Annotated in this window: 55 protein-coding genes (1 of these 55 running past the window's edge); 34 read left to right on the top strand and 21 right to left on the bottom strand. The window is 59.0% G+C overall.

Going from position 1 to position 57,671, the window contains the following annotated elements; translation table 11 throughout:
• The 3 genes in view from AC1DNW_RS15690 to AC1DNW_RS15680 are tightly spaced (at most 7 nt apart) and all read left to right on the top strand, a layout consistent with a single transcriptional unit that may run on beyond the window.
• Positions 1–692: the 3' portion of a hypothetical protein gene (locus AC1DNW_RS15690; RefSeq protein WP_477853454.1), read on the top strand. 46 nt of this gene lie to the left of the window's left edge; 692 of the gene's 738 nt are visible here — the last part of the coding sequence; the start codon falls outside the window, past its left edge; the stop codon is at positions 690–692.
• A gap of 7 nt (positions 693–699) precedes the next feature.
• Positions 700–2,547 carry a type I secretion system permease/ATPase gene (locus AC1DNW_RS15685; RefSeq protein WP_477853452.1) on the top strand — a complete coding sequence of 616 codons (1,848 nt, stop codon included), beginning with the start codon at positions 700–702 and terminating at the stop codon, positions 2,545–2,547.
• Entirely contained in the window at positions 2,534–3,844 is a 1,311-nt protein-coding gene (locus AC1DNW_RS15680) for an HlyD family type I secretion periplasmic adaptor subunit (protein ID WP_477853450.1), read from the top strand. Before AC1DNW_RS15685 ends, AC1DNW_RS15680 begins: the two co-directional genes overlap by 14 nt.
• A 43-nt stretch (positions 3,845–3,887) precedes the next feature.
• On the opposite strand, the gene AC1DNW_RS15675 is transcribed toward AC1DNW_RS15680, so the two are convergent.
• On the bottom strand, positions 3,888–4,061 hold the full coding sequence (locus AC1DNW_RS15675; RefSeq protein WP_477853448.1) for a hypothetical protein: 174 nt from the start codon (positions 4,059–4,061) through the stop codon (positions 3,888–3,890).
• 368 nt (positions 4,062–4,429) lie between these two features.
• Between AC1DNW_RS15675 and AC1DNW_RS15670 the strand changes: the two genes are divergently transcribed.
• The 7 genes from AC1DNW_RS15670 (at position 4,430) to AC1DNW_RS15640 (ending at position 11,879) form a co-directional block, all read left to right on the top strand.
• Positions 4,430–6,154: a peptidoglycan D,D-transpeptidase FtsI family protein gene (locus AC1DNW_RS15670; protein WP_477853446.1), complete on the top strand. Its 1,725-nt coding sequence runs from the start codon at positions 4,430–4,432 to the stop codon at positions 6,152–6,154.
• A gap of 189 nt (positions 6,155–6,343) precedes the next feature.
• Positions 6,344–6,985: a TetR/AcrR family transcriptional regulator gene (locus AC1DNW_RS15665; RefSeq protein WP_477853444.1), complete on the top strand. Its 642-nt coding sequence runs from the start codon at positions 6,344–6,346 to the stop codon at positions 6,983–6,985.
• Positions 6,986–7,096: 111 nt separating this feature from the next.
• Complete coding sequence (locus tag AC1DNW_RS15660) at positions 7,097–7,939, top strand: metallophosphoesterase family protein (protein ID WP_477853442.1); 843 nt, start codon at positions 7,097–7,099, stop codon at positions 7,937–7,939.
• Positions 7,940–7,955: 16 nt separating this feature from the next.
• Positions 7,956–9,251 carry an ABC transporter substrate-binding protein gene (locus AC1DNW_RS15655; RefSeq protein ID WP_477853440.1) on the top strand — a complete coding sequence of 432 codons (1,296 nt, stop codon included), beginning with the start codon at positions 7,956–7,958 and terminating at the stop codon, positions 9,249–9,251.
• An 81-nt stretch (positions 9,252–9,332) separates the two neighbouring features.
• Complete coding sequence (locus tag AC1DNW_RS15650) at positions 9,333–10,286, top strand: carbohydrate ABC transporter permease (protein ID WP_113296491.1); 954 nt, start codon at positions 9,333–9,335, stop codon at positions 10,284–10,286.
• Complete coding sequence (locus AC1DNW_RS15645; RefSeq protein WP_477853439.1) at positions 10,276–11,136, top strand: carbohydrate ABC transporter permease; 861 nt, start codon at positions 10,276–10,278, stop codon at positions 11,134–11,136. Before AC1DNW_RS15650 ends, AC1DNW_RS15645 begins: the two co-directional genes overlap by 11 nt.
• A 2-nt stretch (positions 11,137–11,138) precedes the next feature.
• On the top strand, positions 11,139–11,879 hold the full coding sequence (locus AC1DNW_RS15640; protein ID WP_477853437.1) for a tyrosine-protein phosphatase: 741 nt from the start codon (positions 11,139–11,141) through the stop codon (positions 11,877–11,879).
• Between the two features lie 239 nt (positions 11,880–12,118).
• Here the strand turns inward: AC1DNW_RS15640 and AC1DNW_RS15635 are convergent, their stop codons facing one another.
• Complete coding sequence (locus AC1DNW_RS15635) at positions 12,119–13,048, bottom strand: aldo/keto reductase (RefSeq protein ID WP_113307595.1); 930 nt, start codon at positions 13,046–13,048, stop codon at positions 12,119–12,121.
• A 228-nt stretch (positions 13,049–13,276) separates the two neighbouring features.
• On the opposite strand from AC1DNW_RS15635, the gene AC1DNW_RS15630 reads away from it, so the two are divergent.
• The 4 genes from AC1DNW_RS15630 (at position 13,277) to AC1DNW_RS15615 (ending at position 16,383) form a co-directional block, all read left to right on the top strand.
• The gene (locus AC1DNW_RS15630) at positions 13,277–14,335 is read left to right on the top strand and encodes a substrate-binding domain-containing protein (RefSeq protein WP_477853435.1); all 1,059 of its coding nucleotides are present in this window, start codon (positions 13,277–13,279) and stop codon (positions 14,333–14,335) included.
• Positions 14,336–14,528: 193 nt separating this feature from the next.
• On the top strand, positions 14,529–15,458 hold the full coding sequence (locus tag AC1DNW_RS15625; protein WP_477853433.1) for a sugar phosphate isomerase/epimerase family protein: 930 nt from the start codon (positions 14,529–14,531) through the stop codon (positions 15,456–15,458).
• 27 nt (positions 15,459–15,485) lie between these two features.
• The gene (locus AC1DNW_RS15620; protein WP_477853431.1) at positions 15,486–16,001 is read left to right on the top strand and encodes a Gfo/Idh/MocA family protein; all 516 of its coding nucleotides are present in this window, start codon (positions 15,486–15,488) and stop codon (positions 15,999–16,001) included.
• Complete coding sequence (locus AC1DNW_RS15615) at positions 15,943–16,383, top strand: Gfo/Idh/MocA family oxidoreductase (protein WP_477853429.1); 441 nt, start codon at positions 15,943–15,945, stop codon at positions 16,381–16,383. Before AC1DNW_RS15620 ends, AC1DNW_RS15615 begins: the two co-directional genes overlap by 59 nt.
• 143 nt (positions 16,384–16,526) lie before the next feature.
• Here AC1DNW_RS15615 and AC1DNW_RS15610 read toward each other — a convergent pair whose 3' ends face one another.
• Complete coding sequence (locus AC1DNW_RS15610; protein WP_477853428.1) at positions 16,527–17,399, bottom strand: IclR family transcriptional regulator; 873 nt, start codon at positions 17,397–17,399, stop codon at positions 16,527–16,529.
• Between the two features lie 258 nt (positions 17,400–17,657).
• Here AC1DNW_RS15610 and AC1DNW_RS15605 point away from each other — a divergent pair, with 258 nt between their 5' ends.
• Together AC1DNW_RS15605 and AC1DNW_RS15600 are read left to right on the top strand one after the other, a co-directional pair.
• Complete coding sequence (locus AC1DNW_RS15605; protein ID WP_477853426.1) at positions 17,658–18,092, top strand: VOC family protein; 435 nt, start codon at positions 17,658–17,660, stop codon at positions 18,090–18,092.
• A 3-nt stretch (positions 18,093–18,095) separates the two neighbouring features.
• Entirely contained in the window at positions 18,096–18,539 is a 444-nt protein-coding gene (locus tag AC1DNW_RS15600) for a VOC family protein (protein WP_477853425.1), read from the top strand.
• Between the two features lie 73 nt (positions 18,540–18,612).
• Here the strand turns inward: AC1DNW_RS15600 and AC1DNW_RS15595 are convergent, their stop codons facing one another.
• The 7 genes from AC1DNW_RS15595 to AC1DNW_RS15565 form a co-directional block, all read right to left on the bottom strand.
• A complete protein-coding gene (locus tag AC1DNW_RS15595) occupies positions 18,613–19,860 on the bottom strand; it encodes an ABC transporter substrate-binding protein (protein WP_477853424.1) in 1,248 nt (415 codons plus the stop codon).
• A gap of 26 nt (positions 19,861–19,886) precedes the next feature.
• A complete protein-coding gene (locus AC1DNW_RS15590) occupies positions 19,887–20,990 on the bottom strand; it encodes an ABC transporter ATP-binding protein (protein ID WP_477853422.1) in 1,104 nt (367 codons plus the stop codon).
• 4 nt (positions 20,991–20,994) lie between these two features.
• Entirely contained in the window at positions 20,995–21,903 is a 909-nt protein-coding gene (locus AC1DNW_RS15585) for a carbohydrate ABC transporter permease (RefSeq protein ID WP_477853420.1), read from the bottom strand.
• A complete protein-coding gene (locus tag AC1DNW_RS15580) occupies positions 21,900–22,775 on the bottom strand; it encodes a carbohydrate ABC transporter permease (protein WP_113296480.1) in 876 nt (291 codons plus the stop codon). Before AC1DNW_RS15580 ends, AC1DNW_RS15585 begins: the two co-directional genes overlap by 4 nt.
• A gap of 415 nt (positions 22,776–23,190) precedes the next feature.
• Entirely contained in the window at positions 23,191–23,784 is a 594-nt protein-coding gene (locus AC1DNW_RS15575; RefSeq protein WP_477853419.1) for a flavin reductase family protein, read from the bottom strand.
• A gap of 311 nt (positions 23,785–24,095) precedes the next feature.
• Entirely contained in the window at positions 24,096–24,443 is a 348-nt protein-coding gene (locus AC1DNW_RS15570) for a hypothetical protein (RefSeq protein WP_477853417.1), read from the bottom strand.
• A 48-nt stretch (positions 24,444–24,491) separates the two neighbouring features.
• Complete coding sequence (locus AC1DNW_RS15565) at positions 24,492–25,136, bottom strand: helix-turn-helix domain-containing protein (protein ID WP_477853415.1); 645 nt, start codon at positions 25,134–25,136, stop codon at positions 24,492–24,494.
• 159 nt (positions 25,137–25,295) lie between these two features.
• Between AC1DNW_RS15565 and AC1DNW_RS15560 the strand changes: the two genes are divergently transcribed.
• Positions 25,296–26,261, top strand: a complete 966-nt coding sequence (locus AC1DNW_RS15560; RefSeq protein WP_477853413.1) for a hypothetical protein — start codon at positions 25,296–25,298, stop codon at positions 26,259–26,261.
• Positions 26,262–26,266: 5 nt separating this feature from the next.
• On the opposite strand, the gene AC1DNW_RS15555 is transcribed toward AC1DNW_RS15560, so the two are convergent.
• The 3 genes from AC1DNW_RS15555 to AC1DNW_RS15545 form a co-directional block, all read right to left on the bottom strand.
• Positions 26,267–28,045, bottom strand: coding sequence for a hypothetical protein (locus tag AC1DNW_RS15555; RefSeq protein WP_477853614.1), 1,779 nt, complete (start codon positions 28,043–28,045; stop codon positions 26,267–26,269).
• An 86-nt stretch (positions 28,046–28,131) separates the two neighbouring features.
• Positions 28,132–28,806 (bottom strand): response regulator, encoded by a 675-nt coding sequence (locus AC1DNW_RS15550; protein ID WP_113296474.1) that lies wholly within the window; start codon positions 28,804–28,806, stop codon positions 28,132–28,134.
• Complete coding sequence (locus AC1DNW_RS15545) at positions 28,772–30,004, bottom strand: sensor histidine kinase (RefSeq protein ID WP_477853411.1); 1,233 nt, start codon at positions 30,002–30,004, stop codon at positions 28,772–28,774. Before AC1DNW_RS15545 ends, AC1DNW_RS15550 begins: the two co-directional genes overlap by 35 nt.
• Positions 30,005–30,274: 270 nt before the next feature.
• On the opposite strand from AC1DNW_RS15545, the gene AC1DNW_RS15540 reads away from it, so the two are divergent.
• The 5 genes from AC1DNW_RS15540 to arcC all read left to right on the top strand — a co-directional run bounded on the left by AC1DNW_RS15540 (position 30,275) and on the right by arcC (position 34,398).
• Positions 30,275–30,625, top strand: a complete 351-nt coding sequence (locus tag AC1DNW_RS15540) for a hypothetical protein (RefSeq protein WP_113307611.1) — start codon at positions 30,275–30,277, stop codon at positions 30,623–30,625.
• A 188-nt stretch (positions 30,626–30,813) separates the two neighbouring features.
• Positions 30,814–31,020: a hypothetical protein gene (locus AC1DNW_RS15535; RefSeq protein WP_113307612.1), complete on the top strand. Its 207-nt coding sequence runs from the start codon at positions 30,814–30,816 to the stop codon at positions 31,018–31,020.
• Between the two features lie 170 nt (positions 31,021–31,190).
• Positions 31,191–32,420: an arginine deiminase gene (gene arcA / locus AC1DNW_RS15530; RefSeq protein WP_477853409.1), complete on the top strand. Its 1,230-nt coding sequence runs from the start codon at positions 31,191–31,193 to the stop codon at positions 32,418–32,420.
• A 36-nt stretch (positions 32,421–32,456) separates the two neighbouring features.
• Entirely contained in the window at positions 32,457–33,461 is a 1,005-nt protein-coding gene (locus AC1DNW_RS15525; RefSeq protein ID WP_477853408.1) for an ornithine carbamoyltransferase, read from the top strand.
• A 1-nt stretch (position 33,462) separates the two neighbouring features.
• A complete protein-coding gene (arcC, locus tag AC1DNW_RS15520) occupies positions 33,463–34,398 on the top strand; it encodes a carbamate kinase (RefSeq protein ID WP_113510025.1) in 936 nt (311 codons plus the stop codon).
• A gap of 15 nt (positions 34,399–34,413) precedes the next feature.
• Here the strand turns inward: arcC and AC1DNW_RS15515 are convergent, their stop codons facing one another.
• Positions 34,414–35,769 carry an amino acid permease gene (locus AC1DNW_RS15515; RefSeq protein WP_113307616.1) on the bottom strand — a complete coding sequence of 452 codons (1,356 nt, stop codon included), beginning with the start codon at positions 35,767–35,769 and terminating at the stop codon, positions 34,414–34,416.
• Between the two features lie 181 nt (positions 35,770–35,950).
• Here AC1DNW_RS15515 and AC1DNW_RS15510 point away from each other — a divergent pair, with 181 nt between their 5' ends.
• From AC1DNW_RS15510 to AC1DNW_RS15475, 8 genes are all read left to right on the top strand, one after another.
• Positions 35,951–36,877 (top strand): cation diffusion facilitator family transporter, encoded by a 927-nt coding sequence (locus AC1DNW_RS15510; protein ID WP_477853407.1) that lies wholly within the window; start codon positions 35,951–35,953, stop codon positions 36,875–36,877.
• A 164-nt stretch (positions 36,878–37,041) separates the two neighbouring features.
• Positions 37,042–39,303: an Orn/Lys/Arg family decarboxylase gene (locus AC1DNW_RS15505; RefSeq protein WP_477853405.1), complete on the top strand. Its 2,262-nt coding sequence runs from the start codon at positions 37,042–37,044 to the stop codon at positions 39,301–39,303.
• Positions 39,300–41,663 carry an ornithine decarboxylase gene (gene speC / locus AC1DNW_RS15500; RefSeq protein ID WP_477853403.1) on the top strand — a complete coding sequence of 788 codons (2,364 nt, stop codon included), beginning with the start codon at positions 39,300–39,302 and terminating at the stop codon, positions 41,661–41,663. The genes AC1DNW_RS15505 and speC overlap by 4 nt, the downstream gene beginning before the upstream one ends.
• A gap of 20 nt (positions 41,664–41,683) precedes the next feature.
• Positions 41,684–43,042, top strand: coding sequence for a putrescine-ornithine antiporter (gene potE, locus AC1DNW_RS15495; protein ID WP_113296464.1), 1,359 nt, complete (start codon positions 41,684–41,686; stop codon positions 43,040–43,042).
• A gap of 17 nt (positions 43,043–43,059) precedes the next feature.
• Entirely contained in the window at positions 43,060–43,983 is a 924-nt protein-coding gene (locus tag AC1DNW_RS15490; protein WP_477853401.1) for an amino acid ABC transporter substrate-binding protein, read from the top strand.
• Positions 43,984–44,151: 168 nt separating this feature from the next.
• Positions 44,152–45,210 carry a calcium/proton exchanger gene (gene cax, locus AC1DNW_RS15485; protein WP_477853612.1) on the top strand — a complete coding sequence of 353 codons (1,059 nt, stop codon included), beginning with the start codon at positions 44,152–44,154 and terminating at the stop codon, positions 45,208–45,210.
• 22 nt (positions 45,211–45,232) lie between these two features.
• On the top strand, positions 45,233–45,577 hold the full coding sequence (locus AC1DNW_RS15480) for a potassium channel family protein (protein ID WP_477853610.1): 345 nt from the start codon (positions 45,233–45,235) through the stop codon (positions 45,575–45,577).
• A gap of 163 nt (positions 45,578–45,740) precedes the next feature.
• Entirely contained in the window at positions 45,741–45,977 is a 237-nt protein-coding gene (locus AC1DNW_RS15475; RefSeq protein WP_477853400.1) for a hypothetical protein, read from the top strand.
• On the opposite strand, the gene AC1DNW_RS15470 is transcribed toward AC1DNW_RS15475, so the two are convergent.
• Genes AC1DNW_RS15470 through AC1DNW_RS15450 form a run of 5 tightly spaced genes read right to left on the bottom strand, consistent with a single transcriptional unit; the run spans position 45,959 to position 51,279 of the window.
• The gene (locus AC1DNW_RS15470; RefSeq protein ID WP_477853398.1) at positions 45,959–47,110 is read right to left on the bottom strand and encodes an AI-2E family transporter; all 1,152 of its coding nucleotides are present in this window, start codon (positions 47,108–47,110) and stop codon (positions 45,959–45,961) included. The two genes, AC1DNW_RS15475 and AC1DNW_RS15470, sit on opposite strands and share 19 nt — an antisense overlap.
• A 37-nt stretch (positions 47,111–47,147) precedes the next feature.
• On the bottom strand, positions 47,148–47,990 hold the full coding sequence (gene ppk2 / locus AC1DNW_RS15465; RefSeq protein WP_477853397.1) for a polyphosphate kinase 2: 843 nt from the start codon (positions 47,988–47,990) through the stop codon (positions 47,148–47,150).
• A 21-nt stretch (positions 47,991–48,011) separates the two neighbouring features.
• A complete protein-coding gene (locus tag AC1DNW_RS15460; RefSeq protein WP_477853396.1) occupies positions 48,012–49,727 on the bottom strand; it encodes a SulP family inorganic anion transporter in 1,716 nt (571 codons plus the stop codon).
• Positions 49,728–49,780: 53 nt separating this feature from the next.
• Complete coding sequence (locus tag AC1DNW_RS15455; RefSeq protein WP_113296457.1) at positions 49,781–50,938, bottom strand: HlyD family secretion protein; 1,158 nt, start codon at positions 50,936–50,938, stop codon at positions 49,781–49,783.
• Positions 50,938–51,279 (bottom strand): DUF3302 domain-containing protein, encoded by a 342-nt coding sequence (locus AC1DNW_RS15450; protein ID WP_113307627.1) that lies wholly within the window; start codon positions 51,277–51,279, stop codon positions 50,938–50,940. Before AC1DNW_RS15450 ends, AC1DNW_RS15455 begins: the two co-directional genes overlap by 1 nt.
• 322 nt (positions 51,280–51,601) lie before the next feature.
• Between AC1DNW_RS15450 and AC1DNW_RS15445 the strand changes: the two genes are divergently transcribed.
• Genes AC1DNW_RS15445 through AC1DNW_RS15435 form a run of 3 tightly spaced genes read left to right on the top strand, consistent with a single transcriptional unit; the run spans position 51,602 to position 54,345 of the window.
• Positions 51,602–51,916 carry a hypothetical protein gene (locus AC1DNW_RS15445; protein ID WP_113296455.1) on the top strand — a complete coding sequence of 105 codons (315 nt, stop codon included), beginning with the start codon at positions 51,602–51,604 and terminating at the stop codon, positions 51,914–51,916.
• Between the two features lie 42 nt (positions 51,917–51,958).
• The gene (locus AC1DNW_RS15440; RefSeq protein WP_477853395.1) at positions 51,959–53,377 is read left to right on the top strand and encodes a DUF3300 domain-containing protein; all 1,419 of its coding nucleotides are present in this window, start codon (positions 51,959–51,961) and stop codon (positions 53,375–53,377) included.
• Positions 53,378–53,406: 29 nt separating this feature from the next.
• The gene (locus AC1DNW_RS15435; RefSeq protein WP_477853393.1) at positions 53,407–54,345 is read left to right on the top strand and encodes a DUF2950 family protein; all 939 of its coding nucleotides are present in this window, start codon (positions 53,407–53,409) and stop codon (positions 54,343–54,345) included.
• Here the strand turns inward: AC1DNW_RS15435 and AC1DNW_RS15430 are convergent.
• Together AC1DNW_RS15430 and AC1DNW_RS15425 are read right to left on the bottom strand one after the other, a co-directional pair.
• On the bottom strand, positions 54,308–54,847 hold the full coding sequence (locus AC1DNW_RS15430; RefSeq protein ID WP_477853391.1) for a CYTH domain-containing protein: 540 nt from the start codon (positions 54,845–54,847) through the stop codon (positions 54,308–54,310). The genes AC1DNW_RS15435 and AC1DNW_RS15430 overlap by 38 nt on opposite strands.
• A 35-nt stretch (positions 54,848–54,882) precedes the next feature.
• Positions 54,883–55,350, bottom strand: coding sequence for a hypothetical protein (locus AC1DNW_RS15425; RefSeq protein ID WP_113296451.1), 468 nt, complete (start codon positions 55,348–55,350; stop codon positions 54,883–54,885).
• A 265-nt stretch (positions 55,351–55,615) separates the two neighbouring features.
• Between AC1DNW_RS15425 and AC1DNW_RS15420 the strand changes: the two genes are divergently transcribed.
• Complete coding sequence (locus AC1DNW_RS15420; RefSeq protein ID WP_477853389.1) at positions 55,616–57,433, top strand: hypothetical protein; 1,818 nt, start codon at positions 55,616–55,618, stop codon at positions 57,431–57,433.
• Positions 57,434–57,671 lie beyond the last annotated feature (238 nt).

The following is a 57,671-nucleotide window of genomic DNA, read 5'->3' as shown; positions in this document are numbered from 1 at the left end:
ACTATCTCGAAACCACGTGGCTCAACTCCTTCTCATATCGCAGCCATGGCTCGTTCAGCCCGGGCTCGGCGCCTTATGACCAGTGGGTCGCCGGCAACGCTGGTACAGCCCAGTCGGGCGCGGTTCTCAACGGTGATTTCAGCTACATCCCACCGGGCGGCTTCGTCGGCTCGCTCGACACGCTGGAATTCGGCTCGCATCTGACCGGCAGCACGGCAACGGGCTATGATCTCAGCACCGTGCTGACGCTGGACCTGTCGGACGCGACCACCTCCACGGCATTTACCTATGCGATCTACTACCTCTCCAACTTCGCCGACCTGACGCATCTCTACGACTATCTTGGTGAGCAGGGCACGACGCAGACTGGCAATAGCGGCGGCCTCGGCGAGACCCTCTACAGCTTTGCCGGCGACGATGTGCTGACGGGTGCCGGTGCGAGCGACTTCGACACTTTCTACTATCGAGCCGATCTGAATGCCGKCGGATGGGGCGATGATGCGATCAACGACTTCGTTGACGGCAACGACCTGATCGTCCTCGACGGCTATGGCTGGAACGACTACAGCGACTTCGTCTCGGCTGGCGGCAGCATTTCCGGTTCGACGATCTCCTACGCCGGTAGCAGCATCGACGTCGCTTTCGCAGGCGGCGGCACGCTTGACAGCTCCGATCTGATCTTCGTCGCGTGATCGGCCGATGAAKAACCAATTTTTGGTTCGGACGTCGCCGCAGCCTTTTGCTGCAGCGACGATCCTTCCGCTGAAGAGCAATGTCGTCGCCATTGCCCTCATCAACGGGGTCGTCAACCTGCTCGCCCTGACATCGCCCCTGTTCATGCTGCAGGTCTACGATCGCGTGCTCGCAAGCGGCAGCGTTCCGACGCTGATTGGTCTGGCAGTGCTTGCCGCCGGCCTCTACGCGTTCCAGTCGGTCCTCGATATCATTCGCGCCCGCGTCTTGCTGCGGATCGGAGAGCGGTTCGACGGGAAGCTCAGCGCCCGCGTTCATGAGGCCGTGATACGCCTTCCATTGGTCAGTCGAGCCCAAGGTGACGGCCTGCAGCCGTTGCGGGATCTCGACAATGTCCGCGGCTTCCTGTCCGGCACCGGACCGACGGCCTTCTTCGACCTTCCCTGGATGCCGCTTTATCTCGGCATATGCTTCCTATTCCATATCTGGATCGGCGTGACGGCGCTCATTGGCGCGATCATCCTTGTCTCACTGACGCTGATCACCAACATGCTGTCGCAAGGTCCTATCCGCGAGACCATTGCCCAGAACATGATCCGCAACGGCCTTCTGGAAGGTACCCGTCGCAACGCGGAAGTCGTCCGGGCGATGGGACTGGAAACGAGGCTCGCCAAACGATGGCTGAAGGTCAACGCCGCCTATCTTGCGGCCAACCGCCGTGCCGGCGACATCGGCGGTGGCTTGGGAGGCGTGTCGAAATCGCTGCGCATGATGCTGCAGTCCGCCATCCTTGCTGTCGGCGCCTATCTCGTGATCACGCAACAAGCCACGGGCGGCATCATGATCGCAAGCTCGATCATGATGGGCAGGGCGCTCGCGCCGGTCGAGCTTGCAATCGGCAACTGGAAGCCGTTCCTGATGGCACGCCAGAGCTGGGCAAGGCTTCAGGACCTGCTCGACAAGATTCCCGAGGCCAAACCTGTCACAGCTCTGCCGCGGCCCGAACGTGAGTTGCGCATCGAGGCCGTGACCGTCGTGCCTCCGGGCGAAAGAAAACCGACGCTGGCCGGGCTCGGTTTCTCATTGGCCGCAGGAAGCGCTCTCGGCGTGATCGGTCCGTCCGGATCGGGCAAGTCGACCTTGTCGCGTATCCTCGTCGGCGCCTGGCAGCCCTCGGCCGGCAAGGTCCGGATCGATGGCGCCAGCCTCGACCAATGGGACAGCGCCGCACTCGGTGAGCATATCGGCTATCTCCCACAGGGCGTCGAACTGTTCGACGGAACCGTTGCCGAAAATATTTCGAGGTTCGAGGAAGCTCCCGATGCGGAAGCGATCATCGCCGCGGCGCGCACGGCCGGTGCCCATGAGCTGATCTTGAAATTCGAACTCGGCTACGAGACGCAGATCGGCGAAGCCGGAGCCGCACTCTCGGCAGGTCAGCGCCAGCGTATCGGCCTTGCGCGCGCCCTTTATCGCGATCCGTTTCTGGTCGTCCTCGATGAGCCCAACGCCAATCTGGATGCCGAGGGCGAAGCCGCTGTCGTCAGAGCCATCGCTGCGGTTCGCGATCGCAAGGGCATCGTCGTCGTCGTTGCCCATAGACCGAGTGCGCTTGGGATCGTCGATCATGTGCTGATGATCGAGGGTGGCAGGCAAAAGGCTTTCGGTCCGCGTGACGAGGTTCTTTCCAGGGTTTTGAAAAGCGGATCGGGCCTGCCGGCAGGCCGGGGCTTTCCGGCAACCGGCGTGAGTACGCCACCGCTGCGAGTGATCGCAAACGCGGCGCAGACGACATCCGATCCAGCAAACGGCGCCATATCGGATAGTCAGGAGGATGCCGATGTCAGACATTGATGACCGGGAAGTCAGCCGTTCAATCCGCCGCCACCTGATGGTGGGCGTTATCGCTTCGCTGGCGATGGTCGGAGGTGCGGGGGCATGGGCTTCGGTGACGGATCTCTCTGGAGCGGTGGTGGCACCGGGGCATTTTGTCGTCGATTCCTACGTCAAGAAGGTCCAGCACCCGAAGGGCGGGGTCGTCGGAGAAATCCTTGTGGGAGAGGGTGATGAGGTCAGGGCTGGTGACATCCTCATGCGCCTCGACGCTACCCAGGCCCGCGCCAACCTGGCGATCGTCACGAAGCGGCTGAACGAATTGGCCGCGCGGTTGGCGCGGCTGGAGGCCGAACGTGACGATCTTGATGACATCGCTTTTCCAGACTGGCTGCTTGCTGACGAAAAGGATCCTGAGGTGGCTGCTGCCATCCATAGCGAATCTCGATTATTCGAGTCCCGGCGGGACGCGAGGGAAGGGCAGAAAGCCCAGCTCAATCAGCGCATCGCGCAGTTCGAGCATGAAATCGCCGGACTGAAGGCCCAGGAAGTTGCCTATGGCGAGGGAATAGAGGTTCTCAACGCCGAAATATCCGCCCTGAACAGGTTGCGCGAACAGGGCATCGTTTCCGACCAGCGGCTGAACGGCCTCAAGACCCAGGCTGCGACCTTTGGCGGAGAACGCGGTGAGAAGATTGCCTTCCAGGCCCAGTCGGCCGGCCGGATCACCGAAACGCGGCTGCAGATCCTGCAGATCGATCAAGATCTGAGAACCGAAGTCGGCCGTGAATTGCGGGAGGTCCAGGCGCAGATCGGCGAATATGTCGAGCGCAAAGTCGCAGCCGAGGATGAATTGAAGCGCATCGATATTGTCGCTCCGCAATCCGGCGTCGTGCACCAATTGGCGGTCCATACCGTCGGCGGCGTAATCTCTCCTGCCGATCCGATCATGCTGATCGTGCCGGAAGGCGATGATCTGGCCCTTGAAGTTCAGATTGCGCCGAAGGACGTGGACCAGATCCAGATCGGGCACGCAGCCTTGTTGAGAATGACCGCATTCAATCTTCGCACGACACCCGAGCTCACCGGCTTCGTCAGCCGAATTGCGGCTGATCTGGCCACCGACGAACGGTCCGGCCAGTCCTACTACCTGGTGCGTGTCGCCGTCCCGCGTGCCGAAAAAGAAAAGCTGAAGAGCCTCACGCTCGTCCCCGGCATGCCGGCCGAGGTCATGATCAAAACGGATGACCGCACCGCGCTTTCCTATTTCGTCAAACCGCTCTCCGACCAGATCCTGCGCGCCTTCCGGGAGGATTAAGATCGGAAGCAATCGTGAAATTCGCAGCCCGGCTTTTTGCCCGCTACCATGCCGTACGGGCGGTTCCCAGCGCGAACGTATGAGAGGAAGTGACGAGGGCAACGTGAGCCTTGAGCGAAACGGCACAATTTCCCGGACAGGAGAGATTGTGCTGGATCAGATGCTTCAACAGCTCATCGGCATTGCGCTTTTCAGTTAGCGGAAATGTCATTGTCATGTGCGTTCCTCGACAGAGCAATTTGACCGTTCGCAGCGATTAAAGGCGCGAATTCTTTTGCGCTGCAACAAGAAAAATTTAATCATAAAATTAAAATCGATTAGCTTTTGGAGCGAATATTTTAAAATCGTTTTAATTGCACAAGCCTCCATTGGTGTGGTGGGCATCGGGCAACTGCGACAAAAACACACGTAGTCGGATAAGACCTTGTTAACCATCCAGGCGCCAGATGGGGAGAGGTTTAAAGCTCTACCAGAGCCGTGAGAATGTGTTCCGCTTCTTAGGCTTTAAATCCGCACATATCCCCTTGATAGCCGATGCCGATGGGTGGGTTATGCGCTGGTGCGTTCTGTTCTCGGTGTGTGGCAATGTCGATCATTCATAGTATCAGCGTAAGAAGCGGTCGACTGGTGAAGCTCACCTTCGAAGCTGCCCCTTTCACGCGGGCCGCTCGCAAGACCACCGGAACGGCACGGCAAGCCAGAAGCCGCATCGTCACCCTCGCAGGCGTCCTAGGCATCGTCTACGTCGGAATGTTCGGCAAGCTGATCTATTATGGCCTTGCCGTCGACACGACGACATCGAGCATTCCGCCGAATCCGATCATGGCCTCCCGGCCCGATATTCTCGACCGAAACGGCGAGCTGCTGGCGACCGATATCCGCACGGTTTCGATGTTTGCCGAGCCAAGCCATATGGTCGATGTCGATGAAGCGGTCGAGAAACTCACGCAGCTTTTCCCGGAACTCGACCGGAAAACGCTCTATCAGAAGCTGTCGGACAAGCGTTCGCAGTTCACATGGCTGCGTCGCCAGCTGACGCCGAAACAGCAAAGCGACGTTCTGGCCCTCGGCCTTCCCGCCATTGGCTTCCGCCCCGAGGTGAAGCGCTTCTATCCTGGCGGGCGTACCGCTGCTCACATCCTCGGCTATGTCGATATAGACAACAAGGGCATAGCCGGCATGGAGAAGTATCTCGACATGCAGGGCCTTTCGGATCTGGAATCCACCGGGCTCGCAGTGCGCGAGAATCTGGAGCCGGTGAAGCTGTCGATCGACATTCGGGCGCAGAATGTCGTTCATGACGTCGTCACCGATGCTATCACCACCTACAAGGGCAAGGCTGCCGGCGCCGTCATCCTCGACATCCATACGGGCGAGGTGCTCGCCATGGCTTCCGCCCCCGATTTCGACCCGAATGACCCTCAGGCGACCGGTAGCGAAGGCTGGCTGAACCGCATGTCAAACGGCACCTTCGAAATGGGCTCGACCTTCAAGACCTTCTCGATGGCATTGGCACTCGACAGCGGCACGGTCAAACTCTCGGACAGTTTCGACGCTACCGGCCCGCTGCACTACGGCGGCTTCATCATCCATGACGACCATGACGTGCCGCGCCGCTGGCTGACCATTCCGGAAATCTTTCGCTATTCTTCCAATATCGGCACGGCAAGAATGATGGACCTCGTCGGCATGGATCGTCAGAAGGACTATCTGACCCGTTTTGGCCTCCTGACCAAAATGCAGACCGAACTGCCGGAGGTAAAAACGCCGACACAGCCCAAAGTGTGGAAGAAGATCAACTCGATCACCATCTCCTTCGGCCATGGTGTCGCAACCACGCCGTTGCAGACAGCCGTTGCCGGTGCCGCTCTCGTCGATGGCGGCGAGCTCATAGAGCCGACTTTCCTGCCGCGCTCGGCCGAGGAGGCAGCGAAAACCGAGCAGCAGATCGTCAAGAAAAGCACAAGCGACACGATCCGCGCGCTCTTCAAGCTCAATGGCGAACAAGGCTCCGGACGTACCGCCGACGTGCCTGGTTTCCATGTCGGCGGCAAGACGGGCACGGCGAACAAGGTCGTGAACGGCCATTATTCGCACACGCTGAGCTTCAACGCCTATCTCGCGGCCTTCCCGATCGATGCGCCGAAATACGTCGTGTTGTCCTTTATCGACGAACCGCTGACAGGCCAGCACGGGCTCACCTTCGCGACGAATACGGCAGCCCCCATGGTCCATGACATCATCAGCCGCGCCGCACCTATTCTGGGCGTCGAACCGGATTTCGGGCAGAACCTGCTAGCCTCATATTGAGGGGTAGCGGCCGCGATTTGGAATCGCCTCTGTCGGTCGTTTGCTACAAAGGTGGTTGAACGTCCTCAGCCGCAGAGTGTGCTTTCGAGACGGCGTCGGGCCGGCAATGGAGGTTACCCAACTTTCATCACGTTGCGTCATCTGGGCTACATACTTGCGGCCTAGTCATTGGGCGAAGGTGTGCGCCTCATGTCCAGCCGAACGAACGTCACTGCAAAACGCCTCATGGATGCCTGCGAGCTGCTGCTTTGCGAGGCGCATGCCCTGGAAGAGCTGACGGCGCGCCGGATTGCGATCCAGGCGCAGGCGACGCCTTCGGCGATCGCCTATCATTTCGGATCCCAGGAAGAATTGATCACCGCTGTTGCCGAGCGTGTGTATCGTCGGCTGAACGCCGAGCGCCTGAGCCTGCTGCAGAAAGCTGTCGATCGGCGGGCACCCAATCCTCCCGATATCGAAGAGGTGATTGCAGCCCTCGTCGGTCCGTCGATCCGCTGGGCGACCGATCCAACGTCGAGCTATCCTGTGCTGTCGCACTTCACCTCTATGGCACACAGCCATCGTGACGGCGCGCCTCACTACCGTCGCATTATCGAGGACGTCGAGCATCACCGGGCCTTCATTCCGCAATTGAAGCGGATTGCGCCCTGGCTCGACGAGGTGGATATCGGCTGGCGTCTGAATTGCGCGCTCGGCATCCGTTCGCAGGTCACCCGCAGCCGGCAGCGCACCGAGCTTCTCACCAATCATCAGATGGATCTCGACAATCCGGATCTCGTCATCGCGCGCATGGTGGAGGTGATTGCACCAATGTTCCGTCGGCTTTCCTGACTTCCTCAGACTAAGTCCGAACGTGTTTCGAACAGCATTCGAAATCCGTCACGCCTGCGAAACACGCTCCCTCTATCGGTTCCCATGAGAGAACTGTCAGGGAGCCTTCCAATGCRCCGAGATACCACTTTCATCCATCTGACCGACCTGCACATCGGCACTACCGATGACGATCATCTGTACAGCGATACGACCGACACGCTCAACCAAGTGCTCGATCTGGTCGCCACAGTCACGCCCAGGCCGCAATTCGTGATCGTCAGCGGCGACCTCACAAACCGTGGTGACGCTGAAAGCTTCCGCCGGCTGAAGGAGATCATGGATGCACGCATCGACGTGCCGGTGATCTATGCGCTCGGCAATCACGATACGCGCCCCGGATTCTACGAGGGCATGGCGGTTGCAACGGATGATCCGGATGCACCCTACGATCACGACGCCGTCGTCGATGGCATCCACATCGTCACTATCGACTCCTCGACGCCGGGACTGATCGGCGGCACCATCGATCCGGACCAGTTCGACTGGCTGGCATCGACACTGGATACGCATCCCGATCTGCCGAAGCTGATCGTCGTTCATCATCCGCCGGCTTTGGGTGAAGATCCTGATGCAACCCATTGGCGGACTATTCATTTTCCGCAGTCGGAACGCTTCAGAACTCTGCTTAAGGGTCGCAATGTTATCGGCATCCTCAGCGGCCACATCCATCATGACCGCGTATCCGTCTGGCACGGCATTCCCGTCGTCGTCGGAACCGGCCAGCATGCCGCGACCGACATTCTGCGCACCGACATTTTGCGCATGGTTCGCGGCGCCTCATTCGGCATCGGCACCATCCGTCCGTCCGGTCTCACCATGGCCTTCGTGCCGCTGCCGTCCGACCGCGCCGAGCTCAACACCTATCCGCTCGAAATGCTGTTGGCACGGGCCGTGCCCGTCGCCGCCGAATAAACGTCAGGAGACATGCATGTTGCGCAGGACCACGTTGAAGTTCACGGCAGCGCTCGCCGCCGTCTCGCTCTTACCATCAGGCGCATTTGCCGAGATGCCCGCATCTGTCGACAAGCCGGTGACGATCAGCTTCTACAATTACAATCTCGCCTCRGCGAGCGCCGGGGCCGACGCAACCAAGGAACTGCTCGCCGGTTTCGAAAAGAAATTCCCCAACATCAAGGTCGAGACCGTCGCCGTCCCATCCAACGAGATCATGTCGCGCGTGCAGGCCGATATCGTTGCAGGCAAGCAGCCGGACGTGGCGCAATTGGTATTCCGTGACCTGATCTATATCTCCAGCGACCTCGGCGCCAATGCCCTCGAAGACATGGTCGATGCGAACGAATTGAAGGATCAGCTCACCGGCATGATCCCGCAGGGACTTGAGCTCGGAAAGGTCGACGGCAAGACCTATGGCCTTGCCTATACCTTCTCGACGCCGATACTGTTTTACAATGCCGACCTCTTCAAGCAGGCGGGCCTCGATCCCGACAAGCCGCCGAGGACCTGGGACGATATCAACATTGCCGGCAAGGCCATCAAGGAGAAGACCGGCAAGAACGGCTTCTTCCCCGGCGCCTATGGTCCGACCGACGGCACCTTCGTCTATCAGTCGATCGTCATGTCGAATGGCGGCAGGGTGCGCGACGGCAACACGCTGACCTTTGCCGACAAAGACGCGGCGGACGCCGTGAAGATGCTGCGCAACATGGTCGACAGCGGCGCCCATGCCAAGATCGATCCGGCGAGTGCATCCGATACGTTTGCCGCGGGCAATATGGGCATGTTCCTCTATACGAGCGCGTTGCTTTCCAGCGTCAAGAAGTCGGCTCAGGGCAAGTTCGAGCTGCGGCTTGCACCGATGCCCTCCTTTGGCGACAAGCCGACGGCACCGACCAATTCCGGCAGCGCCCTCTTCGTCTTCAGYAAGGACCCCGACAAGCAGCGCGCCTCCTATGAGCTCCTCAAATATCTGACGAGCAAGGAAGCCTACACGATCATCACCAGCAAGATCGGCTACCTGCCGCTGCGCCTCGATATCGTCGACGACCCGAACTATCTTGGCCCTTGGCTCAAGGAAAACCCGATGTTTCGGGCCAACATCAAACAGCTCGACCGTCTGACGGCCAATGTTGCCTTTCCCGGACCGAATTATCGCCAGGTCGAGAAGATGATGATGGACGGCGTTCGCGAAGCCGTCTTCGGAAGCGGCGACCCGGTCGAAGCGCTGAAGGGTGCGCAGGAGCAGGGTCAGGACCTGATGCCGTAAGTCAGCCGCAGTCTTCACGAGGAAGGTGAGGGGCGGCGGCGAGGGCCGCCCTTCACCGACAGTCGATCGGAGCTTTCGTCAATGACAGATATCCAGGCAGAGGTGGCCGGCGCCGCCTTAACGAAAACGGCTTCGGTGCAATCGGAAATCACCCGCGAACGCTTTACCATTTCACCCTGGCTGTATCTTACGCCCGCGCTCATCCTGCTGATGGTCTGGACCTACATCCCGCTTGCCGAGACGTTCCGCCTGTCTTTCTATCAGTGGAACATGCTGCCGACGTCGCCGCAACGCTTTGTCGGGCTGACCAACTACCAGCGGCTGCTGGCGCTGCCGGAAATGCGCAACGCTCTCTGGAACACGCTCTATTACACGATCGGCCTGTTTCCGATGTCGGTGATCATTCCCCTTTTCGTGGCAATCTGGACGCAGGATCTCGGCGGCCGCGCCCGGACGATCTACCGGTCGCTGATCTTCGTGCCGATGATCATCGCTCCTGTCGTCGCGGCCATCCTGTGGCGCTGGCTGCTGAATGAGGATCAAGGGCTTATTACGCTTTCCCTCGAAGGCCTGGGGCTCGGCCGCATCGGCTTTCTCACCGATCCCCTCTATGCCCTGCCGACGCTGACATGGATCACCGGCTGGAAGCTGATCGGCTTTTCGACACTGCTCTTTTCGGCCGCCAATGCGGGTATCAACCCGTCCTATATCGAAGCCGCGCGCATCGACGGTGCCAGCCGCTGGCGTATCATCTGCGATATCAGGCTGCCGTTGCTCTCGCCGACGATCCTGCTGCTGTCGATGATGACGGTACTTTTCGGCGCACAATGGAGCTTTGCCTATATCAACGTGCTGACCAATGGCGGCCCGCTAAAGTCGACGACCAACATCTTTTACCTGCTCTGGGAATACGGTTTCCAGACGCTTTCGGCCGGCTGGAGCTCGGCCGCCGGCATGATCGCTTTCGCCGGCTTCGCGGTGCTTGCCGCTCTCTGCATGTGGCTGACGAAGAGGTTTGCCTTCTATGACAACTGATGCCCTCGACGACCACCGGCCGGGCCGATCAGCACCGTCCCGCGGATTCGGGCGCAAGTTCGGCGTGCACGCCGTCATGATCGTGCTCTCGTTCGTTTCGATCTTTCCGATCTACTGGATGATCGTCACATCGTTGCGACCGGAGAACGAAATCTTTTCGACGGCGTTCTGGCCGTCCGATCCGACGTTCGACAATTACCTCTTTGTTTTGACGCGCGTGCCGATGCTGCAGATGCTCTTCAACACGACGATCGTAGCTGCCGCGACCGCCTTGCTGCAGGTAACCACCGGCATGTTCGCCGCCTATGCATTGGTACGTTGGCGCATGCGGCTGTCAGCCGTCGTTCACGGTCTGATTGCCTTGTCCTGGCTCGTGCCTTTCCAGGTCACGATGATCCCGAACTATGTGCTCGCCTCCAGGCTCGGGCTGCTCGACACCTTGGCGGGTCTGGTCGTGCCGAATGCCGCCCACGCATTCGCGATCCTGCTGCTCTATCATGCCATGCGGGCCTTCCCGACCGAAGTGCTGGAGGCTGCGCGCATGGATGGGGCGCGAAGCCTGCGCATCCTCTGGCAGATCGTCATACCCAACATGGGCGCGCCCATCGCGTCTTTGTCGATCATCGCCTTTATTTCCGCCTGGAACGAATATTTCTGGCCGCTGCTGCTGTCGCGCAAGCCCGAGAATTCGGTCGTGCAGATCGGCTTGCAGATGTTCATGACCCAGGAGGGCAACCTCTGGGGACCGCTGATGGCGGCGGCAGCGCTCGCCAGCCTGCCGATCCTTCTGATCTATCTCGTTCTCCAGCGTCACGTCATCGAATCCTTCATGAAATCTGGAATCCGCTGATCATGCAAAATTATGAGAGACTTATCGCGCTTACCGGCGCTCGCAACGTGCGCGACCTTGGCGGCTATCCGGCGGGCAACGGTGGACTGACGCGTTGGCGCTCGGTTCTGCGCGGCGACGCACTGCATGCGCTGAGCGCGGCCGATATCGAGGCGCTGATCGCTTATGGGGTGACGACAGTGATCGACTTGCGCAATCCGCAGGAACTCGCTCAGGAGGCCAATCCTTTCACGGAGGATGCGCGGGTTCGTTACGACAACGTCCCGCTATTTTCGGCTTTGGCGCCGGTTGAAATGATGGCAGCGCAATTGTCCGATTTCCATATGGGCGACCGATACTGCCAGGCACTCGACAATTGTCAGCCAGCGATCGCCAAAGTGCTGACGACGATCGCACACGCACCTGATGGGATCGTCCTCTTCCATTGTTCGGCTGGCAAGGATCGCACCGGCATCATTGCGGCTCTGATGCTCGCACAGGCCGGCGTCGATGACGCTGTTATCATCGAAGATTACGCGCTGACCGGATCGATATTCGCTCCCTTGCTTGCCGACTTCCATGCACGGGCGATCGCACGCGGTATTCCTTCGAGCCTTGCGGAAGTGATCCTCGCGTCGGCACCGCACARCATGGCCCGCACACTCGGGCACCTCGCCACACGTTACGGCGGCGTTGGCGCCTATCTCGCGCAGATGGGCTTGGGCCAATCGGAAATCACCAGTCTCGAGCGGCGGCTTGTCTGAGGCTTCTCTGTCTAATTAAAAGCAACTTGGCGTGATGCCAGCAACGTTTGTTGGGCTTCGGCCGCCATCCGTCACCAAAGCGGGCGACCCCATGAAGCTTGCCACGAATATGTTGGCCGGGCGATCGTCGATATCCTCAGGCGTGCCGAATTGCTGGGGATGCCATCCGTCATCACAGCTGCACCTCCGCCCCGCAAGGGTAGCCGCCCGATTATCGGACGGCTATTCCTCACAGCAGATCAAGGCAGCGTGTGTCCTGCAGCCCTGAACAGCCGATACCATTCCTCGCGGGTCAGCGAGACAGAAGAGCCGGCTGCTGCTTCGGCGACACGCTCCGGCTTCGTGGTGCCGAGGACAACCTGGATCTTTGCCGGGTGACGGGTGATCCAGGCGACGGCAATGCCTGTCGGCGTTACGCCATAGGCCTTCGCGAGTTCGTCGATGGCGTCGTTCAAATCGGCGAAATTTTCGCGGTCGCCAAGGAATACGCCGTCGAAGAAACCCTTCTGGAACGGCGACCAGGCCTGCAGCATCATGCCGTTGATCCGGGAATAGTCGAGGAGACCGTTATCGCGATCGACCGACTGATCGAGTCCCGCCATATTGGCGGCAACGCCTGATGCAATCAGCGGCGCATGGGTGATGCTGAGCTGTACCTGGTTGACGATGAGCGGTTGCTTGACCGCAGTCTTGAGCAATTCGACCTGACCCGGCGTGTGGTTGGAAACGCCGAAATGCCGGACCTTGCCGGAAGATTTGAGCGTGTCGAAGGCTGCGGCCACGTCCTCGGGTTCGACAAGCGTGTCAGGGCGATGCAGCAGAAGCACGTCGAGATAGTCGGTCTTCAGCGCCGCAAGCGACTGATCCACCGAGGCCAGAATATGTTCGGCGGAGAAATCGAAAAATCCCTTGCGGATGCCGACTTTGCTCTGGATGAGAAGCTTCTCGCGCTCGGCAGGCGTCAGGGAGATCGCTTCGCCGAAACGGGCCTCGCAGCGATGCGGTGCGCCGCCATAAATGTCCGCGTGATCGATAAAGGTCACGCCGGCATCGCGTGCGCCGCCGATCAATTTCTGGATTTCGCCATTGCTCATATTGGCGATCCGCATCATGCCGAGGATGATGCTTGACACTTCGAGATCAGTCTGCGGAAGCTTGTAGAATTTCATGACGAGTACCTCAGGCGGGGTTGCGAAATAACTAAATGGTTATCAGCTTTTACGGGAACGGGGGTCGCGTGGCTAGCCGAAGCTGCTGCTCTCAACGACCGACATCGTTGAGTATCCAACGTAGCGAGCTTCGGATCTGATAGCTCCCTTTGGACGCAACTCGCGCGATAGGTTAGAGATCGCGGTATTGCTGTAACGGTGTCGGCTGTCGAATTGGAGGAAATCTGCGTGGCGGATCAAGCGAAACTGGCGGCATCCCGCAGGGCTGCACAGCGGGTGACCCTGCGCACCGTGGCGAAATCGCTCGGCCTTTCCGTCACGACCATCAGTCGCGCATTGAAGGATGGCCCCGAGGTCAATCGCGAGACGATTGACCTCGTCAAGAAAGCCGCATCCGAGCTCGGCTACCGTCCGAATCTCGGCGGCATCAATCTGAGAACGGGCAAGACCCATGCCGTCGGCGTCATCATGCCATTTTATCGGGACGGCGAGATGAATATCGTCGTCGCTTCGCTGATCGAAGGTTTTTGCGGCGCGATGAAACAACATGGCTACCGCACGACGGTCGTCCCGCAGTTTCAGGCTGACGACCCGCTCGCAACGGTGAGGGATCTCGTCGAGGAAGGAACGGTCGACGGCGTCATCCTCACGCATACGAGGCCACAGGACGACCGGGTGAAATACCTGCTGGAAGTCGGAATGCCCTTCGTCACCTTCGGCCGCACCGAACTGCTCAGCAAACATCCGAGCGTCGATATCGATCACGAGGAGATCGGCGCAGCTGCGGCGGCGCGTTTGCTCGATGCCGGGCACAAGGCGCCGCTTCTCGTTGCCCCATCGAGCCAATTCACCTACAGCCTGCAATTCATCAAAGGCTGGACAGCGGAGTTCAACCGCAGGAACTTGACCRTTCCMGACGAGCGGATGTTCTTCACCGCAACCACGCCTGATAGCGGCAAGAAGATCGCCGTGGATGCGCTTGCTAGATATCCCCAGGTCACCAGTGCGTTCGTCGCAAGCGACGAGGCAGCCCTCGGTTTTGTCTCCGGCCTTGCCGATCTCGGCCGAAAGGTTGGAGAGGATTTTTCAATCCTGACCTATTCCGGTAGCCGCCTTCATGACTTCTATACTCCCCCTCTCAGCACCTATTATTTTCCAAATTTCATCATCGGACAGCGCCTTGGCGATCTTCTCTACAGATCGATGCGGGGGGAGGCGGCGTCGGGCCTGAACGAGGTCGTTCGCGCCAGCTTTCTTGAGCGCCGTAGCGAATTCAGCCTTCGCTAAAAAATCCCCCAAGAAATCCTGTGCAGTTCAAGTCGTTCGTAACGTTACGAATTCACATTTCCTTGCCCCATGCGGCTAAAATTCCTTAGCTGATAACATTGACAACATAGGGTTTGCGATGCATTCGTAACGTTACAAATCGACTTTTGGAGCGGGTTGGAGCGCCCAAAGGGCGAAAAAGTGGGAGGACGGCGTGGGTGCTCAAGCACTTTTTTTCGGCTCGCCAATTTGGACGTTCAACTGGAATCCGCCTTATGCAGCGCCTTTGCGGCGGCTGGCGGCCACCGGTTGCAAAGGGTTCGAGCTGACTGCATGGTCGGTCGACATGCTCGGCTATTACACCGACGAGACGATCCGCGAACTCAAGTCGATCGCCGACGGTGAAGGGCTGACGCTGACCAACTTCTTCTACAATCTGCCATTTTCACGTGATGACGGCGCGCCTGTCTCCCGTGTGGACCTCGATGCCTATAAGCGCGGCGTCGAGCTKGCAGCAAAGATCGGCACACCGATCATGACAAGCATGACGCCTTACCCTTTCCAATCGGATATCAGGCCGATCCTGCAGCGACCGACGGCCCAGGAATGGTCGGCTGCCGTGAGGCCCGAATGGGATTGGGCACAGGAATATGAGGTCGTCGTCGAAGGCTTTGCGGCCGCCTGCGCCATTGCCGCGGATGCCGGGCTGCGTGTCGCCATCGAGCCACATCCTTATCGCTGGGTCAGTTCGGGGCAGGGCATGCTGCGATTGATCGAGCGTACCGGCGCTCCCAATCTCGGCCTCAATTTCGACCCCAGCCATCTCTTCCCCGCAGGCGACATGCCGCATTACGTGGTGCTGCAACTCGGCGACCGGATCTACAACACGCACTTCTCCGACAATGAAGGGCACACCAATGCCCACTGGCGCCCCGGTCGCGGCAAGATCGACTGGAAGGCGATTTTTGCAGCCTTGCGCACCATAAGCTATTCCGGCCCAATCACGCTGGAGCTTGAGGATGCGCCCGGCGCGTCGCACTGGACGCATTTTCGTGAAGCGACGCCGGAATTCGATTCCGAAATGAGACGCGGCATTCGCTATCTGCGCGACTGTGCCGCCGAACTCGACATCATCATCGCCTGAGGAGCCAGAATGAGCGGGAGCAGCCCCATGAAAGTCGGCATTGTCGGTGCCGGAAACATCAGCGCCACCTATGTCGCGACGCTGCATATGTTCGACTTCATTCGTGTGAAGTCGATCTACGACCTCTATGAGGAACCGGCGCGCAAGCTCGCCGAGCAGTTCGGCGTTCAATCGGTGTCGCTTGACGCAATGCTCGCCGATCCCGAGATCGGCCTCATCATCAACTTGACCACGCCGACCGCCCATTATTCCATCAGCAAGAGGGCGCTGCTTGCCGGCAAACATGTCTATTCGGAAAAGCCGCTCGGGGTTTCCATGGAGGAAGCCGAGGAACTGATGGCGCTTGCCCGCGCTGGTGATCTGCGGCTCGGCTGCGCGCCCGATACGTTCCTTGGCGGCGGTCATCAGTTGACGCGCCGCCTTTACGACGAGGGCCGCATCGGTACGGCGATTTCCGCAACCGCCATGCTGCTTCTGCCAGGTCATGAGCATTGGCATCCCAATCCGGCCTTCTTCTACGGTCGCGGCGGCGGGCCGCTTTGACGTCATCAGGCATAAGCACAACCAGATCGAGATCTATGGTTCCAAGGGCTCGATGGTGACGCCGGACCCGAACAACTTCACCGGCAAGGTCGAGATCTTCACCGAGGGCGACGAAGCCTGGGAAGAGGTGGCCGTMGACCATCCCTATGTCGAAGGTGTTCCAGGCCATCTGGGTCTTAGGGGACTGGGTGCTGCCGAAATGGTGGATTCGCTGCGCTCCGGCAGGCCGCATCGCGTCTCCTCGGAACTCGCCTTCCATGCCCTTGAAGTCATGACCGCTTTTGAACGGTCAGCCCAATCGAAACGGGCGGTTACCATCCGCAGCAGCTGCGGCCGTCCAGACCCGATTCCCCGGCATTTGAAGGAAGGCAAATTCACGTAAGTCTTCCTCTCGGACGGTCAGGCGAGCGATGCGCGAATGCACCATTCGTCTCCGGGAAGAAACCAAGCTTTCGGAGATTGCGGCTAGCCGTCGAGGTGATCTTTGAACGCGGCCTGCTTTGAGCGTGGAGGTTCGTCAGACCTCTATCTCTGCTTCGGTTTGGCCGCCGTCTTCGCGGGCGCGCGCCTTGGCACCGGCTTCTCGTCGATCAGATCGACTGACGGCATTGCGGGGGTCGCCGATCGGATGTCGTTGGTGATCGATTGTGCAGCGGCGATCACCGCTTGCCGGATATCAGTCACGCGTTTTTCGTCCACGCCCGTGACGAAGGGAATACTGACGGCTGCAATGACCGTGTCCTGGTGATCCCTCACCGGGGCTGCGATCGCATGAACACCTGACATCTGCTCTCCCATGTCCCGTGCCCAATTCTGCTTGCGGATCAGAGCAAGCTCCTCAAGCATCTTCGTGGGATCGGTGATCGTCTGGTTGGTAAAGCGTTCGAGCTTGGTCAGGCGCCGCTCGATGTCCTCCTGCAACGAAAAGGCAAGCAGGATTTTACCGGCAGCACCGGCATGAAACGGCAGCCGCTGGCCAGCCGTCGCCGACAGCGCATATTGGCCATGCCCCTGCGCCGAAGCAACGACCAAAATATTGTCGYCTGATGGCACCGTCAGCTTGCTGCCTTCACCCAGAAGCTCGGAGATCTTGTTCAGATGCGGCTGCGCGATCGCCAGCAGATCGTAACTGGCAACGGTCGGGGCGACATGGGCCGCAAGCGTCAGAAGGCGCCTGCCGAGCGTGTAGCTTCCGGCCGGCGAACGATGCACGAAATCGTAGGCGCTGAGCGTGTTCAGCATACGGTAGACGGTGGTGCGTGACAGCCGCACAGCTTTGACCACATCGCGGATCGTCGCTCCCTCCGGCGTGCGTTCCAGGAGGGCAAAGACCTCCACCATCTGCTCGATGACGGGGATACGATACTTCTGCGCTGCGTCTTCACTAATGTCCGTCATTGAAAATCCTGCGAACCCCATCAGGCAATGCTTCGCCTTCCATAAGCAATGCATGGAGTTCACGCAATCGCGGCTCCTTCCGATTGACTCCGGCATGAGAATGCCGATAAATTCTTAAATGAACTTATATCAGTTCAAATAGGAAACGTCACGTCGTAATATTCCCGACGCGGCCTTCCTGAAATGTGCCGGATCGGAGGTTCGGCGCGCGGCTGCTTCAGCACGCGCAGGTGAAACGGAAATACGGAGGAGGATGCAATGAAGAGCGTGAAATCGATCGGACATGTGGCCGTCAGTGTGAAGAACATCGACAGCTCGCTCGACTTCTATGTCAACAAGCTGGGCTTCGACGAAATGTTCCGGCTGGAGCGCGACGGCCGCCTGTGGATCGTCTACCTCAAAATCACCGATACGCAGTTCATCGAACTGTTCCCCGAGGGTGTCGGCGATAGTGCGCCGCCTTTTGCCAATGTCGGTTATAATCATCTCTGCCTCGAAGTCGAAAACATCGACGAGGCGATCGCCGATATCACCGGCCGCGGCGTGGTCCTGACGGCTGAAAAGAAGCTCGGCGTCGACAACAATTATCAGGCATGGATCGCAGATCCGGAAGGCAACCGCATCGAGCTGATGCAGCTCGGCGCAGACGCCATGCAGACGGCTGCCATTCGCCGTATCAACGGACGAGGCTGAGCCATGGATCTTTTCAAGCATCTCGGCCATATCGCATTGCGCGTCAACGACCTCGACAAGTCCTTGGCCTTTTACCAGAAGCTCGGCTTTCGCGAGATGACGCGATTGCTCAACGATCAGGGAGAGGCGTGGATCGTCTATCTGCGCATCAACGACGACCAGTATCTGGAGCTTTTCCCGAAGGGCGTAAAGCGGCCGGAAGCCGGCCCAGACGTCATTGGCATCTTCCATATCTGCCTCACTGTCGAAGATATCGACAAGACGTTCGAGGAGCTTGCGAAAGTCGGTATCCAGCCGAGCAAGCCGCGGCCGACCAAAATCGGCATCGACGGCAATCGCGGGGCATGGATCGAGGACCCCGATGGCACGCAGATCGAAGTTATGGAGATGGCGCCCGATTGCATTCAGCTACAGGCCATCAAGAGACTGCATACAGAATCAGTCTGATTAGACTGTTTTAGCGACAAGTTGATAACTAAAACAACCCGGCAGCGATCTGCCGGGTTGTTTTAGCGCTATTTCAGAAGATCTGGTCGTAGGCGTCCTGCATCGCCTGCACAAACTCGTCATCAGTCCGCTTCGGATCGCTCCAATATTTGTCGGCTTCCTGCCAGATGGTGCGATACCAGTCGGCGTCGGCCGTATTGAAGGGGTTGGAAACCTGTTTCGTCGGGTCCTTCAGGGTTTCCAGGACGAGCTTGTTGCAGGCATCGAGGTTTGTCGTATCGGCATCGGTACGAACAGGGCTTGCACCCTTCTTCAAGACGAACTCGGCATTGAGCTTCGGATCGACATCGAGCTTGGCGAAGTCTTCCTGGGCTTTTGCCGTGTCAGCGTTGTTGGTGTTGAGGAAACCCCAGGAATCGACAGTGACGACGACAGCCTTGGTGCCGGGAATATTGATGCAGTCGAAATCCGTGCCCAGCTTCTTCTGCGCGGCGACGAACTCGCCTTTCATCCAGTCGCCATGAATCTGAAGCAGTGCCTTGCCGGTGATCACGAGATTGGTCGTGTCGTTCCACTGGCGGTTCGGGGAGCCCGGATCCGTGTGGTCGGCGATCTGGCGGAAGCGTTTGAGCGCCGCCCGCATCTCAGGCGTATCGATCACTGTGCGGTCTGGTTTTTCACCATAGAAACGATCGTAGATCGCGGGACCCTCCTCGGAAGCGATCAAGGCCTGCAGCAGATAGGCCTTCTGGAACTGGTCGCCGCCCTGTGCAATCGGGATGTAACCGGCCGCCTTGACCTTGTCGAAATCCGCGAAGAGGTCGTCAAGCGATTTCCAAGACTTCGGATCGACACCGGCGGCTTCCGCCACATGCTTGTTGTAATAGACCATGCCGTCGATATGCACTGTCGCAGGCGCCTTCACGATCTCGCCGTCGACGGTGATGTTTTTCAGAACCGAGGGCGGGAAATTCTTCGTGGCGCCGATGCTGTCGAACAGCTTGGTGAGCGGCACGCCGAGGCCCTGCTTGTTCAGATCCCGATAGATGCCGGGATCGGAATTCATGAAGATCGCAGGCGGATTGCCGCCGGTGATCATGTTCATGAGGCTGACATTGGCGCCGGAGTCATGGGCGATGGACAGGTCTTTCCATTGGTGGCCGTCCTTTGCCCAAGCGTCCCTGAGAACGCCTAGAGCCGCGATTTCCGAGGGCTTTGACCAGGTGTGATAGACGACGACTTCATCTGCCCAGGCGTTTGCGGCAAGTGTCGTCGCGGCAAGCAGGAGCGATAGCCCCTTCAGCGATTTCCATTTTGTCATGCAACATTCCTCCCTTTTGAATCTGGTCACAGCCGCCGGCCGGTCGGCGCATCGAAGACGTTCAACTTGGTCAGCGGMAGATAAACGGGCAGAGCCGGTTTGCCTCGATAGCGGTTTGCATCACGACCATCGATGCGCACGGCGATGCTCTTTCCCGACATGGTCAGGAAGGCGAAGGCGTCAGGACCAGATTTTTCGAAATATTCGACCGGGCAGTCGAAGCGGACGGTGTTGCCTGCATCCGCGCGCTCCTCGATCAGCAATTCCTCGGCACGGAAGCCGATCTTGACTGGCTTGCCGTCGTCGGCGCCAACCTTCCATTTATATTCGCCGAGATTGATGCGGATGCTGTCCTTCTCATCCACGGCGACGAGATCGCTGCCTTCCTGTCTAACGACGCAGTCGAGCAGGTTCATGGCCGGTGAGCCGACGAAGTCGGCGACGAAGAGATTGGCCGGTTCGTTGTAGATTTCGTCCGGCGTGCCGAATTGCTGGATGACGCCCTTGTTCATTACGGCGATTTTGGTGGCCATCGTCATGGCCTCTACCTGGTCGTGGGTGACATAGACAACGGTGTTCCTGAGCTGGTTGTGGAGCTTTTTTATCTCCATGCGCATCTCGTTGCGTAGCTTGGCATCGAGGTTCGAAAGTGGCTCGTCGAACAGGCAGACCCCGTATTGCTTGACCAGCGCCCGGCCGATCGCCACGCGCTGGCGCTGGCCGCCAGAGAGTTGCGATGGCTTGCGATCGAGCAGGTGTTCGATCTGCAGCAGCTTGGCTGCCCAGGCGATCCGTTTGTCTGCTTCCACCCGCGAGATGCCGCGCGACGTCAGCCCGAAATTCATGTTTCCGCGCACAGTTTTGGTGGGATAGAGCGCGTAGGACTGGAAGACCATGGCAAGGCCCCGATCCTTGGGATCGAGATAGCTGACATCCCGCTCGTCGATCAGTATTTCCCCGTCGTCGATCTCCAGTAGGCCGGCCAGAAGATTGAGCAGCGTAGTCTTGCCGCAGCCGGACGGCCCGAGCAGGACCAGAAATTCTCCGTCGCCGATGCTGAGGTTCAGGTTCTCGATAACCGTCAGTGCACCGAACTTCTTGACGATATTGTTGAATGCGATGGAAGGCATGCCTCTATCCCTTGATGGCGCCGGCAGTGATGCCCTGCACGAAGAACCTGCCGAGAACGAAGTAGATGACGAGCGGCGGCAGGGCGGTCAGCAGCGCCGAGGCCATGTCGACCGCGTAATTCTTGGCGCCCGTCGTCGTCACCGTGATGTTATTGAGCACAACCGTCATCGGCTGCGTATCCTGGGCGCCGAAGGTGAGTCCGACCAGGAAGTCGTTCCAGATTCCCGTGATCATCAGGATCAGCACGACGATCATGATATTGCCGGACATCGGCAGGACGATCTCGAAGAAGATCCGCCAGAAAGAACCGGAATCGATCATCGCCGCGGCGATGATCTGCGGCGGCATTCCCTTGAAATAATTTCGGAAGATCAATGTGAGGAAGGGCAGCGACAGGACGCTGTGAATGACGGCGATGCCGAATGTCGTACCGTAGATATGCAGCGCGCCGGCGATCTTGATCAACGGATACATGATGATCTGGAACGGCACGAAGGCGCAGATGAAAAGCACGAACAGGAAGCCGTTCGCCCATTTGATGTTCCAGAGGGCCAGCCCGTAGCCGGTGACGATCGACAGCGAGATCGTCAGGACCAGACTGGGAGCAAGAATATAGAGCGAATTGATGAAGCCGATGCGCACGCCGTTGCAGTTCATACCCGAACAAGCCTGCATCCAGGCGTAGGACCACGCATCGGTCGTCCCGGGCGAGGGCAGGGAGAATATCTGCCCTTCGCGGATCTGATCCATCGTCTTGAAGGACGTCACGACGATGACGTAGAGCGGGACCGCGAAGAAGGCGGCCGCCATCAGCAGGAAGACGAAGATCACCACCCGGTTCGGCCGGATCAGCGGACGCCGGCGCACTTTCGTCTCGCGGCGCGATTGTGATGTCGCTGAGATCGCCGTCATGCCTCCCTCCTTTGCCGGATGGCGGTGAGAATGACGAGCGGCAGGAAGAGCACAAGGGTCGTGAGCAGCATGACGGTGGCACCTGCCGAGGCGAAGCCGAGATTCTGCTTCTGCCAATAGGCGTCGATGACGAAATAGGCAGGCATGACCGATGCGCCGCCGGGTCCACCATTGGTCATGGCAACGATGATGTCATAGGCCTTCACCACGCCGATGCAGAGCAGGATGATGCAGGTCAGGAACGTGAGCTTCATCATGGGGATGATGACCTCGATATAGAGCCGCCAAAAGGGCACGCCATCGAGGCGGGCGGCCTGCCAGATCTCGGTATTGATCGATTTCAGGCCGGCGAGCATCAGCGCCATGAAGAAGCCGGTCGATTGCCAGACAGCCGCCAGGATGACGCCGAACATCACCGTGTCCTGGCTCGCGAGCCAGTTGAAGGAGGCGCTCTCCCAGCCCATCGAATGAAGCACGTTCTCGACGCCGAGGCCCGGATTGAAGAGCCAGCGCCAGACGAGGCCAGTAACGATCAGCGAGACGGCAAGCGGATAGAGAAAAACAGTGCGGAAGATGCCTTCGCCATGCACTTCCTTGTCGATCAGCGCAGCGAGAATGAAACCCATCACGATCGACAACAGGCTGCCAACGGCAAAGATGACGAGGTTCTGCAGCGCCAGGGTCCAGGACGGATCGTGAAAAAGCCGCCAATATTGCTTCCAGCCGACCAATTCATAGTCGGGGAAGCGTCTGGACGCCGTGAACGAGAGATAGACGGTCCAGCCTATCGCCCCAATGAAAAAGACAAGCGTCAACAGCGCCGCAGGCGCAACGGCCAGATGCGGGATGACGCGGCTCCATCGGATTCCCATGAGCCTCCTCCTCAGATCACCAGCGCTCCGCTCCTCCAGCTCGCTGTCAATCTGTTCTTATATGAACAGGATATAGTTCATAACGCATCAACTATAGGGACCAAAAAATGGCGATGTCAATGAGAATTGGCTGAGCCCGGAGGTATTGCTCACGCTGAAGTTGGATAGGAGGGCGGCCGCAGCCGATCAATCGAAGAAGGCCTGGTCGTCTTCCGGGAGATACTGTCTCGCCCGCTCAGGCACGAGATCGACGCCCGCTGCCGATCGGGCTTGCGGAGTTCTCAACCGAGTTCAACACCGATTGGGAGCGGTCATGGCCGCCTCCATGGTGATGACGGTCCCGATCGCCCTCCTGTTCCTCTTCTTCCGGGCGGGCTGACGGCAGGAGCGACCAAGGGGTAAATTGATCTTCCCATCAGAGTGAGGACGATGCACTTTCGGTTGGCTGGACTTCAGCCGAAAGCGCTTCTCCGATCGCGTAGAAATGGCCGCCTGCGACGTGGTGCAGACTGCGCCACTCAGGGCCGGCCGTTTCAAAGTGCCAATGCCCATTGCGGAACACACGATCGTCGGCCCAGGCCGCGGTCACCTCACCGATAAACAGGTCGTAGGCATCCTGGTTATGAGGCTCATTGATCAGCTTGCAGGCGAGCCAGGCCGAGCAACCTTCCACGAAGGGCAGGTCCTGTCCCGGCATATCGAAAATCGACACGCCCGACGTCCGCAGCTTGTCCGGCTCTTTATACAAGGTGCGGTTCCCGACTTCGCGTGTCAGCGAGAGCTGGGCGACCGTTGGTACTTGGATTACGAAGCGTCCGGTCGCCTCGATCAGCGTGCGTGTTTGAGCAATCTTGTCGACGACGACGCTGAGCTTCGGCGGATCGATGTCGAGACCACAGCACCATGCGGCAGCCATGGCATTGTCGACACCGTCATGGCGCGCCGACACCAGGACCGTTGGGCCATGGTTGATCAGGCGAAAGGCCTTTTTGAGTTCAACGGCTTTCATATGCTCGTTCATTCGAAGCCCACGAAGATGAAATCACAATTCCCCACCCTTTCTTTGCGCGTGAGACAAAGAAAGATGATGCGAAACGATGTGGTTCCTGGTGACGGCGGACGCGCCGCGAAACCGAAGGCATTCCGCAACTCAGTCGTTATCGTGCCGGTCACGCCGGTGAGCAAGTGAAATGATCGAGCTGTAGGCCAGTTCACGCGGAAGGCGCGAAAGCGTATCGCGATCTCGCAGATCGGCTTGTTACGCTTTAAGTCCTTGTTTGACGTATGTCGTTATTGCAAAATCGCCGCCCGCAACATGCTCTAACGTTTCAGGTCATAGGCTTGATGAGATGCGCGAAGCTCTGCCAAGGTCTTGCCGACGCAGCTGCCGCCCTCCGCGCCGCCGGTTGCCTTCGCGTGGCCGTCCAGGGTGATCGTCCCTGCCATCCGTTCAGATGCCACATAAGTCGCGACACCGTCCGGGGAGATACGCGATATATAGAAGGCGTGATAGGTTTCTTTGTGCTTGCACTGGATGAGCAATGGAAATTGATCGAACGGATCTTCCTGCGCCTCGATCGTGGTGAGTGGAAGCCCGACCAGCGAGACCAGGCCTGCAAGGAGCGTTTTGGCCAATCCGTTTGATCTTCGGCCGGATGTGTACTTCATTGCTCAATCCCTCCTTTTGCAAGATCAACTGGTCCGAAATCGCTGCCGCTAGATCGCCATTGCGATGAGTGCATCGCGGTCAACAAGGCGAACAATGCGTTGCAGTTTGCCGTTCAGGCACAGGATGCGTTTTTTGCGAAGTTTCGTGAAGCAGCGGGCGACGGTTTCGACCGTCAGTCCGAGATAATCGGCGATATCGCTGCGCGACATCATCATATCGAATTCGCAATCTGCCGGATGACGATCGGCCATTTCGTAGACAAAGGCGGCGACGCGCTTCAATGCGCTTTGCTCGGTAATGACGAGCTGTTTGTGCTGTGCCTTTGCGAGGTTCGTCAGGGCAATGTGGAGAAGGTCTACGGGAATGACTGCGTTTTGATTGGCACGAAAGGGCTTGATGCAGGTTTCGCAGACGGTCTCTGCAAAATCGGTTCGCACAGTGCCTGTTTCGAGTCCGAACCATTCACCCTTGCCGCAAAAAGACAGAATATACCGCTGCCCGCTTGCCGTGAGGCGGTATATCCGCACCGCGCCCGATTCGACCTGGTAGATCGTAAGAGCGTGTTCGCCTTCGCTATAGATCGTCTCGTCGGCCTTGAGACGGATCGATTGATCCTTCGCCGTTCTGGCAGCACTACCATAGCGGTGGCCTGTAACTGTCGTGTGCTTTACGATCGTCTGGTTTTGAAGCATGTGTGCCGTCCCCATCCGCATCGCAGCATAAGCAATCGCTGCCCGCCCGGGTATTCGAGATACTCCTTACGTATTGTTACGGAAGCCCGCGACCACCGACAGGTGTATAAAGCTGTTCCCCTTGATGAGAGCGATACGAAAATATCGTGGGAGGTATCGATGGCATCGGAAGAGGGAGGGGACAACCGCGCACTTCAAGACCCGGCAAGCGTGCGTGCGCAACTTGACCTGATACTCGCCAGTCCGGAGTTCCTTGCCCCTGAGCGAGGGCGCCGCTTCCTGCAGTATATTGTTGAAGAGACGCTTGAAGGGCGCAGCGAACAGCTAAAGGCCTATACGATTGCACAGGCTGTTTTTGGACGCGATTCATCCTTCGACGCACAGAATGATCCGGTTGTCCGCATCGAAGCGGGGCGGATCCGTCGCGCGCTCGAACGATACTACCTCGTCAGCGGACATGGTGACCGGATCCGGATTACCGTCCCCAAAGGAGGCTATGCGCCGCAGTTTTCCAGTGGGGAAGACAGTTCGAATCTAGGCGAGGTTTCCGCCCCGCAGAAYCGCGAGAATAAGCGGCCGCCTCTCGGTCAGGAGCGGCGGGTGAGCTATCGAGATTTCCTGTTGCCGATCGGCGTCCCTGCGTTGTTTGGGGCAATGGCAATACTCGCCCTTGTCCGTCCGCTCGAAGCCTATCTTTCCCCACCAAGAACGTTACCGGCCCCTGCCACATCAACGTTGAAGAGCAAGACCAGGATTGTTGTCGAACCCTTCGTCGCCCTCGGCGGCACGGCGCAGGGAGCCGATTTCGTAAAGGGATTGGCTGATCAGCTGATTGCAAAGCTGATGAGGGTAGAGAACCTTATCGTGTTTGCCCCTGGCCGGTCGGGAACGGAAATCCCCGGCTCGCTTTTCAACCTGCAGGGAAGTGCGACCGTCGAGGGCATGATCCTTCATCTGCATGTCCGCATGATAAATGACGCCGACGGCACGGTTATCTGGGCAAATCAATATGATCGAGACTTGCGCGGTCAGACAATTCTTGATGTTGAGGACGAGATCGCTGCACAGATCGCTATGGAGATTTCGAACAGCCGCAAACTGAACGGCGCAGGCGCCGATCCATAGCTGCCTTACCTTGCAGATACGGCGTCAATGACCAATCCCGAGGCGCGCAGCCCGTTCAGGAACCGCTCCTGGTCCTCCAGCCGTTGCAGGCGGAACGAGACCTCCCGGCGGATATTCGTCATCAAAGCCGGCGCGTGGATATTGAGCCAGTCCTGTTCCTGCATGGCTTCATCCGTCTTTCCGGCTGCTCCGAGAATGGATAGCAGCACAAGGCGATGCATGGGATTATCGTCGAGGTCGGACCTTCGCGACCACTGCTCGGCTTCTTCGATATCTCCTTTCATGAACGCGCACAAAGCCATGCCGACCTCGTAATAACCTCGGGTGCCAACACCCTTGTTGAGGGCGATCGACAGCAACTCGCAGCCCGATTGCCATTTCCCCGACATTGCCAGTCGAAGACCGTATTCGCCTGCAACTTCCACATCGTCAGGGTCTGCAGCATAGGCTGCGGTGCCTGCCTTCAGGGCCTTGTCGATATCTCCGCTGAAAAAGCTCACCAGCATCTGCGCTTGAAGCACGCGGGAGTTGCCTGGCGCGAGCGACGTTGCTCGCTCCACAGCAGCGCTCGCCAGTGCGAGAGGCTGGATCGACGATGATGTGCCGAGCGTGTGGCGGAATCTGAGTTCGTCGAGATAGACCATGGACAGCAGCGCCCAGGACACCGCGTTATCGGGGAAACGCTGGGTCGCCTGTTGCAGGCATTCGCGTGCTGAACTGTGACTTTGCGCAGTCATGGTCTGACGATAGCTGGAATAGGCGAGCGTACAGGCATAGGCACTCCGGTCTCCCGTCTGTGCCGGTCGCGCTATCATATCCGCGTCGGTTTGAAAGATGGCACCATAAGGCTGTGCGATCGCATTGGCGACTTGCCGGGCGACATTGCCTTGAATCGCAAGCTTGTTCTGATCTTGAAGATCCGCATCGAAATTGTTGGCCCAGATGACGGCTCCATCCAGTTGGCGCACCAGCCTGGCAACAGCACGCAGCCTGCTTCCATCGAACTGGACATTGCCCTGGAGCGCGTAGTCGGCCTCGGCGGCGTGCTCACCACGCAGCGGATCGGCGACCACGACGATGTCATCGAACTGGGCAAGTTGTCCGATAATGTCGTCCCTGAGACCAAGCGCAATATCCGAGCCGGCGTCAACGGGGCTGCTTTCGGCAAAAAATTCGACAAGCACCCTTGGCTCAGCTGGGGCCAGCGGCAATACTGCGGTCGGAGCATCACGCAAAGACAATGCGGACGCCAGAGCGAGGAGAAGAAGAGCGAGGACGACGGCCAGCGCAGTTCCGAGACCAGGAAGGGTGACTAACCCCGGACGACGTGTTTCCTGAAACGAGTGATTTTGATCTACGCACTCCGCATTCAGTACATTGTCGGGGATCTCGACGGGCGCCGTCAGGGCTGGCGCACCCCGCGCATATTCGAAATGCGGGACATATCCGCCTTTGGGCACAGTGATGACGACGTCGTCCCTCTGACCCGCGACGAGATAATAACGCTCGAGCGCCTTTCGTATTCGACCGGCCTCAATCCGGACAACCGGATCATTCTGCGGGTCGAACGAGGCTTCCCGGCCAAAAACCACATTTGCTATCGTAAATGCTTTCAGGAAATCCGATCGACCGGCTAGCGTCTCATTGACAACGAATTCCAGGAAATTTCGCCCACGCTTCGGCGCGTGGAATTCCTCGCTTGTGAGAATTCGTTCGACCTGCTGGCAAATCTCGTTAGCCGTCGGCCCAAGACTGCTGAAAGCATTCACACTTGCGCTTCTCATGATCGCCCCTACGACAAAGATGACGCAATTATTTAAGTTTCGTCTAACGCATATTAGCGTACGAGCCTGAGGTTGCAAGACTTGCTTTAGAATTGACGCATATACGTTGACCGGTCCCCGGCCTGCGCTTTCCTCGTGGTTTCAATCGATTGCGCTGCCGCCTCGATGGTCATGGCCAGACGCATGAGTTCTGCCAAATTGCGCGCGCCCATCTTCGCCATCACATTGGCGCGGTGGACCTCCACCGTGCGCGAACTGATACCCAGGTGATAAGCGATCATCTTGTTCTGTAAGCCATCGAGCACGCCGGAGAGGACCTGGTGTTCGCGGTCCGTGAGCTGGCGAAGTCGCGCAGCAACGCTTTCGCAATCGGCCACCGCGCTGCCGTGCCGCCCTTGTGCCATTGCTCCGTTGATGGCTGCGATCAGCGCCTCTTCCCGAACAGGCTTTTCCAGGAAATCGAATGCCCCCGCTTTCATCGCCTGAACGGCCGCAGCAATATCGCCCTGGCCGGTGATGACGATCGCCGGGACGTCCATGCCGAAACGGCGCAGGCGGTGAAGCAATTCGATGCCGTCGACATGTGGCATGCAAAGGTCCGTCACAAGACAACTTCTCCCCGAAAGGGGCAGGCGTTCCAGAAAGGCCTTTGCGCAGCTGTGCGCGCGGACCGCAAAACCTGCCGACACCAGCAAGAACGTCAAGGATCGTCTGAGCGACTCCTCGTCATCGACGAGATGGATCGTAAGGTCGTTCGCCATGGGCTTTTGTCTCCACTAGCGGAAGCGAAAACGAGAGGGTTGAGCCGCTCCCCATTCTGTTGCGCGCGATAATACAGCCGCCATGCGCTTCGATAATGCGCCTGGACAATGCCAGGCCCATACCGAGGCCTCGCGGCTTGCTGGTCACGAAGGGACGAAACAGCGTCTCTTCCATCTCGGCGGCAATCCCGCAACCGTTGTCAGACACTTCGACGACAAGATGAGATGAGTCGTCGCCTCTGCTGCGGATGACGATATAGGGTTGCTCGACACTGTCAGTCGCGTCCAGGGCATTGCGAAGAAGGTTCGTCAGCACCTGCACGATCTGGACGCGGTCGGCGAGGACGATGTCGCGTTCGGCCTCAAGCTGATACTCGATATGGACGTTATTCCGCGGTGACCCGGCGAGTGCGAGCGTCGCCGCCTCATGAATTAACGCGTGCATTGCTTCCAATTTTTTCTCGCAGGCACCGCGTCTCGCGAAATCTCTGATATTCTGGACGACCGTTCCTGCCCATAAGGCTTGCTGCGTAATTTCCGACAGAGCTTCGCGAAGCTCCTCGCCGTGACGGCGGCGATCTTTCATCATAAGCCTCCCGCAACCTTGTGAGTAGGCGGCGATCGAAGATAGCGGCTGGGAAAGTTCATGAGCCAGCGTCGATGTCATTTCCCCAAGCGTAACCACCCTTGCGAGACGGGCCAGCTCCCTCTGAAGCTCCTGAACCTGCTGCAATGTCTCGCGCTCGGCCCGGAAGTCCTCGAAGATCGCCACAGCGAAGGCCCCTTTTTCGCCCTGTTCCCTGATGATGGTCAGGACAGTTGGGAACTGAACGCCGTTCTTCGTGATTGCCAGACCGGCGCGTACTGCTCCCTGGCTTGCCCAGCGGCCACTGAGTTGAACATCTGGCGTCGAAGACCAGACGAAGTCGATCTGGCGGCCGAGCAACTCGCTTTCTTCGTAGCCGAACAGCGTCACCGCAGCCCTGTTGCAGGCCGAAATTCCGTGGCGGTCAGTTATGAAGAACACTGCATCCGGCATCCGTTCATAAAGTCGCCGGATCCACTCCAACCGTGGCCCGTTTTCTCCCTCGCACAAAGCGCGTGCCATTCGCGATTCCGTGAACGAAGTTCGTCCCGCGAGGTTTGAGACAGCGGGACCGTGTTCAGCAACTTGCGATGCCTCCACCTTGATGGACATGGTGTCTACTCCGCCCTTTGAGAAGTTATTCAGTCCCAGACAGCCTCTCCTTTCCCAACAATGACGCAAGTTTACCACCTTTGGACGGATGTTCGGTGTAGTATCGCGTAGACTCTATTGGTCTCTCCCCGCAGGATTGCCCGGCCGAAGGTCCGGTGCGCCACCGTTTCGGCTCGGCGTCATCTCTATTGATCCGGCTCAATGCTCTGCGCTCATTGTTCCGCTACTCTTCGGAGCCATGGGTACATCGCCATTTGAGGGATCAGGAAGATGAGGAAGTTTGCCCTTGCTATCGCAATTGCGACCGCAGCGTCGGTTGTGACGCCTGTCGACGCCCAACAGAACCGCAAGGAATTCCGGCGCATGAACTGGGCCGAAAACCTGCCGGAGCACATCAGAACCTATCACGACAAGCGGTTTTCAATCGTCAGTTTTCGAACTGCAGTTGAAGTCGGTGCAATGCCGAGGCCGGGCAGTGCTGAACATGTCAAGGAAATCCGGACGGCAATCCGTGCCAACCAGTGGCTCGTTCAGCAACTGAAGGCCAAGAAATTGACACCCAACCAGATCGAATGGGTGACACGCGCCCGAAACGGCAATCTGACGTTCTACATCGAATGAGTGGGCACGTAAGGCTCCCAAGAAAAAGCCTGCGCTATCGAGAATCCATCGAAAGGCAGGACATAGCGGAGGTCTTCGCGGCATCCGCGCGCTGGCAGGAAAACCCACGCCGGCCGAGTGACTGGCATGCCGAAACCATGGCCTCTTGTCCGGTCGACACTCGTGCATCGTCGGGGGAGGGATCGGTGATGTGGCGGTTGGTCATGGAAGCTCCGTTCGAAGAGGATATAGAACTCGCCGTCATCGACGACGAAGGTGTCCACGCCTTGGTATTCCCCTGCCAGCGTCTGCCTGGCGGATGGGCCAATGCGCTCACCGGCGAGACGCTGGACGTTCACCCGACCCATTGGCGTGCATGGCAGATGCAGCGATGCGACGCGTCCGATCTTCAGTGAAAGGAACTGCATCCTCAATAGGCCGGACGGTTCGGAAATTACAAATGCTGCACTGCACCTTGTCTGCAATCAATGACATCAGCGGGTCAGCCCAAATAGGCTGCCAACCAGGCTGAATGTGTTTAGAGCGGCGGCGCGGCCGCTACCCCGATGGCTGGAAGGAGGAGCGCATGCGTGGTTTCGGTGTTCACTCGGAAGTGGGAAAGCTGAGAACCGTCATGGTCTGCCGACCATCCCTGGCTCATCAGCGCCTGACGCCTGCAAACTGCCATGATCTGCTTTTCGACGACGTCCTGTGGGTGCATGAGGCACAGAAGGATCACTATGATTTTGTCCTCAAGATGCAGGAAAGAGGGGTCGAGGTTCTTGAGCTCCACGATCTGCTCGGCCAGACGCTCGCCAACAAGCAGGCGCGCGATTTCGTTTTGGATCGGCGCATCACGCCGAACGTGCTCGGCTCGCAGATCGCCGAGGCCATGCGTCCATGGCTTGACGAAATGCCGGCAAACCAGCTTGCCGCCTTTATGATCGGCGGCATCGCGATCTCCGACCTGCCCGATGTCAAGGCTAAGTCGCTGATGCTGAGCGCGCTGCCGGAAACAGATTTCGTCATCCCCCCGATCCCCAACACCCTATTCCAGCGCGATCCATCCTGCTGGATTTATGGCGGCGTGACCTGCAATCCGATGTTCTGGCCGGCAAGGCGCGCAGAGACATTGATCCAGCGCGCGATCTACAAGTTTCATCCGATCTTTCACGGTGGTGACTTCAAGATCTGGTGGGGCGATTCCGATACTCAGTTCGCCAATGCCTCGATGGAGGGCGGCGACGTCATGCCGATCGGCAACGGCACCGTTCTGATCGGCATGGGCGAGCGCACCACCTATCAGGCCGTTGGCCAGGTGGCACAGGCCCTGTTTAAGAACAAGGCCGCAAAGCGGGTGATCGGCTGCCTGATGCCGAAGAGCCGTGCAGCCATGCATCTCGATACGGTTTTCAGCTTTTGCGATMGTGACCTTGTCACGCTGTTTGCCGAAGTCGTCGACCAGATCCGCTGCTACAGCATGTATCCGGTGGATGACGACGGCACATTCGAGATCCATCCCGAAAATCAGCCGATGCTCGATGTCGTCAGCGAGGCGCTCGACCTGCCGCCGCTGCGCACCGTCGAGACCGGCGGCAATTTATATCAGGCCGAACGCGAGCAATGGGACGACGGCAACAATGTCGTCGCACTCGAACCAGGCGTCGTCGTCGCTTACGACCGCAACACCTATACCAATACGCTGCTGCGCAAGGCAGGCGTCGAGGTGATCACCATTCGCGGTTCCGAACTTGGCCGAGGCCGTGGCGGCGGGCATTGCATGACATGCCCCATCTGGCGCGACCCGGCTTACTGACGTTTCACCCACGAACCAGACCGACGGAGCAAGACCATGAGCTTCAATCTGCGCAATCGCTCGCTTCTGACCGTGCAGGATTATACGCCACGGGAATTCCGCTACCTTCTCGATCTCGCACGCGACCTGAAGCGGGCCAAATACGCCCGCACCGAACAGGAGCACCTGAAAGGCAAGGAAATCTGCCTGATCTTCGAGAAAACCTCGACGAGAACGAGATGCGCCTTCGAAGTTGCCTGCTCGGACCAGGGCGCCAACGTGACCTATCTCGATCCGTCCGGCTCGCAGATCGGACACAAGGAATCGTTCAAGGATACGGCGCGGGTGCTCGGCCGCATGTATGACGCAATCGAGTATCGCGGCTCCGCGCAAAAAGGCGTGGAGACGCTGGCCCGTTACGCCGGAGTGCCCGTTTATAACGGCCTGACGGACGAATATCATCCGACGCAGATGATTGCCGACGTCATGACCATGCGTGAGCATAGCGATAAGCCGATCACCCAGATCAAATATGCCTATGTCGGCGACACGCGCTCGAATATGGGGCACTCGCTGCTGATCGTCGGCTGCCTGCTCGGCATGGATGTGCGCATCTGCGGTCCGAGATCACTGTGGCCGTCGGATGAATATATGAACATCGCCAGGGATCTGCAGCAGGCCTCGGGCGCGCGGCTGCTGGTCACCGAAGATCCGAAGGAAGCGGTCAAGGATGTTGATTTCATCCACACGGATGTCTGGGTTTCGATGGGCGAGCCAAAAGATGTCTGGCGCGAACGCATCAAGCTGCTCACGCCCTATCAGGTCAATCAGGAGCTAATGAAAGCGACCGGCAATCCGCAGACCAAATTCATGCATTGCCTGCCKGCGTTCCACGACACTGAAACCGTGCTCGGCAAACAGATCGCCGAAGATTATGGCATGGAAAACGGCCTCGAAGTCACCGATGACGTCTTCGAATCCGAGGCCAATGTCGCTTTCGAGCAAGCGGAAAATCGCCTGCACACGATCAAGGCCCTGCTCGTCGCTACTTTGGGAGATTGACATGCGTGTGGTCATTGCGCTTGGCGGCAATGCGCTTCTCCGGCGCGGGGAGCCCATGACTGCCGATACCCAAAGGCGGAACGCGCGCGTCGCTGCTCAGGCCATTGCGCCATTGGCGGCCGAACATGAGATCGTCATCACGCACGGCAATGGGCCGCAGGTTGGGCTGCTCGCGCTCCAGGGAGCCGCTTACAAGCCGGAGGAGGCCTATCCGCTCGATGTTCTCGGCGCCGAAACCGAAGGCATGATCGGCTATATGCTGGAGCAGGAACTCGGCAATCTCCTGCCTTTCGAGCAGCCGCTGGCGACGCTTCTAACCATGGTGGAAGTCGATGCCGATGATCCTGGTTTCCAAAACCCGACCAAGTTCGTCGGTCCGGTCTACGAAAAGGCCGAGGCCGACCGGATCCGCACTGAAAAGGGCTGGGTCTTCAAGCAGGATGGCGAAAAATGGCGGCGCGTCGTCGCTTCGCCGGCACCGAAGCGCATCTTTGAAATTCGTCCAGTCCGCTGGCTCTTGGAAGAGCACACGATCGTCATCTGCGCAGGTGGAGGCGGTATTCCGACCATGTACGAAAAGGGTGCCGACCGAAAACTGATCGGCGTCGAAGCCGTCATCGATAAGGACCTCTGCTCGGAGCTTCTGGCGCGCGAGCTCTATGCAGATCTTTTGATCATGGCAACGGACGCCGAGGCCGTCTGCATCGACTGGGGCAAACCGTCCCAGAAGGCGATCCACCGCGCTCGTCCCGATGATTTCAGGCAGTTCTCATTTCCGGCCGGCTCGATGGGGCCGAAGGTGGATGCCGCCTGCCACTTCGCACGGGCAAACGGCAAGACGGCCGCCATCGGCTCGCTTGCCGATATTGCCGGAATGGTACGCGGCGAGCGCGGTACGATTATCAACGAAAGTTTTGATGGGCTGAGTTGGCACTGAACTTCTAAGGCAAACTTATCCTGAGACGGCCGGGTGCGTTGCTGCACCCGCTGCCGTCTGTTTGTTTGTGACTTCGACCGCGTTTCGCCTTTGCCAGACATAGACGGGAATTCCGAGCATCAGCAAAACGAGCCCATAAAGCACCGGCTCGGCGCCGGAGCCATACAGGGTGAAGATCGCAAAGACGAAGGCGATAAGCTCGATCGCACTCACCCGTGGCATCCGTCCCTGGGTCGCGCCGGCAACCAGGCTTCCGGCAAGCGCGCAGAAGGCATAGGGAACAACGGCCGCCATCGTGCTCAGCCCGACCATCAGCCGGTAAACCGCCGCAAAGCCTTCAGAGCCGAGAGCCTGGACGAGTACCAGCAGCGTTGCAAACAATGCCGAAACGACCATCCCCCATGCAGGTACGCCKCGCGAGGAGAGCCGTGCGAAAAGCGGCGGAAACAATCCGTCGCGCGCAGCGGCCATCGGCACCTGGCCCATCAACAGGGTCCAGCCGTTCAGGGCACCGATCGAGGAGAGCAGTACGGCGATCGAGATCGCCAGCTCTCCGGGGCGGCCCCACATGATTCCGGCGGCTTGCGAGAAGGGCGCGATTGAGTGAACCAGTTGCTCACGCGGCATGAGCCCCATGACGACAATGGTGCCGAGTACATAGAGGGTGGCGGCGATTGAGATCCCAAGGACGGTGGAGCGGGGAATGGTCCGCTCGGCGTTCTCGACATCGCCGGCGGGCACGGTCGCTGATTCCAAGCCCAGATAGGCGAACATAGTCAGCGGCGCCAACGTTGCGATCGACTGCAGCAGCGGCTGGCCACTCGGGTTGAACTCGGAAAAATGCGAAGTGTCGATGTAGAGAAGGCCGATAATGGCGACGGCGCCGAAGGGAAGCAGCTTGGCATAGGTCGTGACCTGCGCGAAGAGACCGGCCGCGTGAACGCCACGAAGATTGACCAGCACGATCGCCCAGATCACACCGAGCGTCAGAACGGTCGCGGTAAAGCGGTTGCTGAGGGCCGGAAAGAGGTCGACCATCACACCAGTAAAGGCAATGGCGATAACGGGCAGCGACGTCCAGATGGAAATCCAGTAGCCCCAGGCGATCAGAAAACCCGCGAAATCTCCATAGGCCAGCCTCGTATAGGCATAGGGCCCGCCGGTGACCGGTACGAGGCTCGCCAGGCGAGCGAAGGTGAGGCCGAGACAGATTGCGCCGGCGCCCATGATGATCCAGACGATGATTGCGAGGTTGCCGTAGGGCGCCACTGCGGCTGGTGAAAGATAGAAGCCGGATCCCACCATGTTTCCGACCACGATGGCGGTGCAGGCGGCAAGTCCGAGACTTTTGCCATTCGACGAGGTTGTCATAAGGTCCCTCCCGTGAGCCGGCTTCCGGGAGCCGATGGCTCTTCGGACTGCCTTCGAGCCGTGATTGTCGTTGCAAAAACGGACAGCCGCAATCCGGATCAATGCGTAGTCGCCAGGCCTCGTCTAGCCTTCCCGATTGTCGTAAAGCCTTTAGAATGACCGGTGCCGGAGTGGGGTGACGATGTTAAGCGAGCAGGGGTTTCTCAGGATCTCGATTGCAGCGACCGTGGTGGTCGCGACCCTCGGCGTGGTTTTCGGTATTCTTTCCGGCTCATTTTCCATTGCCTTCGATGGTGTTTATTCGCTGGCCGATGCGGCGATGACCGGACTTGCGCTGTGGGTTTCGAGCCTGATCCTGAAATCGACGCAGAGCGATGCCCAATCCGGCAGAATTCGAAACCGGTTCACGATGGGCTTCTGGCATCTGGAGCCGATCGTACTCATGCTCAATGGCTGCCTGCTGATGACGGTCGGCGTCTATGCGCTGATCAGCGCGATCATCAGCATTTTGAACGGCGGCCACGAACTCCGTTTCGGCATGGCCGTAGCCTATTCCACCGCGACGGTGCTCGTCTGTATGGTCATGGCTATCATGGGCATCAGGCTGAACCGCCGCATCAAATCCGATTTCATATCGCTCGACATCAAGGCCTGGATCATGTCGGGCGGAATCGCACTTGCATTGCTCATCGCTTTTCTCATCGGCATGGCCGTGCAGGCGACGCCGGTTGCATGGGTCGCAAGCTATATGGACCCCGCGGTCCTAGCACTCGTCTGCCTCGTCATGATCCCGCTTCCGATCACCACCGTATGGAAGGCGCTGAGCGAAGTCCTGTTGATTGCCCCTGTCGATTTGCAAAACCATGTCGATCGCATTGCATCGGAAACTGTCCGCCGCCTCGGCTTCCTCTCTCACCGCGCCTATGTTGCCCAGGTCGGCCGCGCCAAGCAGATTGAGCTCTACTTCATCGTACCCGAAGGACTTCCCCCAAAGACTTTGGAGGAGTGGGATGCGTTGCGCGACGAGATTGGGAATGCGATCGGCGACGAGAGTGCCAATCGCTGGCTGACGATTGCCTTCACCACCGACACAGAATGGGCGGAGTAACGTCAGCTGGAAGCATCCGGGCCGTCTCCACTGCCTAAATGCTTTGCGTCACGTTKATTGCAATCAACGACGCCGCACTACCCCTCATGTACGATCCTTCTACCTGAGATGCACACGGCTGCATGGCGGCCGGAGCCTTTGACATCAGGTTTCTGGAGGAACTCATGGAATTCCAGACGGCATTTCCTATCGCTGTTATTGACGAAGATTTTGACGGAAAAAGCGCCGCCGGACGCGGCATGCGCGATCTGGCAGCAGCCATCGAGAAGGAAGGCTTCCGGATCGTCTCCGGCGTTTCCTACGAAGACGCCCGTCGTCTGGTCCATGTCTTCAATACCGAATCCTGCTGGCTGGTCTCCGTCGACGGTACCGAGGACAAGGCCACACGCTGGCAAGTGCTCGGAGAGGTGCTGGCTGCAAAGCGACAAAGAAACGACCGGCTGCCGATCTTTCTCTTCGGTGATGATACGACCGCCGAAGATGTTCCGGCGGCAGTGCTACGCCACGCCAATGCCTTCTTCCGGCTGTTTGAGGATTCCGCGGAATTCATGGCCCGCGCCATCGCGCAGGCCGCCCGCAACTATCTCGACCGGCTGCCGCCGCCGATGTTCAAGGCGCTGATGGATTACACGCTGGAGGGCGCCTATTCCTGGCATACGCCCGGTCACGGCGGCGGTGTTGCTTTCCGCAAAAGCCCGGTCGGCCAGCTCTTCTATACGTTCTTTGGCGAAAACACACTTCGCTCYGATATCTCCGTATCGGTCGGCAGCGTCGGCTCCCTTCTCGATCATGTCGGGCCGATCGCGGAGGGCGAGCGCAATGCGGCGCGCATCTTCGGCACAGACGAAACCCTCTTCGTCGTCGGCGGCACGTCGACAGCCAACAAGATCGTCTGGCACGGCATGGTCGGGCGCGGCGATCTCGTGCTCTGCGATCGCAACTGCCACAAGTCGATCCTGCACTCGCTCATCATGACGGGTGCGACGCCGATCTATCTGACGCCCTCGCGCAACGGGCTAGGCATTATCGGCCCGATCTCCAAGGATCAGTTCACGCCTGAATCGATTGCCCGCAAGATCGCCGCAAGCCCCTTTGCCGGGCAAACGAGCGGCAAGGTCCGGCTGATGGTCATCACCAATTCGACCTATGACGGTCTCTGCTACAATGTCGATGCCATCAAGGCGTCACTTGGCGATGCAGTCGAAGTGCTGCATTTCGACGAGGCTTGGTATGCCTATGCCAATTTTCACGAATTCTATGATGGCTTCCACGGGATCTCGTCGAACCAGCCTGCGCGATCGCAGAACGCCATCACCTTTGCGACGCACTCGACGCACAAGCTGCTGGCAGCCCTTTCTCAGGCATCGATGATCCATATCCAGCATGCCGAGAACAAACGTCTCGACGTAACCCGCTTCAACGAAGCCTTCATGATGCACACGTCGACTTCGCCGCAATATGGCATCATCGCCTCCTGCGATGTCGCTGCCGCCATGATGGAACAGCCGGCCGGCCGCGCGCTGGTGCAGGAGACAATCGACGAGGCGATCAGCTTCCGCCGGGCGATGAATGCGGTCAGGAAACAGACGGAAGGCAACTGGTGGTTCGACGTCTGGGAGCCGACGGTTGCCGAGCAGACGCCGAGCGACACCCATGCCGACTGGGTCTTGAAACCGGACGATGCCTGGCATGGGTTTACCGGGCTTGCCGAAAACCACGTCATGGTCGACCCGATCAAAGTCACCATCCTCTCGCCGGGCCTGTCTGCAAGCGGTGTCATGGATGAGCACGGGATACCGGCCGCCGTCATCACGAAGTTCCTGTCYTCCAGGCGCATCGAGATCGAAAAGACCGGCCTTTATTCCTTCCTCGTGCTTTTCTCGATGGGCATCACCCGCGGCAAGTGGAGCACGCTTGTCACCGAACTTCTCAATTTCAAGGATCTCTATGACGCCAATGCGCCGCTGACCCGGGCGCTGCCGGCGCTCGCAGCAGCGCATCCGGAAGCCTATGCCGGCATGGGGCTGAAAGATCTCTGTGAACAGATCCACGCAATCTATCGCAAGGACGACGTGCCGAAGGCGCAACGCGAGATGTATACGGTGCTGCCGGAAATGGCGATGCGTCCTGCCGATGCCTACGACCGGCTGGTCAAAGGCCGGATCGAGAGCGTCGAGATCGACGATCTCATGGATCGCATCCTTGCCGTGATGATCGTTCCCTATCCACCCGGAATTCCGCTGATCATGCCGGGCGAGCGGATCACGCTGTCAACGAAGTCCATTCAGGATTACCTTCTTTACGCCCGTGATTTCGACCGCAAGTTCCCCGGTTTCGAAACCGATATTCACGGCCTGCGCTTCACACCCGGTGATAACGGACGCCGCTATCTGGTTGATTGCATTGTAGCGGAGGCACAAGAATGATCCCGCGTGATGTGAAGTCGCCGACGGTCGCCATACCGTTCCATAAGATGCTGAAGATCGTGGCCGTCATCGACCGCGACAATTCTCAGGCGCAGGAGTTGGTGGCGCAGATCACCGCCCAGGGTTTTGAGGTGGAGCTACGCGACGACTATTCCGCTGATGTGTCGGAAGATGCTGACGTCGGCGCCTATATCGGCTCGGTCGAAGGCGGGCAGTTGCCGGCGGCACGCAGCTTCCTTCGCGCTGTGAGAGAAATAGGCTTCCGAACGCCGATCTGGGCGATGGCCGATACGCTGACGATCGCCGATATGGATGTCGTCGAGATGGCCGGTGAGGTGGATGGTTTCGTCTATCTCGGCCAGCAGACGCCGACCTTCTATGCCAAGCAGATCGTTTCCAGCGCGGTCAACTACGGCAAATCGCTGCTGCCACCTTTCTTCGGCGGCATGATGGCCTATGAYGGCGAGGCAAACATCGCCTTCGATTGCCCGGGGCATCAGGGCGGCCAGTTCTATCGGAAATCGCCGGCCGGGCAGCTCTTCTTCAAATATTTCGGCGAGAGCATTTTCCGCAACGACCTCTGCAATGCCGATGTCGATCTCGGCGATCTCCTGATCCATGAAGGTCCCGCAGTCGAAGCCCAGAAACAGGCGGCACGCATTTTCGGCGCTGATAGGACCTATTTCATCCTCAACGGAACGAGCACTTCCAACAAGGTGGTTGCCAATGCGGTGCTGCGCAACGGTGACCTTGTGCTCTTCGACCGCAACAATCACAAATCCCTGCATCAAGGAGCCCTCGTGCAGGCAGGCGCCATCCCGATCTATCTGCCGACCGCCCGCAACTCCTTCGGAATGATCGGGGCCGTCGATTGGGCGGCTTGGGACGAAGCCTGGCTGCGGCAAAAGATAGAGGAACACCCGCTGGTCACCGACAAGAGCCGTGCCAAGGCCGAGCGGCCTTTCCGTCTGGCCTGCATTCAGCTCGCGACCTATGACGGCACGATCTACAATGTCCGGCAGGTGATGGAGAAGATCGGCCATCTCTGCGACTACGTGCTCTGGGACGAAGCCTGGATCGGCTACAACGCCTTCCATCCGCTTTTCGAGGGCCATAGCCCGATGCGGCTGAAGGACTTGTCGGCCGACATGCCGGGTCTGTTTTCCACCCAATCGGTCCATAAGCAGGGCGCCGGCTTCTCGCAGGCATCTCAGATCCACAAACGGGACGAACATATCAGCGGACAGCGCCGGTTCGTCGAACACAAGCGCTTCAATGAATCGCTGCTGATGCATGTTTCGACATCACCCTTTTATCCCCTGTTTGCCTCGCTTGATGTCAATGCCAAGGTGCATGAAGGCAAGGCAGGAGAGATGCTGTGGGACCGCTGCATCGAACTCGGGATCGAGGTGCGCAAGAAGCTGCGCGGGTTCGTCGATCATTACGAGACCAAAGCGGCAAGCCCCGAAGAGCAATGGTTCTTCGATCCCTTCGTGCCAGACAGGGTGTCGGTTTCGGGCTCCAAGCACACCGGCGATCTCGCCGATACCAGATGGGAAGATATTCCGACCGATGTGCTGAAGCGTGAGCAGCAATGCTGGCKGTTCGATCCGCAGGCGAAGTGGCATGGCTATTCGGGTTATGCGCCCGGCTACACCATGGTCGATCCAAACAAGCTTGCGATACTGACACCCGGCATCGACCGGAAAACCGGCGAGTATCGCGAATTTGGCATCCCGGCGACGGTCGTTGCCAACTACCTGCGCGAGCAGCGGGTCGTGGCGGAGAAATGCGATCTGAACAGCCTGCTCTTCCTACTGACCCCGGCCGAGGACGAGAGCAAGCTGAACACGCTGGTCGCCAAGCTCGTCAAGTTCAAGAACCTCTGGGACCGCGATGCGCCGCTGCAGGAGGTGCTGCCGACCGTCTTCGCGGCCAATCGCGAGCGTTATGCCGATTATTCCGTTCGCCAGGTCTGCCGGGAGATGCATTCCTTCTATCGCGAGGCGGGCGTCAAGGAGTTGCAGCGCCTCTGCTTCCGCTCCGARAGCTTCCCGGAACCGGCAATCGCGCCCAAGCAGGCTTATGAGGCGCTGGTCGCCAACAATGTCGATTATGTGCCGCTGGCGGAAGCTGCCGGCCGCATCTCGGCGACGCTGGCGCTGATCTACCCGCCCGGTATCGGCGTGATCGTGCCGGGAGAACGCTGGGACGACCGGGCGCGGCCGATGCGGGACTATTTCCTCGCCTTCGAAGAATCCTTCAATCGCTTCCCCGGCTTCAATTACGAGGTCCAGGGCGTGTTCCAGGAGCGGATCGATGGGCGGATCAAGTTCCACACATATGTCGTGCGCGAGTAGGGGGTAGGGAGGATTTCATCATGACCGATAACACGATGCATCTCGCGGCCGAGACCACGGCCAAGAAGAAGATGAACCTTGTGCAACTCACCTTCATCGTCGCCGTCAACATGATGGGCTCGGGTATCATCATGCTGCCCGCCAATATGGCCCAGGTCGGCGCGATCTCGCTATTGTCCTGGCTGGTCACCGCTGTCGGCTCGATGGCAATCGCCTATGGCTTTGCCCAGGCGGGGCTGTTCAATCAGCGCCCCGGTGGCATGTCCGCTTACGCGGAAGATGCCTATGGGAAAGACGGCTACTTCATGGTGTTCTTCCTATATTTCCTCTCGCTCGCCGTCGGCAACGTGGCGATCGGGATTTCGGCCGTCGGTTATCTTGCCGGCTTCTTTCCGGTGCTGACCTCGACACCGATCATGACCTGCCTGGCGCTGATCGTGCTCCTGTGGCTGACCACGGCCGCCAATTTCGGCGGTCCGCGCATCACCGGCCGTATCGGCTCGATCACCGTCTGGGGCGTCATCCTTCCCGTCGGGCTGCTGTCGATTATCGGCTGGCTCTGGTTCAGCTCCAGCACGTTCGCAGCTGCCTGGAACCCGAAAGGACTATCGCTCGCGCAGGGCATGGGATCGAGCATCTCGCTCACGCTCTGGGCTTTCCTCGGCATGGAGTCCGCGGCACAGAACTCCGATGCAGTTGAAAACCCCAAGCGAGACGTGCCGCTCGCCTGCATGTTCGGCACGCTGGGAGCGGCCGTCATCTACATCCTGTCGACGACGGTTATTCAGGGCATCGTGCCGAACGCGGATCTCGCCACCTCTACTGGGCCGTTCGCACTCGCCTATGCCACGATGTTCAATCCGACGATCGGTTCGATCATCATGGCGCTCGCTGTGCTGGCCTGCCTTGGCTCGCTACTCGGCTGGCAGTTTACAATCGCCCAGACGGCGAAAACCGCTGCCGACGAGCGGATGTTCCCATCCCTATTTTCGCGGGTGAACGAGATGGGTGCGCCTGTCAGGGGCATGATCATTCTGGGCATCGTACAGACCTGCCTTGCCTTGATGACCATATCGCCGACGCTGAGCGAACAGTTCTCTGCACTGGTCAATCTCGCGGTGGTCACGAACGTACTGCCTTATATCATCGCGCTGTCTGCCCTGTTCGTCATGATGAAGGCAGCCCGCGTGCCCCCAGCGAAATACCGGCTGAATGCCACGATCGCTCTTATCGGCATGGCCTACAGCGTCTTCGCCATCTACGCCTCCGGCAAGGATGCGGTGCTCGGCGGCATGATCGTCACAGGGATAGGTTTCATCATTTACGGCCTGATCGCCCCGCGTTTCGCCAGCGGCGTGAACCGGGTTCCGGCTGAGTAACAGAGGGAGGACCAGACATGTCAGGAAAAAATGATCACTGGGCGGTTATCGCCGTCTCTGTCCTCGCCGCGACGGCAACGTCGGCTCTCAGCACGCCCGCGGTGGCTCAAACACTCGACCGCGTCAGGACAAACAGTGCGCTGAAGCTTGGCTACGAGCCGGATGCGAGGCCCTTTTCCTTCGCCGAGCAGGGCAAGCCGAACGGCTACGCGGTTGCAATCTGCAACAAGATCGCCGATAGCCTGCGGGCGCAGCTGAATCTGCCGAAGCTCGACGTGGAATGGGTCCCTCTTTCCGGTGACGAGAAAGCGCAGGCCATACAGGCCGGCGCTGCGGATCTTGTCTGCGGGGCAGAGCCGGTAACGCTGACGCGCCGACAACAAGTGTCGTTCTCTATTCCGATCTTCCCGAGCGGCACCGGCGCGCTCCTCAGCGCCAGCGCTCCGCTGGCGCTGCGGGAAGTGCTGCAATATGGCGAACCATCAAACCGCCCCGTCTGGCGTGGTTCACCGGCCCGAACGATCCTGGAACACAAGACATTCTCATCAATCGCCGGTACGACGAGCGAGGGTTGGCTCTCCGACAGGATCAAGACTTTCCAGCTCGCAGCGACCGCAACGCCCGTCAACAACTATCAGCAKGGGATCGAGCGTGTCCTGGACGGCAGTTCGGCAGTCCTCTTCGGCGACATGCCGATCCTTATGGATGCTGCCGCCCGCAGCGACAATTCCGGCAGTCTCATTGTCCTGCAGCGGCATTTCACTTACGAGCCGCTCGGCCTTGAGCTGGCGCGCGGAGATGAGGACTTCCGCCTTGCTGTCGATCGCGCGCTGAGCCAGGCCTATGCCGCGCAGGATTTCCGGACATTCTTCACCACCTGGTTCGGACCGCCGGACGAAGCGACCGTGACATTCTTCCGGCAGACGGCGCTGCCGGAATAGCACTGCGCATTGCGGCCGATCATCGACCGTCGAAGAAAACGGCGTGCTCCGGAGCAGGTCCTTCCGACCCGCACCCCGCCTGCATACCGATGTGACGAACATGGATTCTGGCAACCGGACGGAGTGACGGGGGTGATCCTCCTTTGGAAAGAAATTCGTGACAACCCGATGCTGTGGCTGCTCGTCGCGGTACCGGTGGTCTTCATTGCTGCGCAAGTCGCACCCGAGGCTCATACTCTGCTCTTCATCCTGTCGGTGCTTGCCGTCATACCGCTGGCCGGTCTCCTCAGCCATGCGACCGAATCCGTGGCGGCAAAAACGGGTGACGCCGCCGGCGGGTTGCTCAATGCCACGCTGGGAAATCTGACCGAACTGGTTATCGCACTGACTGCCCTGCGTGCCGGACAATATACTTTGGTAAAATCATCCATTGCCGGTGCGATCGTCACGAACACGTTGTTCATGCTGGGCGCGTCGTTTTTGCTCGGCGGCCTCAAACATCACAGTCAGGAGTTCAACCGAGCCAATGCGCGCCTTCAGGCGGGCCTGCTCTTCCTCGCCACGATCGGCCTGCTGATGCCGTCAGCTGTTGCTTCGATGGATTCGGCTTCGGCGACTGCCATCATCCACAAACTCAGCTTCGGGCTCGCGATCTTGCTCATCATCGGATACGGGCTGGGATTGCTGTTCACGCTTAAAACACATCGCGAATTCTTTGCTGCAGCCGAGCACGCACAGGCGGAGGAACCGCCGTGGCCGATCGGGATGGCGCTGGCCACGCTGGCCGGTGTCACGATCCTGGTCGCCCTGGTCAGCGAGATCTTCGTCGAGTCCGTGCAGGAGGCCGCCAAGGTGTTCGGTATGACGCCTGCCTTTGTCGGTTTCATCGTCGTTGCATTGGTCGGAGGTGCAGCCGAAATGGCTTCGGCCTTTTCCGGTGCACGCAAGAACCGTCTCGATTTGAGTGTGGGCATTGCGCTCGGAAGCGCCTCGCAGATCGCTCTGTTCGTCGCACCCGTGCTGATCCTGTTGAGCTATCTGATTGGTCCGACACCGATGGATCTGCAGTTTGCGCCCGGCGTCGTGGTGATGGTTTTCCTGGCGACCATCACGGCGATGTTCGTCACCAATAGCGGACGCTCGGCCTGGTTCGTCGGCGTGTTGGTGCTGATGGTCTACATGATTTTCGCGATGACGCTGTATGTTTTGCCCGATCAGACACTATGAGGCGGATCTGCGGGCGCAAAACATGCCAATGAAACCTGGCCATGAATTGACCCATCGGCAAATGCGGCGTCTCTTCTTCGTCGCCTTGGTAAGGCAGCTTCGCGTGATCTGGCCAATCGTGTCCGGGGTGGTCCTGGTGATGATCGGATGCGGGCTTGCAATCTGGCGCATCGAAGATTGGCGCCTCGACGAAGCTCTCTATTTCACGTTCGTCACGGGCCTGACCATCGGCTACGGCGACTTTACCCCCAAACATATTTCGGCGCGGATATTGTCATTGGTAATCGGCTTTGCCGGAATTGTGCTGACCGGCATTGTCGCTGCCGTTACTGTAAAAGCTTTGAATGCCGACGATTGGAAGCCTTAATTCCGAGTTCGGCTACGCTCCCGCTCTCTGGACCGCGCAATCTGTCGCGATGTGATCCAACGGAACCGTTCTTACGAATAATTTTGGGCAACCAATCGGGAACGAGCGGCGTTCCCCTGAGTTCGTACGATTTGCGGGGTGCGCAGATATACGGAGCTACTTGATGAGCCGAGAACGTGGACGACGGAAATTGATGCTCCGACTTCCCGATATCCGTCATCGTCTCGTGGGCATGACCGGCGAGACGCTTGGCGAAATCTTCGAGGCCTATGATCTGGCCGTCGATGCGCTGGACCGTTTTCGAAACGGGTACCCGCGAGAAGACAAGCTGATCACCGAATATGAGCAGCTCTGCCTTGAAATAGAGCAGGAGGTTACCGTCTACTGCGCCGACCGCTGAACCTTTCCGTCCAAGCCGACGGCAGGCCCATGTTCATACCCGCTCGCTGTCGCCGCTGGCCAGGCCCAGGCTCGCAACAATTCATAGAATACACTGAGGACCACCGGCCCCAGGAATAGGCCGAGAAGTCCATGCGAGAGCGTACCACCGATAACCCCGATCAGGATGACGGGCATCGGGGTCGAGAGACCGCGCGCCATCAATACGGGCTTCAGGACATTGTCGACCACCGTGATCGGTACCGCGAGACAGGTAAAGACAAGAGCGACGGCAGACGGCCAGGAGAACCACGCCCAGATGATCATTGGCAGGAGCACCAGCCCCGGGCCGAGCTGCATCAAGCAGAGCATGAAGACCGCGAAGGTCAGTGCACCGCGTGCGGGAATGTCGAAGAAGGCAAAGCACAAACCGCAAAGCAGCGTCTGCAGGAAGGCGACGCCGATGACACCCCGCGAGACATTTCGCACCGTACTCCCGGCAAGCCGGGCAAAACCCACACCCTTTTCGCCGCCGATCCGATTTGCCAGAAGCTGTACTGTTGCCGCAAGTCGCGTCGCCCGTGTGAGAAACAGGCCGGAAAGCAGGATCGAGGCGACGAAGCTCAAGACGCCGCCGCCGACCGAGGCGAGCTTTGCGACGACAACGCCCATCACTTCGCGGATGGGTGCCTGAAATTTGATGATCGTGGACGCCAGGTCGCCGGCAATCTGGTTCCAGGTGTCATGGATACGCTCACCGATGACCGGCCATTCCTTGATGGCTGCCGGCGCTGCAGGCAAGATAAAGTCTTCCGTCCGCAGCTTGCCGATCAACGCCTGAACGGCATCAGCAAAATTGACCGCGACGAGGGCGAGCGGCGCGATAATCAGCACGAGGCAACTGACGACGATGACGAAAGCCGAAATCACCGGCCGGTTGCCGATCAGCCGCGAGAGCGCGTCGAACATCGGAAACAGTGCCACCGCAAGAATGGCCGACCAGATGACGATCAGCGCGAAGGGAGCGATCAGTTCCAGGGTCCAATAGGCAAAAAGCCCGATAATGCCCAACCGGACGAGATCGCTGACCCGCGCTTCTACTGAAATCTGCCCCGCACTGCTCCCTTGCGGGGTCGTATCGCTTACCTGCTCCATGGCTGTATCCATTCCGGCGCGCCCGGCGGACCCATCGTCACGATGTCGTATCAGGCACCACATGCCGGATCGCATGATCCTCGACATAGGCCGATGGGCGCTTCTGCCGCTTTCCGAGATCCGGCGCGTCGAACTTCAGGCGCTCATAGGGGATCGATTGCAGGATGTGCGAGATGCAGTTGATGCGCGCACGCTTCTTGTCGTCCGAAGGCACGATCCACCAGGGCGCGTGATTGCTGTCGGTCATCCGCAGCATTTCGTCATAGGCGCGCGTATAGTCCCACCAGCGCTGATAGGATTCGACATCCATGGGGCTGAGCTTCCATTGCCGCAACGGGTCGTCGATCCGGCGCTTGAAGCGGCGCTCTTGCTCTTCTTCGCTGACCGTGAGGAAATATTTGAGCAGAATGACGCCGCTTTCGACGATTGCGGCCTCGAAACGCGGGGCGAGTTCAAGGAAGCGCTGTGCCTTCTTCTCGCTGCAGAAGCCCATGACCCGATCGACGCCTGCACGATTATACCAGCTGCGATCGAAGATAACGACTTCGCCGGCGGCAGGCAGATAGGCAATGTAGCGCTGCATGTAGATCTGCGATTTCYCGCGGTCGGTCGGGGCGGGCAGGGCGATTACGCGAAAGACGCGGGGACTCACCCTTTCCGTGATGCGCTTGATCATTCCACCCTTGCCGGCGGCATCACGCCCCTCGAAGACGATGACCACCCGCGCGCCGGATTTCTTGACCCAGGCCTGCAGATGGGCCAGTTCCACCTGCAGGCGGCCGATCTCTTTTTCGTAATCCCATGACTTTTTCTTCTTTTTATCCTTGCCGCTGCGGGGTGCTTCACCATCCGCTAGCTTCGGCTCGTAATTCTCGTCCATGGCTTTCCCTCCTCCTGTCATTTAAGGGGCATTATGCGCCGTCGCGGCGTTGCCGATCTGGTCGATATCGCCAATCAGCGTCCGCAGGGCTTCTTCTCTGCCATTGAAAATATTGTCGGCTCCGACGGTCTTGATGACCCCGGCCCGTTCGAGAATGACGCGGCTTTCATCACTGAGATCGGCGAAAGCAAAGACGATATTCCGCTTCACGAGAATTTCGGCCACGGCCTCGAGCGCGGTCGCGCCTGTGCTATCGATTTGCGTGATGGCGCTGGCATCGAGCACCAGGCATTTGGTATTTGCGGGAAGCTCCTTGGCGACCGATGTCAGCCGGATGCGCACGTAGTCGGCGTTGTAGAACAGGATGCTGCCCTGGACGGCGAAGACGGCGGCACCGGGGACAGGACGAGCCTCGGGGTAGCGCTGGAGATCGAAGAAGCCATGCCGGCCTTCGATACGACCAAGCAGGCCATCGCGCGGAAACATGGTTTGACGCAGGAGGTAGACGAAGGTTGCGACAATAGCGACAATGACGCCATTGAGGACGCCGAAGCTGATCGCTCCCCACATGGCGATGAGCGCAAAGACAAACTCCATACGGCTGATGCGCCAGATCTTCCTGAGCTCGGGAATATCGATCAGGCTGATGGCAGCCATTGCAAGGATCGCGGCTAGCGCGGGAATGGGAAGGATGCGCAACGCACCATGGAGGAAAACCAGCACGGCGATCAGGGCGGCCGCGGAAACCAGTCCTGAGACCTGCGAAACGCCGCCCGTCGAAAGATTTATCGCGGTTCGAGAATCCGATACGCTGACCGGAAACGAACCGAAAAATCCGGGCGCTATATTGGCTGCGCCAAGGCCGATCAACTCCTGATTGGCGTCGACCTCGTCACCGGTTCGCGACGCGAAGCTGCGCGCCGCGACAATGCCGGAACCGAAGCTGACAAGAAAGATCGCAACCGAACCGGTGACGACCTTGTCAAGAGGCATTTCATGGATAGGGGGCAGGGAGAAACTCGGAAGTCCGCGCGGTATGTCCCCGACGACGGCGATGCCTTGGCCGCGAAAGTCGAAAATAGCAGAAAGAAGGACCGAGATGATGACGACCAGGATAGGACCTGGAATTCTGAACGGGAAAAAGCGGACGATCCACAGCAGCGCGAACATGGCGAACCCGAGGATGAGCGAGGGCCAATGGATCAGTCCGCTTTTGGCAAGCATTTCGGCGAGCGGCTGGATCAATCCATCGGATTCAATCTTCACTCCCGTGAAACGGCCGATCTGTCCGACAAGGATAGAAAGCGAAACGCCGGCAAAGAACCCGACCAGAATGGGCCGGGAAAGAAAGCTCGCGAGAACGCCAAGTCTCAGTAATTTGGCGGCGAGATAGCAGACGCCGACGCCAAGGGCGAGGGCCGCCGCGATCGCCACCCGGTCGCCGCTGCCCGTGGGATCGGCGGCGATGATCGTGCCCATTGCAGCCGCCAGCACCGACATCGACGCCGCGTCAGGTCCGACGATCAGCAGCCGGGACGGCCCAAAAATCGCATAGGCGATGGGCGCGACGATGCTGGCATAGATACCGGTCTCCGGCGGCAGACCGGCGATCGCAGGATAGGCAATGGCGCTCGGCAGGCCGACGGCGGCGATCGACAGCCCGGCCGGGATATCGCTGCGGAGCCAATCCCTCTTGAAACCGGTCAAGCCTCGCAACATCGGAAGACTGCCTATCACCGCGCACTCCTATTGCTTCGTCATTGTTCCCTGCATCTCTCCCGGCGCCGCGCTCAGTGCTCCAGGAACACGTAATTCATCCAGCTGCTCATCCGCAGAAGAACCTTGCGCAGGACGGCGACGTGGTGCCAATAATGCGTATAGACGGCGACCTCCGCGACTACGCCGCCGGGCAGCTGGTATTGGTCGGTAGCTTCGAGCAACTCGATGCGTGCCAGTGTCTGTCCGGGAGAGAGCCGCTCGGGCGATTGCGGGTCGATCAACGCGCCGCCGGGCTGTAACTGGCCCTGCGCCATCACGTCGATGACTTCCTGAACCCGTGCCTTGAAGATCTTGCCGGGGACGGCCTTGAAGGCCACCTCCGCCTCGTCGCCGACACGTACGCGCTGCAACGAGTTCTGGATGAAAGCTGCCGCCAGCATGCGATCCTGGCTGTCGATGAAGACCATGACAGGCCTGAGCGGCAGAGGATTGGCCATCATTCCGGGACGAAGGAAGACCTGGGTCACATAGCCATCTGTGGGAGCGCGAACGGTTGTCTGGTCGAGTTCGTATTTGGCGTTATTCAGCTCGGCCTGTAGCCTTGCGACTGTCGGGTTCGTGCCGTTGATCTCGGATTCATAAGCGAGTTTTGCCTGCAATGCCTGCGCACGTGCCGTATCCACTGCTGCCTCTGCGGTCAGATAAATGCCGCGGCGGTTCTCGACCTCAAGCTCGGAATAGACGGCGCTTTTGCCGCTCGACTTTGAATTCTCGTTGGACTGCTGGAATTTTTGAAAGGCCTGCAGTGACCGGTCTCTCGAGGCCTCAGCCCCCGTGACAGCGGAATTGGCGGCATCAAGCGCCGCTTTCAATTGCAGGACGGACTGTTCGGCTTCGGCAAGTGCTGCTTGCTTCTGATCGACCGTGAACTGATAGGGCCGCGGATCTATGCGAAAGAGAACGTCACCCTTCTTCAATGGCGTATTGGCTGCGACAGGCACTTCGACGACCTGACCTCCTACCGTGGGGATAACGGGAGCCGAGGTGAAATAGATTCGCCCATCGCTGGAATAGGGATGATTGTAACTCATCAGAAGCAGGAGGGTGGAGATGAGGAATATCCCGCCAAGCACTGCTGTTGCGAGCGTCCATTGATTGACCGGAATTCTGAATATCTTGAAGATCACCCAGCAAATCGCGGCATAAGTKAGTATCAGGAGTAGGTCCATCAGGCGTCCTCCTTCTCCGGCTTGCGTGCCTCAAGCTCGGCAATCCGCGAATGGAGACGGGCGATTTCTGCATCCGCTTCCGTCTCCGCCGATAATTTTCCGTCACTACGGATGCCCCAGCCACGATCCTCGCGGTAGAGCGTTGCCCAGATGAACAGGAACGGCCAGATGGCGTGCAACGTGAAGAGGCTGACCCATCCAGCAACGTGAATGGCATCCTGATGAGGATGATTGCGCGCCTTGGCGATCAGATGAGGAATGTCGTGGATCGCGATCACCGCATAAAACAGCGTGACCACGACGAAGACCAGCACGCCCAAGGCAAAATAGTCAAGAAACACGGCCGCTCCCTTCCGGCTGGTCTTGCCGAGCCGTTCGATCGCTATCGACGCGGGATATTAGGCCCGTTTTGGCGCTGAGGCCCGTAGCATCGCGTAACCTCTATCGGGGCGTCGGCAGCGGCTGCGCCCAGGCGGATCGTCCTTGCAGAAATCAAAAGAGGCGGGAACGGCAAGGGGGATGGCAATCCGGCCTCTGCGTCCCGAATTCGCCACGATTTTTGGAAGTCGGCTAATGTAAGATCACGTATTTTACGTCTGCCGCCGATCCGCCTGTTATATAGTTCACGCATCTGCTTAGCGCAGTTCGGCGGCGGGGGCGGAGATGGTGCCGGGAGAAAGTGGATCGACATATTTGTCCGTCCTTGAGACGGCTGAGACTTATTTCCCCGACCAGAAGCGGGTGGTGCAGCGCCTTTTCTATGTAAACGAGGCCTTTCACAGCATGTGCGAAGATCTCACTGCAGCAGCACAGGCTCTGGCGCATGTCGAGCGGTTGCCCGAGACGGTTAGGGAGGCGCGCCGGCTGGAATATGCGGGCCTCGTCGAGGCCCTGTTGAAAGAGATGGGGGAGGCGATCACCCAATCGAAAATAGTCGTGCTCCGGCGGTCGCCGCAAACCGGCCCGAAGTTTCCGTAAGCGCATCTGTCATTCAACCGATTAAAGGGAGGTCCATGCGCGATGAAAGCAATTTCCCGCAAACTGCTTTGTGGCAAACTGCTTGGCGGATTGTCAGCTCTGGCAATCATCGCATTGCCGCCATCGTTCCCCGCGCAGGCACAAGCTCCCGCGCCGGCAGCAGCCCCGGCCCAGCCAAGTGCCGAAGAGGCTGAAACCACGCGTCTGACGGATGACGAGCTTGAAGTTCTCGTGGCGCGCATCGCGCTCTATCCGGACKAGCTGGTCGCGGCAATTTCGGCCGCCTCGCTTTTTCCACTTCAGATCATCGAGGCACAGCGCTTCCTGGAGGCGAAAAAGAAGAATTCCGACCTCAAACCCAAGAGCGATTGGGACGGCAGCGTCGTGTCCCTGCTGAACTATCCAGATATCGTCAAGATGATGAGTGAGGATCTCGACTGGACCCAGGCGCTCGCCGATGCGCTCGCCAACCAGCAGAAGGACGTCCTGATTGCCATCCAGCAGCTTCGCGACGAAGCGGTGGAAAAGAACATCATCAAGACGKATGACAAGGTGACGGTCGTCACCGAAAACGACAATATCATCATCCGGCCGACAGATCCGGAAAAGATCTATATCCCGCAATATCCACCGGAAATGCTCTATGAGCCCGGCTATGCGTCGGCGCCGATCTCCTATTATCCCGACTACTACGACAGCTATTATTATCCCGGTGCGGCCTTCTTTGCCGGCGCGGTGACCGGCCTTGCCTGGGCTGCGGTCGTCAATTGGGATGACTGGGGTGTCTGGGGAGGTCGCTGGAACGGCGATATCGATATCGACTGCAATAATTGCCTCAATGATCGTAATTTCAATGGGAAGCTGAAGTGGAACGACGTCGACTGGAGCAAGGTCGATCGCAGCAAGTTGAGCATTGGCAAGGACCAGCTTTCGAAGATGGACCGCTCGGCGATCAAATCCGGCCTGCAGGCCGACAACCGCAACCAGCTGCGCAACCGGGCCAACGATATCCAGGCGAGCCAGAGACCCAGCAATCGCGCCAACGCGGCGCGTGCGGACGATATTCGAAAAAGCACGGCGCAGGGCCTGAAGGACAGACCGCAGGCAAATAGGCCAACGGCAGCAAATAGGCCAGCGGCAGCCAACAGGCCAGTGGCGGCCAATCGGCCAGCCGCATCCCGACCCGAAGCGCGTCCTCAGAAGGCCGCCAATCGCCCGTCCAAACCCGCGCAGAAATCCATCAATAGGCCTAATAAACCGCAGATGGCCGCCAGACCCGACAATCGGGGACGGCAGCCGAGCGCGCTCGGCAATGTCCAGTCCGGCCGCCGTGAGGCGGTTGCCTCCAAACGCGGATCGCAGAGCATGGGCGCCCATCGCCAGTCAGCTCGCCCCGCACAGCATCGGCCGCGGCCGCAGGGTGGCGGCGGTCGCGGTGGCGGTGGCGGCAGACGGCGGTGAGACCTCTTTCCAGTTCAGGGAGTTACATCATGAAACGTCAATCGACCGTAATTCCGCTCATGCTTGCGACACTGCTTTGTGCAATGCCGGCGGCACCTGCGTTTTCGCAAGTGCCGACAGATCTGGCCGAATACCGGGCGGCAACGCCGTCACCGAAATTCGACAGTCCTGAGCTTGCGCTGGACAAGCTCAAATCGGTGCTGGGCTCGAACAATTTCGACGACCTTGCCRCTCTGCTCGGCTTGAAACCGGACAAGCTGCGGGCGAGCAACGAGGCGACGATCGCCTACGGGCTGATCCGCGAAGGTGCCGAGCGACAGGCGATTTTGCGGGATTTGGATGGCATGAAGATCGTTGCGATCGGCGATCGGCTCTGGCCACTGCCGTTTCCGCTGACCGAGGGCAAGGACGGCAAATGGTCCTTCGACACTGAGCGCGGCCTCGAAGAGATCGTTAATCGCCGCATCGGCGAAAATGAACTCGCCACCATCGATACCATGCATGAATATGTCTCGGCCCAGTATCAATACGCATCCGAGGACCGTGACGGTGACGGCATCTATGAGTTCGCAAAGAAATTGATCAGCAGCGCGGGCAAGCTTGATGGCCTGTACTGGGATCCGAACGTTTATCCCGAAGAAAGCCCGGCAAGCACGTTGGTCGAAACGGCCGCCTTCGGTGCCGCCAAACGCGGGGAGGGGTATTTCGGCTATCGCTATCGCATCCTGACGTCCCAGGGAGACAATGTGCTGGGCGGCAAGCAGAGCTATCTCGTCAACGGCTATATGACCGGCGGTTTTGCGCTGATTGCCTGGCCCGTCAAATATCGGGTCACCGGCGTTCAGACATTTATGGTCAATGGGTCGAACGTTATCTACCAGCGCGACCTGGGGCCTAAAACGGAAGAACGCGCCGCGGCGATCAAGGAATTCAATCCTGATGCCAACTGGAGCGTCGTAAGCGACTAGGATCTTCGCAGGCGATCTCCCGCGCCGCCGGCGGAACGCGCAAAGCGGCTGCCATGGCGCGGTTGGAGTAGCGCTTTCTGCCTGTGACCTCCCGACCGAGCCATTCCGGCAGCTTCGGCCGATCTTCCTCGCTCGCCAGTTCGATCTCGGCGAGGGTCAGCCCCTCATAGGCGCCGGTAAAGACATCCACGTCCCAGTTTCGCCCATCATGGAGGACGCGATAGCGCGTTTTCTCAATGACATGACCGGCTGCGCGCAGGATGAGGTCACGAGCCTCACCAATGGGAATCTCGTACTCGTATTCCTCCTTGGCAAGGCTCAGCGTGCGAAACTTGATCGTCAAGCGCGCTGAACATCCATCGATCACGCGCACGCGGATAGAATTTCGATTGCGACGGGAGAGATAGAGATAAGCTTGCTGCAACACATGAGGCTCGTCGGCGCAGGCGCGCCAACTGTCGTCGCGGACCAGGAACTTCCGTTCGATCTCGGTCGCTTTCACATCGATCGTCCTTCGCTCATGCCTGCTGTTGTCCGTCAGTCGACTGGCGGTTCCCAGGTGAGGAAGAAACCTACGTCTCCAGGCATACCGTCGGGGAAGTTGATGATCATCGCCTTGAGTCCGTAGCCTTGAGGCTTGGCAACCTCCTCGAAGAGTTCGAGAAGTTCCTTTCCCTTTCCCTGCAGCGTTTTCTGCCATCCGGGAAGGTTGTTATTGATGGCCCGGCCGCTATCCGTGCAGAAGGTCGATGGAAAACTGTAGATCAGCGCCTCGTATTTGCCGTCTGCGGCGGCTTTCATCACCAGACGTTTGATGACGGCACGCTCCGTTTCACCAATTTGCTTGCGGAAAAAATCCTCAACGAACTCCGCATGTTTCTTTGCTTCGCGCGCCTTGATCTTTTCGTTGCGCTCCATTTCCAGAAGCTGGAGTTCCAGAGCACGTTTGCGCAGCTCCTCTGCGCTTGACATTGAATGGGATGTGGACGTCTCAGGTGATGTCATCGCCGCCTCCTCCAGAATGCATGGACGATGATAAAGCGCGCGGGCAGGGGAAGGCAGTAAAATACACGTCCGATCCGGTAGGATACGGTATCCTACGCCGGCAAATGCCCGCGAAGATGTGTCCCGGCCACCGGATGATCCATTTATTAGGCTTTTTGTTAATTAGTCCTTTCTTATGAATAGCGTTGCCGTTGCGGCAACTCGGGACTATCGTCCACGACAGTATGCTGCAGGTTGTTAGCAATCGGATTCTGGGGGAAAGCCGATGACGAACGCAGGCGTTTACAGGGCCAGCAGCAGCGCGCCTTCGCAGGAGGAGGTGCAGCAGCAACTTGAGCGCATTCTTTCGAGCCCGGAGTTTCGTCTTCCCGAGCGGGCGAGAAGATTCCTCGAATTTGTGGTGACTGAAACACTTGCCGACCGTCGCGAGTATCTGAAGGCCTTTACCATCGCGCAAGCCGTTTTCGGCAGGGATGCGAATTTCGATGCTCAGCAGGATCCATGTGTCCGTATCGAAGCCGGGCGGCTGAGGAGGGAGCTGGAACACTATTACCTGACCGCCGGCGGCACTGACCGGATCATCATCACGATTCCTCTCGGCGGCTATGCGCCGGTTTTCGACGTGAGGCTGGGCGCTGAGCCCACAGATATGTCGAAACCTGGGCAGTCCAATCAGCCGATGTCGGAGGGAGGCGCTGCACAGCAGGTCGATGTCATCAGGGATACGATCAGCCAAGATGCGATCAGACGAGACAGGGCCAGCAGGCACTTGTCACGACCCCGATCCTGGCTCCTTGCGGGGGGCGTGGTGATCATCCTCGCCGCGGGGGCGGCATTGCTTCAGCATGGAAGGTTGTTCGATACGGGAGCCGAGACGGTGAGGGGGGCTGACAGTCGCCCTACCATCATCGTCGAACGCTTTGAAAATGCTCCCGAAGAGGGACTTGCGTCCGGTATCTCTCGAGGCATTACCGACGATATCATCGAAAAGCTCGTCCCTTTCAACGACATAGTGGTCGTTGCGGTCCTGCCGCGCAGTAAAGAAGGCCAGACTTCGTCGGAGCCGCTCTACGCTCTCCAGGGAAGCGTCCGGCTGGAAGGCAGCATCCTGCGCTCAACGGCAAGGCTCGTGCGACGGGCGGATGGAGTGGTCATCTGGGCAAATAATTACGATGCCGACATGAAAGTGCAGGGCATCCTGAAAACGCAGTCCAGCCTTGCCGATCATATTGCGGCGGCGGTTGCGCGACCGTTCGGCGTAATGTTCGAGACCGACACCGCGGGCATTGCCGGAAATGCCGACGCTTTCTCCTGCACTCTGTCCTATTACAGCTATCGCAGCGAAATGACTGCGCAGGCGCATGAGGCAGCAAAATCCTGTCTGCAGCGGGCAGTCGAAAAGACACCCGATGTTTCCAATCTCACCGCCTTCCTTTCGCTGACCCATCTCGACGAGTTCCGCTTTCCGTACCAGCTGAATACGAAGCCGACTGCCGCGACGCTCAGCGCTGCGAAAGAACTTGCCGAACGCGCCGTACGGCTCGATCCGAAGAATGCGCGCGCTCTTCAAGCACTGATGCTCGCCGATTTTTTCAGCAATGACCCGATCGGAGCCATGCGTGCCGGCGAGGCCGCCTATGCCAGCAATCCCAACGACACCGAGGTGGCGGGTGAATACGGCCTGCGCCTGTCGATGTCGGGAAAATGGGACATGGGCTGCGAACTGATTTCAAAGGCCATCAGCAGAAATGCCGGACCACACGGATATTACGAAGTCGGAATGGCGCTTTGTGCCTTCATGCGGGGTGACACGCAAGCCGCGGAACTGTGGTCCCGGATGTCGGACCTGAATTACAATCCGATGCATCGCCTCGTATTGCTCTCCATCCTCGGCACGCTGGGAAAAACGGCGGAGGCAAAGGAGCAACTCGACTGGATCGCGCTCAGGTCACCCGCATTGATTCCGAACGTCAGGCAAGAGGTCGCCAAGCGGCTGGCGCGGCCCGAAGACCAGGAGCGTTTTCTTGCCGGACTGGAGGCTGCCGGCCTGCCTGTTTCAGACGAAAAGGCGTCAAGGAACTGAAATGACGATACCTAAAGACGACCGGCCACCGCGATGACCAGTGCATCGTTGCAGTCGACCAGTTTGTGGAGGCGACCCCAATCAGCGAGTGGAGAACCTAACCCAAGTGCATCATGCCCGTTTTGCAGGGTAGGGGATCACCTTGCTTCTTGCAAATGTGCGATAAAAACCTCGGCAGGCGTCTTGTAGCCGAGGCACCTTCGCGGCTGGTCATTCAGGTGGCGGGCAAGTTGGGTAA

The sequence above is a fragment of the Rhizobium sp. 05L429 genome (genome assembly GCF_056397645.1).
The sequence above is the reverse complement of the archived record's forward strand: the minus strand, read 5'-3'. Positions and strand labels throughout refer to the sequence as shown.

Bases quoted from the DNA above. Each gene is read 5' to 3' on its own strand.
- AC1DNW_RS15680 (WP_477853450.1), top strand. From the start codon at position 2,534: ATGTCAGACATTGATGACCGGGAAGTCAGCCGTTCAATCCGCCGCCAC.
- AC1DNW_RS15675 (WP_477853448.1), bottom strand. From the start codon at position 4,061: ATGACAATGACATTTCCGCTAACTGAAAAGCGCAATGCCGATGAGCTG.
- AC1DNW_RS15670 (WP_477853446.1), top strand. From the start codon at position 4,430: ATGTCGATCATTCATAGTATCAGCGTAAGAAGCGGTCGACTGGTGAAG.
- AC1DNW_RS15665 (WP_477853444.1), top strand. From the start codon at position 6,344: ATGTCCAGCCGAACGAACGTCACTGCAAAACGCCTCATGGATGCCTGC.
- AC1DNW_RS15650 (WP_113296491.1), top strand. From the start codon at position 9,333: ATGACAGATATCCAGGCAGAGGTGGCCGGCGCCGCCTTAACGAAAACG.
- AC1DNW_RS15645 (WP_477853439.1), top strand. From the start codon at position 10,276: ATGACAACTGATGCCCTCGACGACCACCGGCCGGGCCGATCAGCACCG.
- AC1DNW_RS15635 (WP_113307595.1), bottom strand. From the start codon at position 13,048: ATGAAATTCTACAAGCTTCCGCAGACTGATCTCGAAGTGTCAAGCATC.
- AC1DNW_RS15620 (WP_477853431.1), top strand. From the start codon at position 15,486: ATGAAAGTCGGCATTGTCGGTGCCGGAAACATCAGCGCCACCTATGTC.
- AC1DNW_RS15605 (WP_477853426.1), top strand. From the start codon at position 17,658: ATGAAGAGCGTGAAATCGATCGGACATGTGGCCGTCAGTGTGAAGAAC.
- AC1DNW_RS15600 (WP_477853425.1), top strand. From the start codon at position 18,096: ATGGATCTTTTCAAGCATCTCGGCCATATCGCATTGCGCGTCAACGAC.
- AC1DNW_RS15595 (WP_477853424.1), bottom strand. From the start codon at position 19,860: ATGACAAAATGGAAATCGCTGAAGGGGCTATCGCTCCTGCTTGCCGCG.
- AC1DNW_RS15585 (WP_477853420.1), bottom strand. From the start codon at position 21,903: ATGACGGCGATCTCAGCGACATCACAATCGCGCCGCGAGACGAAAGTG.
- AC1DNW_RS15580 (WP_113296480.1), bottom strand. From the start codon at position 22,775: ATGGGAATCCGATGGAGCCGCGTCATCCCGCATCTGGCCGTTGCGCCT.
- AC1DNW_RS15575 (WP_477853419.1), bottom strand. From the start codon at position 23,784: ATGAAAGCCGTTGAACTCAAAAAGGCCTTTCGCCTGATCAACCATGGC.
- AC1DNW_RS15570 (WP_477853417.1), bottom strand. From the start codon at position 24,443: ATGAAGTACACATCCGGCCGAAGATCAAACGGATTGGCCAAAACGCTC.
- AC1DNW_RS15565 (WP_477853415.1), bottom strand. From the start codon at position 25,136: ATGCTTCAAAACCAGACGATCGTAAAGCACACGACAGTTACAGGCCAC.
- AC1DNW_RS15555 (WP_477853614.1), bottom strand. From the start codon at position 28,045: ATGAGAAGCGCAAGTGTGAATGCTTTCAGCAGTCTTGGGCCGACGGCT.
- AC1DNW_RS15550 (WP_113296474.1), bottom strand. From the start codon at position 28,806: ATGGCGAACGACCTTACGATCCATCTCGTCGATGACGAGGAGTCGCTC.
- AC1DNW_RS15545 (WP_477853411.1), bottom strand. From the start codon at position 30,004: ATGTCCATCAAGGTGGAGGCATCGCAAGTTGCTGAACACGGTCCCGCT.
- AC1DNW_RS15540 (WP_113307611.1), top strand. From the start codon at position 30,275: ATGAGGAAGTTTGCCCTTGCTATCGCAATTGCGACCGCAGCGTCGGTT.
- AC1DNW_RS15535 (WP_113307612.1), top strand. From the start codon at position 30,814: ATGTGGCGGTTGGTCATGGAAGCTCCGTTCGAAGAGGATATAGAACTC.
- arcC (WP_113510025.1), top strand. From the start codon at position 33,463: ATGCGTGTGGTCATTGCGCTTGGCGGCAATGCGCTTCTCCGGCGCGGG.
- AC1DNW_RS15510 (WP_477853407.1), top strand. From the start codon at position 35,951: ATGTTAAGCGAGCAGGGGTTTCTCAGGATCTCGATTGCAGCGACCGTG.
- potE (WP_113296464.1), top strand. From the start codon at position 41,684: ATGACCGATAACACGATGCATCTCGCGGCCGAGACCACGGCCAAGAAG.
- cax (WP_477853612.1), top strand. From the start codon at position 44,152: ATGCTGTGGCTGCTCGTCGCGGTACCGGTGGTCTTCATTGCTGCGCAA.
- AC1DNW_RS15480 (WP_477853610.1), top strand. From the start codon at position 45,233: ATGCCAATGAAACCTGGCCATGAATTGACCCATCGGCAAATGCGGCGT.
- AC1DNW_RS15475 (WP_477853400.1), top strand. From the start codon at position 45,741: ATGAGCCGAGAACGTGGACGACGGAAATTGATGCTCCGACTTCCCGAT.
- AC1DNW_RS15470 (WP_477853398.1), bottom strand. From the start codon at position 47,110: ATGGAGCAGGTAAGCGATACGACCCCGCAAGGGAGCAGTGCGGGGCAG.
- AC1DNW_RS15445 (WP_113296455.1), top strand. From the start codon at position 51,602: ATGGTGCCGGGAGAAAGTGGATCGACATATTTGTCCGTCCTTGAGACG.
- AC1DNW_RS15425 (WP_113296451.1), bottom strand. From the start codon at position 55,350: ATGACATCACCTGAGACGTCCACATCCCATTCAATGTCAAGCGCAGAG.
- AC1DNW_RS15420 (WP_477853389.1), top strand. From the start codon at position 55,616: ATGACGAACGCAGGCGTTTACAGGGCCAGCAGCAGCGCGCCTTCGCAG.